This is a genomic window from Vibrio methylphosphonaticus (genome assembly GCF_023634655.1).
Classification (GTDB): domain Bacteria; phylum Pseudomonadota; class Gammaproteobacteria; order Enterobacterales; family Vibrionaceae; genus Vibrio; species Vibrio methylphosphonaticus.
This window is the reverse complement of the sequence record NZ_JAMKMS010000007.1, coordinates 57672-115342: the sequence shown is the minus strand read 5'-3', so window position 1 is coordinate 115342 and position 57671 is coordinate 57672. Positions and strand designations below refer to the sequence as shown.

45 protein-coding genes and 1 tRNA gene (2 of these 46 cut by a window edge) are annotated in these 57671 nt (G+C 45.2%); 24 read left to right on the top strand and 22 right to left on the bottom strand.

Features of this window, described 5'->3' with window-relative positions; translation table 11 throughout:
- The 8 genes from M9196_RS10240 to M9196_RS10205 form a co-directional block, all read right to left on the bottom strand.
- A protein-coding gene (locus M9196_RS10240; protein WP_250617445.1) for an SIR2 family protein crosses the window boundary here: on the bottom strand, window positions 1-463 show its 5' end (the start). 1121 nt of this gene lie to the left of the window's left edge; only the first 463 of its 1584 coding nucleotides appear in the window; its start codon is at window positions 461-463; its stop codon lies off the left edge, out of view.
- A gap of 557 nt (window positions 464-1020) precedes the next feature.
- Window positions 1021-3216, bottom strand: coding sequence for an ATP-dependent DNA helicase (locus M9196_RS10235; RefSeq protein WP_250617444.1), 2196 nt, complete (start codon window positions 3214-3216; stop codon window positions 1021-1023).
- Complete coding sequence (locus M9196_RS10230; RefSeq protein WP_250617443.1) at window positions 3213-3698, bottom strand: VPA1267 family protein; 486 nt, start codon at window positions 3696-3698, stop codon at window positions 3213-3215. The genes M9196_RS10235 and M9196_RS10230 overlap by 4 nt, the downstream gene beginning before the upstream one ends.
- A gap of 11 nt (window positions 3699-3709) precedes the next feature.
- Complete coding sequence (locus M9196_RS10225) at window positions 3710-4129, bottom strand: hypothetical protein (RefSeq protein ID WP_250617442.1); 420 nt, start codon at window positions 4127-4129, stop codon at window positions 3710-3712.
- Between the two features lie 5 nt (window positions 4130-4134).
- Window positions 4135-6504: an integrase gene (locus M9196_RS10220; protein WP_250617441.1), complete on the bottom strand. Its 2370-nt coding sequence runs from the start codon at window positions 6502-6504 to the stop codon at window positions 4135-4137.
- Window positions 6497-8050 (bottom strand): site-specific integrase, encoded by a 1554-nt coding sequence (locus tag M9196_RS10215; protein ID WP_250617440.1) that lies wholly within the window; start codon window positions 8048-8050, stop codon window positions 6497-6499. Before M9196_RS10215 ends, M9196_RS10220 begins: the two co-directional genes overlap by 8 nt.
- 4 nt (window positions 8051-8054) lie before the next feature.
- Window positions 8055-9377 carry a tyrosine-type recombinase/integrase gene (locus tag M9196_RS10210; protein ID WP_250617439.1) on the bottom strand — a complete coding sequence of 441 codons (1323 nt, stop codon included), beginning with the start codon at window positions 9375-9377 and terminating at the stop codon, window positions 8055-8057.
- A 174-nt stretch (window positions 9378-9551) separates the two neighbouring features.
- Window positions 9552-10127: a single-stranded DNA-binding protein gene (locus tag M9196_RS10205; RefSeq protein WP_250617438.1), complete on the bottom strand. Its 576-nt coding sequence runs from the start codon at window positions 10125-10127 to the stop codon at window positions 9552-9554.
- 263 nt (window positions 10128-10390) lie between these two features.
- On the opposite strand from M9196_RS10205, the gene M9196_RS10200 reads away from it, so the two are divergent.
- The 4 genes from M9196_RS10200 to M9196_RS10185 all read left to right on the top strand — a co-directional run bounded on the left by M9196_RS10200 (window position 10391) and on the right by M9196_RS10185 (window position 17051).
- The gene (locus tag M9196_RS10200; protein ID WP_250617437.1) at window positions 10391-11038 is read left to right on the top strand and encodes a LuxR C-terminal-related transcriptional regulator; all 648 of its coding nucleotides are present in this window, start codon (window positions 10391-10393) and stop codon (window positions 11036-11038) included.
- Between the two features lie 163 nt (window positions 11039-11201).
- The gene (gene galU / locus M9196_RS10195) at window positions 11202-12071 is read left to right on the top strand and encodes a UTP--glucose-1-phosphate uridylyltransferase GalU (protein ID WP_250617436.1); all 870 of its coding nucleotides are present in this window, start codon (window positions 11202-11204) and stop codon (window positions 12069-12071) included.
- A 167-nt stretch (window positions 12072-12238) separates the two neighbouring features.
- Complete coding sequence (gene uvrA, locus M9196_RS10190; protein ID WP_250617435.1) at window positions 12239-15076, top strand: excinuclease ABC subunit UvrA; 2838 nt, start codon at window positions 12239-12241, stop codon at window positions 15074-15076.
- Between the two features lie 208 nt (window positions 15077-15284).
- Window positions 15285-17051, top strand: coding sequence for a PglL family O-oligosaccharyltransferase (locus M9196_RS10185; protein ID WP_250617434.1), 1767 nt, complete (start codon window positions 15285-15287; stop codon window positions 17049-17051).
- A gap of 302 nt (window positions 17052-17353) precedes the next feature.
- Here M9196_RS10185 and M9196_RS10180 read toward each other — a convergent pair whose 3' ends face one another.
- Entirely contained in the window at window positions 17354-18028 is a 675-nt protein-coding gene (locus tag M9196_RS10180; RefSeq protein ID WP_250617433.1) for a general secretion pathway protein GspB, read from the bottom strand.
- Between the two features lies 1 nt (window position 18029).
- Window positions 18030-19712, bottom strand: coding sequence for an ExeA family protein (locus M9196_RS10175; protein WP_250617432.1), 1683 nt, complete (start codon window positions 19710-19712; stop codon window positions 18030-18032).
- Window positions 19713-19798: 86 nt separating this feature from the next.
- Here M9196_RS10175 and M9196_RS10170 point away from each other — a divergent pair, with 86 nt between their 5' ends.
- Window positions 19799-21019 carry a multifunctional CCA addition/repair protein gene (locus M9196_RS10170; RefSeq protein ID WP_250617431.1) on the top strand — a complete coding sequence of 407 codons (1221 nt, stop codon included), beginning with the start codon at window positions 19799-19801 and terminating at the stop codon, window positions 21017-21019.
- Between the two features lie 154 nt (window positions 21020-21173).
- Here the strand turns inward: M9196_RS10170 and M9196_RS10165 are convergent, their stop codons facing one another.
- From M9196_RS10165 to folB, 3 genes are read right to left on the bottom strand one after another with little or no spacing between them, the layout of a single operon-like run.
- Window positions 21174-21977, bottom strand: a complete 804-nt coding sequence (locus tag M9196_RS10165) for an undecaprenyl-diphosphate phosphatase (RefSeq protein WP_250617430.1) — start codon at window positions 21975-21977, stop codon at window positions 21174-21176.
- Window positions 21978-21993: 16 nt separating this feature from the next.
- Window positions 21994-22476 (bottom strand): 2-amino-4-hydroxy-6-hydroxymethyldihydropteridine diphosphokinase, encoded by a 483-nt coding sequence (folK, locus tag M9196_RS10160; RefSeq protein WP_250617429.1) that lies wholly within the window; start codon window positions 22474-22476, stop codon window positions 21994-21996.
- Window positions 22473-22832, bottom strand: coding sequence for a dihydroneopterin aldolase (folB, locus tag M9196_RS10155; protein ID WP_250617428.1), 360 nt, complete (start codon window positions 22830-22832; stop codon window positions 22473-22475). Before folB ends, folK begins: the two co-directional genes overlap by 4 nt.
- Before the next feature lie 105 nt (window positions 22833-22937).
- Here folB and plsY point away from each other — a divergent pair, with 105 nt between their 5' ends.
- The gene (plsY, locus tag M9196_RS10150; RefSeq protein WP_250617427.1) at window positions 22938-23534 is read left to right on the top strand and encodes a glycerol-3-phosphate 1-O-acyltransferase PlsY; all 597 of its coding nucleotides are present in this window, start codon (window positions 22938-22940) and stop codon (window positions 23532-23534) included.
- 30 nt (window positions 23535-23564) lie between these two features.
- Here the strand turns inward: plsY and M9196_RS10145 are convergent, their stop codons facing one another.
- Both M9196_RS10145 and tsaD read right to left on the bottom strand, forming a co-directional pair.
- On the bottom strand, window positions 23565-24377 hold the full coding sequence (locus tag M9196_RS10145) for an alpha/beta fold hydrolase (protein ID WP_250617426.1): 813 nt from the start codon (window positions 24375-24377) through the stop codon (window positions 23565-23567).
- Between the two features lie 183 nt (window positions 24378-24560).
- A complete protein-coding gene (tsaD, locus tag M9196_RS10140; protein WP_250617425.1) occupies window positions 24561-25577 on the bottom strand; it encodes a tRNA (adenosine(37)-N6)-threonylcarbamoyltransferase complex transferase subunit TsaD in 1017 nt (338 codons plus the stop codon).
- A gap of 232 nt (window positions 25578-25809) precedes the next feature.
- Between tsaD and rpsU the strand changes: the two genes are divergently transcribed.
- From rpsU to M9196_RS10110, 6 genes are all read left to right on the top strand, one after another.
- Window positions 25810-26025 (top strand): 30S ribosomal protein S21, encoded by a 216-nt coding sequence (gene rpsU / locus M9196_RS10135; protein WP_001145625.1) that lies wholly within the window; start codon window positions 25810-25812, stop codon window positions 26023-26025.
- Window positions 26026-26052: 27 nt separating this feature from the next.
- Window positions 26053-26496 carry a GatB/YqeY domain-containing protein gene (locus M9196_RS10130; RefSeq protein ID WP_250617424.1) on the top strand — a complete coding sequence of 148 codons (444 nt, stop codon included), beginning with the start codon at window positions 26053-26055 and terminating at the stop codon, window positions 26494-26496.
- 102 nt (window positions 26497-26598) lie between these two features.
- Window positions 26599-28356 (top strand): DNA primase, encoded by a 1758-nt coding sequence (dnaG, locus tag M9196_RS10125; protein ID WP_250617423.1) that lies wholly within the window; start codon window positions 26599-26601, stop codon window positions 28354-28356.
- Window positions 28357-28453: 97 nt separating this feature from the next.
- Window positions 28454-30301 carry an RNA polymerase sigma factor RpoD gene (gene rpoD / locus M9196_RS10120; protein WP_250617422.1) on the top strand — a complete coding sequence of 616 codons (1848 nt, stop codon included), beginning with the start codon at window positions 28454-28456 and terminating at the stop codon, window positions 30299-30301.
- 142 nt (window positions 30302-30443) lie between these two features.
- A tRNA-Ile gene (locus M9196_RS10115) sits at window positions 30444-30519 on the top strand.
- A 410-nt stretch (window positions 30520-30929) separates the two neighbouring features.
- On the top strand, window positions 30930-31223 hold the full coding sequence (locus M9196_RS10110; RefSeq protein WP_250617421.1) for a D-fructose-6-phosphate amidotransferase: 294 nt from the start codon (window positions 30930-30932) through the stop codon (window positions 31221-31223).
- Window positions 31224-31317: 94 nt separating this feature from the next.
- On the opposite strand, the gene M9196_RS10105 is transcribed toward M9196_RS10110, so the two are convergent.
- Window positions 31318-34044 carry an ImpA family metalloprotease gene (locus M9196_RS10105; RefSeq protein ID WP_406707664.1) on the bottom strand — a complete coding sequence of 909 codons (2727 nt, stop codon included), beginning with the start codon at window positions 34042-34044 and terminating at the stop codon, window positions 31318-31320.
- Window positions 34045-34846: 802 nt separating this feature from the next.
- On the opposite strand from M9196_RS10105, the gene M9196_RS10100 reads away from it, so the two are divergent.
- From M9196_RS10100 to M9196_RS10055, 10 genes are all read left to right on the top strand, one after another.
- On the top strand, window positions 34847-36529 hold the full coding sequence (locus M9196_RS10100; protein WP_250617420.1) for an ABC transporter substrate-binding protein: 1683 nt from the start codon (window positions 34847-34849) through the stop codon (window positions 36527-36529).
- Window positions 36530-36688: 159 nt separating this feature from the next.
- On the top strand, window positions 36689-37675 hold the full coding sequence (locus M9196_RS10095) for an ABC transporter permease (protein WP_250617419.1): 987 nt from the start codon (window positions 36689-36691) through the stop codon (window positions 37673-37675).
- 2 nt (window positions 37676-37677) lie between these two features.
- Window positions 37678-38703, top strand: coding sequence for an ABC transporter permease (locus M9196_RS10090; protein WP_250617418.1), 1026 nt, complete (start codon window positions 37678-37680; stop codon window positions 38701-38703).
- A gap of 2 nt (window positions 38704-38705) precedes the next feature.
- Window positions 38706-39695, top strand: coding sequence for an ABC transporter ATP-binding protein (locus M9196_RS10085; protein WP_250617417.1), 990 nt, complete (start codon window positions 38706-38708; stop codon window positions 39693-39695).
- A 47-nt stretch (window positions 39696-39742) separates the two neighbouring features.
- Window positions 39743-40735, top strand: coding sequence for an ABC transporter ATP-binding protein (locus M9196_RS10080; protein ID WP_250617416.1), 993 nt, complete (start codon window positions 39743-39745; stop codon window positions 40733-40735).
- 67 nt (window positions 40736-40802) lie between these two features.
- Window positions 40803-42530, top strand: coding sequence for a glycoside hydrolase family 9 protein (locus M9196_RS10075; protein WP_250617415.1), 1728 nt, complete (start codon window positions 40803-40805; stop codon window positions 42528-42530).
- Complete coding sequence (locus M9196_RS10070) at window positions 42523-43398, top strand: N-acetylglucosamine kinase (RefSeq protein ID WP_250617414.1); 876 nt, start codon at window positions 42523-42525, stop codon at window positions 43396-43398. The genes M9196_RS10075 and M9196_RS10070 overlap by 8 nt, the downstream gene beginning before the upstream one ends.
- A gap of 12 nt (window positions 43399-43410) precedes the next feature.
- A complete protein-coding gene (locus M9196_RS10065) occupies window positions 43411-45324 on the top strand; it encodes a beta-N-acetylhexosaminidase (RefSeq protein WP_250617413.1) in 1914 nt (637 codons plus the stop codon).
- Between the two features lie 74 nt (window positions 45325-45398).
- Window positions 45399-47804, top strand: coding sequence for a GH36-type glycosyl hydrolase domain-containing protein (locus tag M9196_RS10060; RefSeq protein ID WP_250617412.1), 2406 nt, complete (start codon window positions 45399-45401; stop codon window positions 47802-47804).
- A gap of 59 nt (window positions 47805-47863) precedes the next feature.
- Window positions 47864-49276, top strand: a complete 1413-nt coding sequence (locus M9196_RS10055) for a phosphoglucomutase/phosphomannomutase family protein (RefSeq protein WP_250617411.1) — start codon at window positions 47864-47866, stop codon at window positions 49274-49276.
- A 185-nt stretch (window positions 49277-49461) separates the two neighbouring features.
- Here M9196_RS10055 and M9196_RS10050 read toward each other — a convergent pair whose 3' ends face one another.
- The 6 genes from M9196_RS10050 to M9196_RS10025 all read right to left on the bottom strand — a co-directional run bounded on the left by M9196_RS10050 (window position 49462) and on the right by M9196_RS10025 (window position 55538).
- Entirely contained in the window at window positions 49462-50493 is a 1032-nt protein-coding gene (locus tag M9196_RS10050; protein WP_250617410.1) for an ABC transporter ATP-binding protein, read from the bottom strand.
- Window positions 50493-52118, bottom strand: coding sequence for an ABC transporter permease (locus M9196_RS10045; RefSeq protein WP_250617409.1), 1626 nt, complete (start codon window positions 52116-52118; stop codon window positions 50493-50495). Before M9196_RS10045 ends, M9196_RS10050 begins: the two co-directional genes overlap by 1 nt.
- Before the next feature lie 84 nt (window positions 52119-52202).
- On the bottom strand, window positions 52203-53213 hold the full coding sequence (locus M9196_RS10040) for a Fe(3+) ABC transporter substrate-binding protein (protein WP_250617408.1): 1011 nt from the start codon (window positions 53211-53213) through the stop codon (window positions 52203-52205).
- A gap of 158 nt (window positions 53214-53371) precedes the next feature.
- Complete coding sequence (locus tag M9196_RS10035; RefSeq protein WP_250617407.1) at window positions 53372-54601, bottom strand: ammonium transporter; 1230 nt, start codon at window positions 54599-54601, stop codon at window positions 53372-53374.
- An 18-nt stretch (window positions 54602-54619) separates the two neighbouring features.
- Window positions 54620-54958 carry a P-II family nitrogen regulator gene (locus M9196_RS10030; protein ID WP_250617406.1) on the bottom strand — a complete coding sequence of 113 codons (339 nt, stop codon included), beginning with the start codon at window positions 54956-54958 and terminating at the stop codon, window positions 54620-54622.
- A 208-nt stretch (window positions 54959-55166) separates the two neighbouring features.
- Window positions 55167-55538: a YacL family protein gene (locus M9196_RS10025; RefSeq protein ID WP_250617405.1), complete on the bottom strand. Its 372-nt coding sequence runs from the start codon at window positions 55536-55538 to the stop codon at window positions 55167-55169.
- A 93-nt stretch (window positions 55539-55631) separates the two neighbouring features.
- Between M9196_RS10025 and M9196_RS10020 the strand changes: the two genes are divergently transcribed.
- Together M9196_RS10020 and M9196_RS10015 are read left to right on the top strand one after the other, a co-directional pair.
- Window positions 55632-56774 (top strand): sugar diacid recognition domain-containing protein, encoded by a 1143-nt coding sequence (locus tag M9196_RS10020; protein ID WP_250617558.1) that lies wholly within the window; start codon window positions 55632-55634, stop codon window positions 56772-56774.
- Between the two features lie 162 nt (window positions 56775-56936).
- On the top strand, window positions 56937-57671 hold the 5' portion of the coding sequence (locus M9196_RS10015) for a GntP family permease (RefSeq protein WP_250617404.1). It continues 531 nt past the right edge of the window; the window shows 735 of its 1266 coding nt (coding positions 1-735); the start codon lies at window positions 56937-56939; the stop codon falls past the right edge of the window.

Here is a 57671-nt window from a genome sequence, read left to right as displayed (position 1 = left end):
GGGTAAATTTAGGAAATTGGGTCTCTAAGAACTGATCCCAGTTAGTTGTGATGATACCGTCGACATTTGCCTTCGAGAGCAACTGAATTTCATACTGAAGATCTTCATCATCGACGATGTTTTCATGCACTGACTCAATAAACTTAGAAATCGACACTTTAAGTGGCGATTGTTCATCACGAAAAAGCTCTTCTTGTTGTTCGACAATAGCCTTTGCTTCTGCTGTATCCCACCACTTCTCAGCATAAGTGGCAGCCAATAGCTGCGCGTATTGAGTCCAGTCACCATTGGCTCTTGTTCTCAATTTTACGTGGCTTTCCCCAATAGCTTCGGCAAATTGCTTCAGGAGCCCTTCCCAACAATTCACCCCCATGTAGCGTCGAGAAACACCAGAACCAACAAAGAGTATTGGCGAAGCCTCAAATTGCTCAAAATGTTTTTCTAGTTTTTGCTTAAAAGTCATGATGATACTCCTAGCTCAGTCAAAAATAAGAGTATCACAACGACAGGTGAAAAACTGCACGTAAATCTAGCTTCACAAATGCCGTTATTTCTGTCCCACAGTTTCGTGGGATTTCGAAAAATCCTACGAAACTGTGGTACGCGTTATCTTTGAATATGTTAAATAGTCGATTTTGTTAGTCCAAATGAACCTTCCACCGTGAATCGGCCATCAAAACCTTAAAACTACATATCAATTGAACTAGGAAGGGTTTCTGCTGGGTTGATAAATATCTTTCGGTTCGTAAGTAACCCCCCGCACAAAACAGCAACCCCGGACTCAGACGAAAGGACGTCCCAAAGGCGTATTTTAGGCAGAATGGAAGTGTCCTAGGCTGATCTTTTTGTCCTAGGTTGGTGTCCTAGGTTCGCCAAGAGCAGAAGAGCGGCTTGGCAGGGGCGCGCTGCGCACGAACACTGCCAGATTGGTCTAGTGGCAGCTTCGCTGGGCTTCGGGCGGATTTAGGTTCATTGACCCCTTGGCATTCTTTCCGCCCTTATGTGGCTGCGCCACTGCGATCACGCCGCCTCTTTCAACGCATCCAGTTCATCTAATAACAACTGGCGCAGGTAGGTATCACGTGTATCGGCATCACTGAACCTATGAATAGCACGTTCGAAATCCTTCATGCTACCAACCATCTCAATCTTCACCTCTGCTCTAGTCAGGGCTGTATAAATCCAAGCATTATCCAGCATTGAGCTATTAGTTAATGGCACAATAATACGTTTAAACTGGCTTCCCTGAGCCTTGTGCAAAGAAATCGAATAAGAGAGCTTGAGTGAATCAAGCAGGTCAATGGTTAGCGAAATCATCTCTCCAGTATCAATGAGTACATCAGCTAAACTAACTTCTCCATCCTCTGTTTCCGCCTTGGGTTTACCAACGTTTAGTAACTTCCCTAGGGTTCCGTTTTGGACACCGCGATCCCAATTGTTCTCAACAAAGATAATAGGGTCATTTTCACACACATCCAGATAGTTAGGAGTGCCATTAATAACGAATTCAAGCCTCTGTCCATTTGGGTTGTAGCGTTGCTGACAAAGCTGGTTAACTGCATCAATGCCCCCATTACCACTATACATGGCGGAGATAACCTGCGTCTCAGACGGATTTTCGGCATATAGGTTGGTCACAAGCTCATTGATATCCTCAGAGGCACACTGATGAAAAACAATGTTCTCATTAAACATGTCAGCATCAGGCACAACCCGCTCAATAATGCGCTTGGTAAACTCTGGGATACCAGTACTGCCCTTCTGGCGTTTTACAATGTCTAACGTCACTGTGGGGACGACATTCACTGCCTCATGAAGCACTAGACCTGCCGAAATAGGCGCTAATTGTTTAGGATCACCAACTAACAGGAAGCGTACCTGTGATGATGTATTGCTCACCAGACTAAACATTGTTGCCAAATCGACCATTGAAGACTCATCAATCACGATTAAGGCACGCTCGCCTAAGGGATTTTTTTCTAAATCTTTCAGGAAGCCCGTGATAGTTTGTGCAGGATACCCTGTAGCCTCATTGATGCGCTTGGCTGCTCGACCACTGAGCGCCATAGCCCTGATATCAGTACCTAAAGTTTGATAAGCACGGAGAACAACATTGAGCACCGTGGTCTTGCCCGTTCCTGCACCACCTGCAATAATTGATAAACCATGGGACAATGCACTCCGAACAGCCTCGTTCTGCTTGCCAGTCAATGGGAAAGCCTGCCCTTCTATAGCCTTACCTAAGGCATAGTCATAGTGATGTGTCCAAATCGCTCTTGTAGCTAGCTTTGCAAAACGACGAGCCACAGTTTGCTCCATAATCCACTGACCGATGCTATGGTAATAACCCTTGTCACTCATGATAAAGGCAGTATTTTCATAGCCTGCCATAAGTGCTTGAGCAGCCAACTCCCTCGTGCCGAGTAGTGGTTCCACATGAGGCATCAAATTTTCATTTTTGGATACCGTATGCCCCTCATGCATTCTTACCAACAAAGCCTGTTCGACTGCCCCTCTCAGCCGCACATAATCATCCAGAGCTACTCCAAAATACTCTTGTGCCAACAGGTCGGCTTGAGCAAACTTAAGTCCGAAACTAATTAATCTGTAAGGGTCTTCCTCAATGGCGTTAATCGCATTTGCCTTGTGGTACTTGATGATATTTCGAGCAATCCCTGACGGTATCTGGTGCGTATCAAACCATGCAATTTGCTTAAGGTTTTCGTATCGCTCCCACCCAGTAATCAGCGCCTCAGCAGCTGCTACAGTTATCCCTTTAACAAACGTAAGCCTTTCAATATCTTTGTTTTCTAGGTGCTCATACACGCTTGCTTGATACTTAATCCAAAGCTTTCTGGCAAGCGTCTCACCCAGACCGATGAAGTGTGGCTCTTTAGAAACAAAGCTAGTGAAGAGATTTTCGGTTTCAGGAATTATCAAACGAACACTCTTAGCCTTAATGAATATATCAATAAGCTGAGCACCACCTCTAACCACCTCTGTTGTAGTGGTTTCTTTCGCACTGACCTTCCAGATTTGTCCGATTACAGGCTCGACAGGCATGTCAGTATCCTGAATTTTAATGCGGTAGTATTTACGAGCCGAAACACGGTCGCCATGACCGTCAACTGCAACCGCACCTAGGACATAAGCATCTTCCGTTTCATACCCCATGGATGTTATGCGGAAAAGCCCTCGCCCCTTATCGTCCTTCATCGTGGCAGCACTCCTGTTCCAGCTAGCACCTCAGAAAGCTCTTCATATCGTTCCAGACGCTTTCGTAACCTGCCAATCTCTGCATCCTTGTCCAAACATTTCTTTTTAAGGCTCTCTACCTCGCTACTAAGGCGTTTGAGCTGTTTCAGCGATTGGTCGTAAGGAATATGCTCCTCCATCTCTTTAGGAGCGTTCTCACCACCTTCTGGGGTAAGCCCCTTTGGTGCTGCCTTTAAGGGTGCCAACTGCTTTTTATCCCTTAGCTCTTCCTCCCAAGCTATCAAGGCTTTTTTAACAAGGGGGTTGTCATTCAAGGTACTTTTAGCAATACCTACACGCTTAGAGACTTCAACCCTATTTAGTCTTGCACCACGACTCATTGCAGCAACATCAACAGCAGACTGAGTTTCTTTCCACGACATGAATTTAGCCAAGCTCTCATCAGCCTGAGAACCTCGCTCTTGATTGGTCACTTTGCTCATTAGTCAACCACTCACTTATCCTGTTTAGTTGCTAATGGTTCGTTTAGTTGCTCAATCGTAATTCCATGCTGAGTCGCATTGTACAACCAAGTATGGAATTGCTCTAAAAGCTGGCTGTTTTCAGCTTCAAGCCGCGCAATGGTTCGTTTGCGTGCTTCCAATTGGTCAGCCGCAGCCTTCAAACTAGATGGTAAGTGTCGATTACGAGCAGCAACAGCCTTAGGAGAGTTGCCTGAAACAAGCGCTTTAACCTCGGTAAAAGCATTCTTTATACGAGGCTGTTTCTGCAATGTCTGCCTAGTGGTATTGAGCCTGTAATCATGTGCAACAGCATCTACCAACCTATCCCATGTCAGCTTGGAGTCCACAGGCCAGTCATCTAAAAGTTCACATACGTTACTAATGTCTTTGTCTGTTAAGTGTTTAGCCACAACAATCAGTCCTCGAAAAAATCCATACAATCCATATCATCCAAAGCCTCGAACAATTCGTCATCTGTTGCCTCAGGGATACTCTCAACACCAATCAATTCATCAACCGTAACCTTCTGAGCTTGAGTCGCCTTGATTCGTTGAAAGTTTTCTATTTTCGGCAAACGCTTTTTGCCATTGGCATCCATGGCTCGATCCAGTTGAGTTACATCCTCGACATTAAGGAGCCTAATGAGAGAGCCATCTTCGATACTTGGATCTTCCATCATGGTAAGCAGTTGCTCACAGCGCTCTGTAGTCAGTTTCCTTCGCTCATAAAACTGTGTAGCCCCCTGCACACCATCATCAACCGCTCTTTTGTCCATCTGGAGCAGCCTCTTTTCGTCTTTTAGGCGCTGACGAATACGCTCACATTTGCCGTCATCTCCCTTTTCACAAACTTGCTTGTCGCAGTTGACACAGTCGCGATATTTCGTGCAAGGCTCTGCCATGTATGACGTCACACACATACCAAACTCATTCGTATGCGCTGTCAAAGCAGCCTTAGTGTTCAGTTCTTGTAGTGTTCGTGGGGTCGCAACCTGCACCTGAATTTGCGTCGTCCCTGTTGTTGGGTTCTCCACCAAATTCTGCGAAACAAGTTCTGCTTCTCTGTCTTCAATAAAGTCAGCACCATACTCCTCAGGAGTTGTATGGTCATACCAACGATTATGTCTCGGATCACTACGCATAGCCCAATTAGCCCGTTGCTCACCATCCAACCCATTCACTGCCCCCAAAGTGTCGAGCAAGTGCCGAATCTGGTGTGAGGTTATGACAAAGTCTCCATGTCCCCAACGTTGAAAAATCGACAGGTTTCCGGTGGATAGCTCTCCTGTTGACCTGTTTTTTTTACTCGTTGGTGCAAGATCTTCATTCAACGTAGTGATGGTGGGAACAAATAACTCTGTAGGATTAATTGACTTTTTACTGTCAAAGCTATTTCGAAACCCTGCGTACAAAGACTCAGACCACCTAACTTTTACATGTCCACCACCATTTCGAAATGGAATGTATGGAAAACCTTCAGGAAGGTCATTTCGAAGTATTAAATTCAAATCTCGAAGCGTAATTCGATAATCTTCTCGCAAGATTCCCTTACGATCCAATAACTGATTTTTAGCAGATTGCCATTTTTTACGATTTTTAGTGACAGATAAGTCGCCATATTTTGATAAATCATACCCAAGTGCCATTGCCGCCTCATCCGTCGTCAAGAGCTGGTCTTCTGGCACATCAGGACAAAGTTCATGGCGGGGGAAGTTTGAAGTATCTTCTAGCATCTTTGCAAACTTTCGTGCTGTTTCTGACTGTGCTTGTAAACGCTCTACAGCAGCACCCACAACGCCATACATACACGTAGGAATCCACTTGTGTGCGTGTCCAAACCCCTTACCTGAGTACCACTTTATTCCTTTAATCTGGATGGTCGCAGCAAGGTCTAGCTCTTCATCGGCAGTATCCTGAAGATCTTCGGTGACATCACCAGAGTTTTCAATTACGACCCCCTCGTCAGACCCAAAAACAATATCGTTTTCTTTTTGGTACTTAAGGATTTCCTTCACATCATCCTTGGTAAAACCATCCATTTTAAGCACCTCCCAAACTTTTAACTCATCGGTGTGAATAGGATCGGAAAGCAGGTATAGCGGCTCAGAACCACGGTTTGGAGCAGCCAACAACAAGGTCATAGTAGAAGTCGTAAAGATGTCCCTAGGGCTTAAGTCTTCGAATTTTTGTGCGTTAACAGAAGCTAGTGCTAATAATGCATTCTCGTCAGGCATTTTGTCTTGCCTTCTCTGATCTGCATCATCGCCAATTGCGTTATCAGCAATCTTTTTAAGTCCGCTTTTCCACTTAACTGAAGATAGTAATTTGTATTCCACCAAAAACTTGAGAAGCAAGTTCAAGCCCCGTCCCGCGTTATAGCGCGTGGCCTCACTCAAATTCTCTTTGATGGCCTTCTCTGCACCATTAAAATCTTGGGCTGTAAGTTTAGTGACATCAATATCCTCTCCTTCATGGAGCTTCAACCAGCTTGCATTAATTGCACGTAATGCTTGGAAGTTAGTATTCCTTGTTGATGACTCTCCCCCACAATAGGTTATATAGGCTTTCGCGAATGGTATGAAAGACTTATCTAACAAATCTTCGGGCTTTTTTTTCCGGCTATTCGCACCGAAAACAGCAAAGTTGCCCACACCACCCCAATAGTGACTGTCATAGTCATACTTGTTGTTAAGAGGAGCAATTTGACGACCTAACTCAATAAAATCAGATAAGTTTTTTTCATGGTCAAGCTCATGTCGAGGCTTAAAAATCAGTACATCAGCCATGATTATGCTCCTTACACAATTGAATTACTTGGCATACCGCTAGAATGGCACGGTCATTGATAGTAACAATTTGCATATCATCATTCGTATCAACCTTTAATCGCTCCCGCTCTTCGACTAGCCACTCAAGGATAAGGTGGTGCGGAGCATGTGCCCATGGGCGAAATTTAGGGCACAAATAGCAAGCGATAGGTGCATAATCTTGGCAAAAACTGTTTGTACCACAGGAGCCAACATCGCAGTCTTTTTCTCGACAAGGAATACGTGCCGCACCTGCGTTTTCTGCATTGGCTTCATCCTCACCTTCAACCAGTTTCCCTGCAAACGCTGAAGCATAACGAGCCAGTGGTTGGTTCATGATTTTGGAGATATGAACGGCATGTTCAGGGGCGTTAGCAACATATACTTTTACATTTTGCGTATCAGAATGGTCGAGCAAATTAGCAATTGTTAACGTACCAGCTCCCTCCCTAGCTGCGCGAGTGCCTAGGGTATAGCGAAAACGGTAGCCCGTTGACTTCAAAGGTTCACCAGTTCGCTCACTGATGATTTTCAGCTTTTTAACCGCGCTGTTGAGCTTATTGGTCAGGTTGCTTGTTTTGATATGTGGTAGCTCGGATTTTAAATAGTCCATTAACGAGTTGGGGGCCATCGATTGAACTTCCTTAATGGTCCCAACATCGATAAACAGTGGCAGCTCACCTTTTTCTTCAAGTGTCATCTTACGACCAAGGGCGTCTTCCACTTTAGCTGCCTGCTCATTGATATGTAGCTCAATAACCTGTGCTACCGAGTTAACTAAAGCATAAGGTTTTAGTTTACTTCGGAACTTCCCTCCACGAACTTTTGCTTTAGGGATCAGTACCACATACATTGGAGCATCCGTATATTTGGACGAATAAGAAAAGTCTCTGCACTTTATGGATGCAATTTGGGTAGCACGGCGACCCGACGCTTTAAACATCGATAGGCAAGCATATTCATCAATTCTCAACTCACCCTCGGCATACCGATGAGCAGCATGTAAACCAATAGCTTCAAACTCTAAATCACTAAATGGCCCAGTTTCAGGGTCAAGGGTCAGGACTGCAACCCCTTTATCATTGCCACCTAAACGCCATTTGTCTGTCAGCTTAAAGACCGCATCATCGATATGTTTATCCAGCCCTAGAAACCGCATCTGTCTGAGCATTCCTCTTACGACCGAAACCTTGTACCACTCGTTCTTAGGTAGCCCGTTTTTAAAGGAAGCAAACCCCTGCTCAGTTAAGTTATTTTGACCTGTAACCGTTTGATAAAGCTTAAGGTGTGTCGCTATGTTAGCCGTGTGTTTTGCTGATGATGTCTCAGCATAAAACACCAATGCTTCTCGAATATCTTCTTGTAACGGATGGACAAAAGAGTCCAAAAAGTCTACCGCTACAGTCACATCCCGATTAAGTGTCCACCTGCTAGATAAATAATCAAACTCAAAGCCATTGTGTGACATTGAGATCGTCACCTTGCTATCGTTAGCAAGACCAGAATTCGTAAAATCTTGATTCAATTTATTATTCCCCAGTCCAGAGATCTTCATCGCGCTGCTGAACGATTGAGCTTATATTGGTTGAGTCTTCTTCTTGCATCTCTAATGCCATATCCATTGCACGTTTGTCATCAAAGCGCTTGGAGTAGCGTTGTGCCATCTTTGAACCGTCTGACCACCCCATCAACTTTCGCCTATCAAATTCTGATTTCGCTTCCGTTGTTTGGCCTGCCGCAATGCGTTTATCCGCAAAGCGACTAAACCTATCATTCCATGTATGACGAGCCGCATGAGGGTGAACCCTAAAGCCAACTACCTCAGAAATCTCACGGAAAATTTTATTTACCTGAGCCAAGGACAAAGCGGTATTGGTTTGTATTTTATGGTGATGGGTAACGAACAAATACTCGATGTGTTCAGAGCCAGTGGCATTTGGGCGGTGATAGATAAGGTAATTTTCATACATATCTACTAAACGTTTATCCATTGGAACAAATCGCCCTAGCGTCTTTGCTTCAGGTCTGTGTTTACGTTTGTCCCCCTTGTCCGTTCTAGAGCGGATCATCAAGAAGTGGCGACCATCTTTGTTACGCCTTCTGACATCTGATTGATTGTTGTCTGTTCTCACTCTAACTTTGAGCAACTCCCCATGCCGACAACCAGTACCAAAAAACATATTTACGATGAGTTGATTTCTATATCGAACCGATTCCGATTTCCAAGGGTTTTCTGACGAGTCAGGGTGAACAACATCAAGCACTCGGATTTCTTCAATTGGCTCTAGAGATCGCCAATCCCCCCAGTCAAGAGCTTCATCACTGGTGCCAAATTTGTTTCCTCTAATTTTTTTTAGCTCAAACTCCGCAGTGGAGTCTTCAAAAGGAAATAACTCTTCTTCCAGCCAGCCAATAAACTGTGCAAACACAGTTAATCGGTTGTATGTCGTGTGTGGCGAGATGTCGCCCTCTGGGTTGACGACTATATTAGCTCTCGCCGTTTCAACTTTATTTTTCTTGATACTCACAACATTAAAAGATTTATGTCTGGCCACCATCTCGCGGAATGATGCGACTTTAAACCCTGAGTGTTTCTTGATGTTCTCAAACTCTTTCTTTGTCAAAAAATCGCCAGTCTTGCATCGTTCAATTAAGTCGATTTTTTCAAACAGACAGATTTCTTCTAGAAAGCAAAGATGCTCAAAAACACGATAGCAGGTGTTACTTGCTTTAGACTCATTTCGGTAATGCAGGGTCACGAAGAGGTTGTGGTAAGGCAACGGCATACCATTCTCATCTAAGAGGATTGAGTAGCTCTCACCACTCGACATTTGAAACTTTCTTATATTCATTCTCATCCTTAAACCAATAAAACGTTACAAAAACACAAGGTAACACCAAAGCTGAATATAAATATAAAAAAAGTTTACAGAAGTTGCAACACTCACTGTAAACTTTCTCTCACAAACCCTTGTTATTATTGACTCAAATCATCAAACTTAACAAAACTAGGTCTCAGGTAACCGTCAGAACGGGATATCGTCATCAAAATCCATTGGCGGTTCATTGTACTGTGGCTGCTGTTGCGCTGGCTTTTGCTGTGCTGGCTGCTGTTGAGCCGACTGCTGTTGAACCGGCTGTTGTGGCTGACCCCAACCTTGCTGAGGCTGTTGAGATTGCTGCTGCATACCACCTTGGTTCATGCCGCCTTGGTTCATGCCGCCTTGCTGCATTGGAGCACCGCCACCTTGACGACCACCAAGCATTTGCATCACGCCATTAAAGCCTTGTACAACCACTTCCGTTGTATAACGGTCTTGACCACTTTGATCTTGCCATTTACGAGTCTGTAGTTGACCTTCAATATAAACTTGAGAGCCTTTACGCAAATATTCACCAGCAACTTCAGCCAGCTTGCCAAACAAAGCAACACGGTGCCACTCTGTTTTTTCACGCTGCTCGCCCGTTGCTTTATCTCGCCAAGATTCTGACGTTGCGATTGTGATATTCGCTACCGCACCACCGTTTGGCATGTAACGAATTTCTGGGTCGTTACCTAAGTTACCCACTAGAATGACTTTGTTTACTCCACGGCTTGCCATGTTTTGCTCCGTAACCACAATAGATATTTTAAATTTAGCACAATAGGATAACACGATACTTCATTTCGACAACAGCGCTTAATGAATCAATCCAATGATAGGGATCACGCTCTAATTCTTGAACTGAGCACCATCGCAGACAACATAAGATTTATATCAATTACTTAGATTTTTTAACTGAGTCTCAAATGTATCCATCCGGTCTAGAACCTAACCTCAATACTCGTCAGCATGCATAAAAACTATCGGACTAAATCACTCTTATGAGAAAAAATAGCTACAAACGCATCATTCAGCATGTGGCACTAAGCACGAGCTCGCCTGATCCTCTTGTGGAACAACTTTCCAAGTTAAGTATTAACGCCATCGATGTTATTCAACCTGAAGCACTGATGGTCGCGCGAGATAAGGTGCGTAACCGAATACTATTGTTTGATTACCAAGCCTCGCTAGACATGTTTCAGCAAGTACTTAACCTGCCTTTAGTGAGCAAGCACTTCGAAACCATCTTAATCAACGTTCCTCACCGACTCACCACGGAAACCATTCTACGCTACGGCAACATCAAAGGCCTATTTTATAGCCATGAATCGCCGGAAAAGATCGTCAAAGGTTTTGATGAAATTATTAATGGTAAAAACTGGCTGCCTAGGGACGTATCGAGTCAATTATTGCATCACTATCGACACGTTGTGTCCGCCAATACCTCTCCAGCGGTGGTTGATCTAACCGCTCGCGAAATCGATATTCTGCGCAGTTTGCAGTCAGGGGCGACAAATATGCAAATGGCTGAAGATCTATTTATTACTGAATCCACTGTAAAATCGCATCTGTATCAGATATTTAGAAAGCTATCGGTTAAAAATAGATTGCAAGCTATCGCATGGGCTAATCAACACTTACTTTCTTAATGAATAAAAGTGTCTCATAACAAAGTATCGAATAATCAATGATAAAAGACGCACCTATCACGCTTGGGATAAGGCTGTTATCTGGATTTAATTAGCGGTAGACTATCAGCAGAAAATTCGTCAGTAACGCAAACTAAAGATTATAAAGATAAAGGGTTTTATCATGATTAAAAAGTGCCTATTCCCAGCGGCTGGGTATGGAACTCGCTTTCTTCCAGCAACCAAGTCGATGCCAAAAGAAATGATGCCAGTAGTAAACAAGCCATTGATTGAATACGGTGTCGAAGAGGCCATTCAAGCAGGTATGGATGGAATGTGCATTGTGACGGGTCGTGGTAAACACTCGATCATGGATCACTTTGATAAGAACTACGAACTAGAACATCAAATTAGTGGCACCAATAAAGAAGAACTATTGGTTGATATCCGCGATATCATCGATTCCGCGCAATTTACGTATGTTCGCCAACGTGAAATGAAGGGACTTGGTCATGCTATCTTAACCGGTCGTGAATTGGTCGGTGACGAACCGTTTGCTGTCGTGCTAGCTGATGACCTTTGCGTCAACGAAGAGCAAGGCGTACTCGCTCAAATGGTGGCACTATACAAACAGTTCCGCTGTTCAATTGTGGCTGTTCAAGAGGTTCCAGAAAATGAAACGCACAAATACGGTGTGATTTCTGGTGAAATGATCAAAGACGACCTTTTCCGCGTTGACGACATGGTAGAAAAGCCAGAACCAGGTTCCGCGCCGAGTAACCTTGCCATCATCGGGCGTTATATCCTGACTCCTGATATCTTTGAGCTCATTGAGCAAACAGAGCCAGGCAAAGGCGGCGAGATTCAAATTACCGATGCGTTGCTTAAACAAGCAAAATCAGGTTGTGTTCTTGCGTATAAATTCAAAGGCCAGCGTTTTGATTGTGGTAGTGTTGAAGGCTACATTGAAGCAACAAACTATTGCTTTGAAAATCTTTATCTAAAAGATGAAAAAGCATCTGAGCTAGGTAAGCACGCGACAAAGAAAGCCTAAATTACGCTCAACTACCACATTCTATCAACGCCACTTTCTCGTAGAAATGTGGCGTTTTTATTTCCCACTTACCCATTATTTTGACCTGTTTTTTTATCCAGTATTTCTTTGCACAAACTTCACACTATGTAATACTTATCGCACTACGTATTACATGAGTGGCAACAATGGATAAGATCGAAGTTAGGGGTGCTCGGACCCATAACCTAAAAAACGTCAGTCTCACGATTCCTCGCGACAAACTCACCGTGATTACCGGCCTTTCTGGTTCAGGTAAGTCCTCATTAGCATTCGATACCCTTTATGCAGAAGGGCAAAGGCGCTATGTGGAATCATTATCGGCTTACGCTAGACAGTTCTTATCTTTAATGGAAAAGCCTGACGTCGACCATATTGAGGGGCTATCGCCCGCGATTTCCATTGAGCAAAAATCCACCTCTCATAACCCACGTTCAACCGTCGGCACCATTACTGAGGTCTACGATTACCTGCGTCTTCTTTACGCACGTGTCGGTGAACCCCGTTGCCCCGAGCACAAAACACCATTGGCTGCACAAACCGTTAGCCAGATGGTCGACAAAGTACTTGAGCTGCCGGAAGGCTCTAAAATGATGCTGCTTGCTCCTATCGTTAAAGAGCGAAAAGGTGAACATGTCAAAACACTAGAAAACCTCGCCGCCCAAGGATTTATTCGCGCAAGAATTGATGGCGAAACCTGCGATCTTTCCGATCCACCAACACTTGAGCTGCATAAAAAGCACACCATTGAAGTCGTCGTCGACCGCTTTAAAGTGCGTGATAATCTTCAGCAAAGGCTGGCTGAGTCCTTTGAAACGGCATTAGAACTCTCTGGCGGCATTGTTGCGGTGGGTTGGATGGATGATGCCGAAAAAGAAGACATCATATTTTCGGCTAACTTTGCCTGTCCGTATTGTGGCTATAGCCTGCAAGAGCTCGAACCACGACTGTTTTCTTTTAATAACCCTGCAGGCGCTTGCCACACGTGTGATGGGCTTGGCGTACAACAGTACTTCGACCCGGCTCGCGTAATCCAAGATGAAACCATCAGTATTGCCGAAGGGGCAATACGAGGCTGGGATCAAAAGAACTACTATTACTTCCAAATGCTGTCGTCATTAGCGAAGCATTACGACTTTGACTTATTCGCGCCCTTCAAATCCTTACCCAAGAAAATTAAGGATGTGGTACTAAAAGGCTCTGGTCGCACAGAAATTGAATTTAATTATGTTAATGACCGTGGTGACATCCGAGTTAAACGTCATCCCTTTGAAGGGATCCTCAATACGCTTGAGCGTCGCTACCGTGACACCGAATCCAACTCAGTTCGTGAAGATTTAACCAAGTATATTTCCACGAAATCGTGCTCATCGTGTGGTGGTACTCGCTTAAAAGAAGAAGCTCGAAACGTCTTTATCCAAGACACGACTCTGCCTGAAATTGTCGAAATGAGTATCAGCGACTCAATGGAATTTTTCCGCTCTTTAGCCTTAGAGGGTCAACGAGCACAGATTGCTGATAAAGTCATGAAAGAGATCAATGACCGATTGCAGTTCTTGATTAACGTTGGGCTTAATTACTTAAATTTATCGCGCAGTGCCGAGACACTCTCCGGTGGTGAAGCGCAGCGAATTCGACTCGCAAGCCAAATCGGTGCTGGACTGGTTGGTGTGATGTACGTACTGGATGAGCCATCTATCGGTCTGCACCAGCGAGACAATGAGCGATTGCTTGATACCCTGATTCACTTACGAGATTTAGGCAACACCGTACTGGTCGTTGAGCATGATGAAGATGCCATTCGTACCGCAGATCATGTCATTGATATTGGCCCTGGTGCTGGCGTCCACGGTGGGTCTATCGTGGCAGAAGGGACAATTGATGACATTCTGGCATCAGAGGCATCGTTGACTGGCCAATATCTAAGTGGAAAGCGTGAAATATCCATACCAAAACAACGTACGCCTGTTGATCCAAAAAAAGTCGTCACCTTATCCGGTGCGACGGGCAATAACCTGAAGAATGTGGATTTAACTATCCCGGTTGGCTTATTTACCTGTATTACTGGCGTATCAGGTTCGGGCAAATCCACCCTTATCAATGACACCTTCTTTAAAATTGCTCATACGCAACTTAACGGAGCGACCACTGCAGAGCCTTCACCTTATAAGAAGATTGAAGGTTTGGAGCACTTCGATAAAGTTATCGATATTGATCAAAGCCCAATAGGCCGAACGCCACGCTCTAACCCTGCGACCTATACTGGTATATTTACGCCGATTCGTGAACTCTTTGCGGGAACTCAAGAGTCTCGTTCTCGTGGCTATAAACCGGGACGCTTTAGTTTTAACGTCCGAGGCGGCCGCTGTGAAGCGTGCCAAGGTGATGGGGTCATTAAAGTTGAAATGCACTTCCTACCCGATGTTTATGTCCCTTGTGATGTGTGTAAAGGTAAGCGCTATAATCGTGAAACACTCGAGATCCGCTACAAAGGCAAGACGATAGACGAAGTGCTGCAAATGACGGTCGAAGATGCTCGTGCCTACTTTGATCCTGTACCCGTTATCGCACGAAAACTGCAAACACTGATGGACGTTGGATTATCTTACATTCGCCTAGGCCAAGCGGCGACAACGCTGTCAGGCGGTGAAGCGCAACGCGTCAAACTGGCTCGAGAGCTTTCTAAACGAGATACGGGAAAAACACTCTATATTTTGGATGAGCCAACCACTGGTTTGCACTTCCATGATATTGAGTTGCTGCTTTCTGTCCTTCACCGCTTACGCGATCATGGCAACAGCGTGGTGGTGATTGAACATAACTTGGATGTCGTTAAAACGGCTGACTGGGTGATTGATTTAGGGCCTGAAGGCGGTCAAGGCGGTGGCGAAATTATTGCAGAAGGCACACCCGAAGACGTGGCAAAAGTCGACGGATCACACACCGCTAGATTCTTAAAGCCCATGCTGACCACTAAAGCTAAGTAATACGTATGCGCCTTGCAGGTAGCCTTCATACTTGCGAGGCGATTTATACTTCTAAGAAGTCTCATGGCTTCTTAGCGTAAAGTTGCGGGCTTAAAGCTAGGTTAGTTATTAAAAACTATGCTAAAAAGGTAAATTAGTCCCTATTACCTTGAGTGCCTACCCTGTCAGGTACTCATTTTTCCTTAGATATAGTGAATCGACATCAACGATGGCAACCACATTTATTAATGGCACTGAGTTAAGCGCAAGTCTCACTCGTCCACCGTTAAACCGAAAGTTCCTTACAGTGATGGCACTGCTCTATCTCGTCGCCATGCATTTTTTCTGGCCTAACCCCGGTGGAGTGGGTTTGGCGCTGTCGTTTAACAATACGGCGTGGATAGCATTTAGTCTGGCGTTTGCCATTGGTTTATACCAAATGGGCAGCAACCAGTACTTACGATTTAGCAAACTTACCATTGGCTTGCTGATATCGTGCGTTTTTTTAACTCTGCCGCTGATTTATAGTCAACCAGATTTTGCCAATGTATTACCACGCTTCATTACCCTATGGAGCGGCTTTTTCTTTTTTGTATTACTGCAACAATTTCAATTCACTAATAAGCAGAAGCAGCGTCTCCTTTGGTTGGTCGTCCTCGCCTGCTTGATCGAAGCACTGATTGGCTACATCCAACTTTTTTACTTAACCAGTGATAATATTTTCGGCTACGACAGCAAGCTAAACCGCCCTTATGGTATCTTTCAGCAACCCAATGTCATGGCCAGTTTCCTTGCCACTGGCTTAGTCATATCAGGGTACTTATTAGCCCGTCAAAAGCATAAATACCATCGCCGTATTAGTGATGTCTCACTATTGTACATCACACCCGTTATCCTGATTCCACTCATCATTTCGTTAGCGTCCAGAACCGGTTGGTTAGGCGCCAGTATTGGGGTGCTTTGCCTAGTTCCTTATTTGTATCGCCACTCGACTCGTAAACGCTTTCGAGGTTGGACTCTCGCTAACTTAACCGGTGTTGCACTGGGTATGCTGTTAGCCTTTTCTGGGCAGAGCAATCAAACGCTCATGGAAGATAAAGCGCAACTGCACGACATCCGCTCAACGCTATTTAGTCAATCCATTGATATGTTGATTGAAAAACCACTCACCGGGTATGGGCTGGGTAAATTTGAATCACAGTACATGCTGTATACCGCGCGTCAACATCAGCTTAATGACCGATTTGAGCCAGGCCTCCCTGCACTCGATCACCCACATAATGAATTACTTTACTGGGGAGTTGAGGGCGGCATCGTCACGATTTTGGGTATATTATTAGCGGCGGGGTTTGTTTTGAGCCGCATCTATACCTCCAAGCCAGGTACCCGACTAGCGATCTTCGCCCTTTTTATTCCGATCGTGCTGCACACCCAGCTTGAATACCCTTTTTATCACTCTTTGATTCACTGGATAACGTTTATCGCTCTAATATACTGGGTGGATCAACGGGGTTCACAACTCAAGCAAACATCCTTCTCTCAAATCACAAAAACGTTGCTGCGCGCGATGTCTCTTGTCATTCCGATAATAACCACGGCGTATATGGGCGCGGCTCTGCATACTAACTATGTGCTGACTAAATTTGAACAAACCACGCCAACTGATCCTGATATTCTTCAACAAGTGAGTAATCCAGTGGTGTGGAAAGACCGATACGACTGGGACGTTTACAGCACCTACCTAAAAATAGGCTTAAGCAGTCAGCAACCAGAGCATATTCAGCCATATATAGATTGGTCTGTAGACATCATAAAACGCAAGCCACGACCGGCGTTTTATCAAAATTTGATTCTAGCGTATTACGCGATTGGGGATAGTAGCCGAGCTATACAGGTCCTCACTGAGGCTGAGTATTTATTTCCAAACGAGACCTTTACGACTGAGCACTCACTCAGAAACCGTCCTGAAGTCTCTTCTGCCGCAGTAGAGGATTAACGTGCTAATAAATAGACGTTAGTTTTGCCACATCGCTGTTCGCGCGAACAGCGGTCACGGTTTAGAACCCTGAATCACCGCTCTTAAACAAGCCACTGTTTTTTACTAGCCTTGCCGAAAAGACCGCTTTCTCATACCGGTCTTTCCCTTACGGATTGCTAGATGCTAAACGTCTAAGCGCTATACGTCTAAGCGCTAAATGCCTAAACGCCTAAGCGATATGGTTCTAAACGGTAAGGTTCTAAGCGATAGCTCTCCAGTTAATCCCGCTCTACCTCATCGAACCTTAACTGAAATAGCGCCTAGCCTTCCCACTCATACAACGCAGGAATATCGATCAGTTCGTTATCGAAGCGAATCGTCACCAACTGCGGCGTGATCTCGACAATTTGGATATTATCAAGACGATCACCTTCTCTCAATTCATGACCATTAATCTGGATCCAACGACGCTGAGAATCTGAAGAATACATATGGGTTTGCAAATTCAGTGGCGGCAAACGGCCTTGATACTTACTGGTGTTATCTTCAAGTGAAATATGGCTCGATGAAGCTGTGCTCTGTTGATCAATATTATTCATTGCTGACGCCACTTTACGCGCGATATCAGGATCGAGTCCGCTTAAATCTAAGCTATCCAACGTGAATGGTTCGTCTGATGAGGCTTGCTCTATTAATGGCGTTTCAAGCGTATTTTTCTCTACCGTTTGCGTCTCCGCAACATAAGCCGTTGAAGGCTTTTGTCTGTAGTTAGTCGGCGCTAGCGTCTTTTCTGGCGGCACTTTCAACGCCCCAAAGTCGGGGTATTCTAATGCAATATAGTCCGGTGAGATCCTCGCGTCATCAAGTGTTTGGGGCACTTGTTCGATAGCAGGAGACGGTCCCGCAAGCTCGCTTTCTGAAGCCATCGCACTCGACACGCCCACTACGACAAGCGAAGACAGTAAAATGGCAGTCCTGATGAAATTAATAGGCATATTAGCTTTCCTCCCCAGCGACTTTTCCACTCAAAGAAGGGGCATCGACCTGAGTTAATAATTCCAGTTTTTGTAAGGTATTGCGTCCGGCTATCCCATCTACGTCCATCTTCTGCCAGCGCTGGAACACTTCCACTTTACGCTGCAATCGCTGATCAAATACATCACTCCCTGAAGGGCGACTACCGAGTACTTGGGAAAGCTTTTCATCCAATAGCCGCACCGCTTCACCTTGCTGATTTAATCGTAGCGTGCTGGTTAGCGCTCGCTGCCAAATAAAATAGAACTCCCCGGTCCATAAGCTATCAAGAGCCTCAACAGGGATTTGAAAACGTTCGGAGCCATTAAGTAACTCCGCGTGGGTTTGGGAGAGTTTATACAGCACAACAAAGCTCTCCTTACCATCAAGATACATCGGCATCACTACTGGTAAATTTGTCGACGCTACCTGCTGCAATGTTCCCAAGCGTTTTTGGCATATAAACAAACTGTTACTCTCGCTCTCACACATGCCATCAAGCACGCTCGCTTGGTAACCCCAGACGCGATAAAGCTCTTGTATCGCAGCAACCTTATCCTGTCTCAAAAACACCGAGCGAAGCAAAGCATCGGAATAGGCTTTTGGCTCCGCAACAGGCGCCGCGACACTCGGCGCTTGCACTGCAGTATTTTCTACCTGTGCTTGATGACTATCACTTGGGTTTGAAGGTGATTGACTCGCTTGCAGCGCCGTCATGACATCCGCCCCTTTAAAGTAGATCAATGACGCAAGCGCAACTCCGATCGTCGCGAGGGCGATGTAACTGGCAATAGGCCGCCATCGAAATGCCATCTTTTCAGAGGAATGATCGTTAGCACCATTCGCAAAGCCCGGCGCTTGAAAAGATAAAATGTCTTCACTGGCTTTTTGTGCCAGCGATTTTGACACTTCTTTTTGACCAGAATGATAAGCGTACTGTAATGACTTATCTCCGATGAGGTTAATCAGCCTTGGGATCCCCTGACTGGCTCGGTTAATCACCGATGCAGCGCCTTTTGAAAATAGACTCGTTTCTCCACCAGCCATCGACAAGCGAAACTCAATATACTGACGAGTTTCCCCTTCTGTCAGCGGTAATAGGTGATAACGTCCGGTAATACGCTGAGCGAGTTGGCGTAATTGCATGGTGCGCAGCTTATCTTGTAACTCTGGCTGCCCGATAAGAAGTACCTTAAGTAACTTACGGTCATCCGTCTCTAAATTAGTCAACAGTCTTAACTGCTCAAGGACGTCTGGGGATAAATGCTGGGCTTCATCAATGACAACTAAGGTGTTGATCCCTTGCTCTTCATTCGCTTGTAGATAACGATAAATGCCCTGACTCAACTGTTTTAAAGAGGCATTGTCTGGGTACTCGATCGCGAATTCATCACAGATCGCTTCTAGTAAATCTTGGCTTGAAAAGGTGGGATTGAGGATAAGCCCCGACGCCGTTTTGTCGTCAAGTGCTGCCAACATCGCTTTAGCAACGGTGGTTTTTCCAGTTCCGACTTCTCCCGTCAACATAGCAAACCCACCACCTTGACCTAATCCGGCCTGGAGGTGTTGCATAGCTTCACGGTGTCGTTGGCTGAGAAACAGATAACGAGAGCTAGGCACAATCGAAAACGGTACCTCATGAAAACCAAAAAAATCCTTATACATTCTCTCGTCCTTACATTATGACAAAAAGCAAAGTACCATTGAGCTCAATGAATGCCAACGGCAAAGTATGAAAAAGGGGAGCCAATTTGCAAGTCTATCTTGTCGGTGGTGCAGTGCGTGATCAATTACTCAAGCTTGATGTTTATGATAAAGATTGGGTAGTCGTCGGTGCCACACCAGAACAAATGCTTAATGCAGGTTTTCAAGCGGTTGGTAAAGACTTTCCCGTCTTCCTACATCCAAGGAACAAACAAGAGCATGCGCTTGCCCGCACTGAACGAAAATCAGGGCATGGCTATACCGGTTTTGAATGCTTTTCTTCCCCCGATGTGACACTAGAGGAAGATCTGCAACGCCGTGACCTCACCATCAATGCCATGGCGCAAAACGAACAGGGCGATATCATCGACCCTTATCAAGGGCGCCACGACCTTGAACAGCGTGTATTACGTCATGTCTCACCAGCATTTGTCGAAGATCCGTTACGCGTATTACGCGTCGCTCGCTTTGCGGCTAAATTAGCCCACTTAGGCTTTACCGTCGCACCCGAAACCTTGTCTTTGATGCAACGCATTGTCGATGATGGTGAACTCGCACACCTAACACCAGAGCGTGTTTGGCAAGAGTGGCACAAGTCATTATCCACGCCGAACCCAGACGTTTTTCTTGATATCCTGCGACAGTGTGGCGCACTCAAGGTTGTATTACCTGAGATTGATGCTCTATTTGGCGTCCCACAACCAGAAAAATGGCATCCCGAAATAGATACTGGCATCCACACGTTATTAGTGGCTCAGCAAGCCAGTAAATTGAGCACGAAGACGACCATTCGTTTTGCCGCGCAAGTCCATGATTTGGGTAAAGGCGTCACGCCGCGCGATGAATGGCCGAGCCATAAACTGCACTGCCACACTGGACAAAAACTGATTAAACAACTGTATCATCGTGTTCGTGTACCAAATGAATACCGAGACCTCGCGCTCGCAGTGTGTGCTCAGCACTCTAATATCCACCGTGCGCACGAGCTGAAACCTGCGACTTTTGTGAAAATATTCTCGCAACTGGATGTATGGCGAAAACCCGAAAAACTAGAGCAAGTCTTAGTGTGTTGTGAGGCTGACCATAGAGGGAGAAAAGGTCTTGAAGACCAGCCCTACCCACAAGCAGAAAGAGTAAAACAAGCCTATCACGCTGCTATAAACGTCAATGTACAAGCCATCATTGCCGATGGTTTTAAAGGCCAAGCGATTAAAGAAGAGTTAGATAAGCGTAGAACCAGTGCCATTGCTTCGGCACTAAGAAGCTAAGAAGCTAAGAAGCTAAGAAGCTAAGAAGCTAAGAAGCTAAGAAAAAACTAAAGTAAATGTTAAATCCATTCAATCTTGAGCGATTAAGTCGTCGAACTTAAGTCGCTATTATTGCTGGCAGCCTAATGACTGGCTGCCAGCAATGCATGTTGGGTTAACTCATCAGCAAAAATGCAAACAGTCCCACACCTAGTAGTAATCGATAGATGACAAACGGCATCATTCCCATGCGAGAAATAAGCTTCAGGAAGTAGTGAATGCAGATATAAGCGCTGATAAACGAGACCACGATACCGGTTAACAAGTAGCCCGCGTGTATCGGCTCAGCGCCAGTCACCAATTTCAAACCTAAGTAAGCGCCTGCTAAGGTAATAATCGGGATCGACATCAAAAAGGAGAATCGCGCCGCCGCTTCACGGGTAAAACCTAAATATAAAGCCGCTGTGATCGTCGCACCTGAGCGTGACGTACCTGGAATGATCGCCATTGCTTGTGCAAGACCAATAAACAACGCTTTTTTCCAGCCCGCTTGGTACTCATCCGCATTTTGTTTGGCATGCTTGTCCACCCACCATAACAACAAACCAAATATAATTGTGGTGGTGGCAATCACGTAGGCACTACGTAGATACAATTCGATGAGATCTTTCATCAGTAAGCCAAAGATACAGGCTGGGATCGTCGCTAAGACAATCATCCATGCCAACTTTGATTCCTTACTGCGCTCTCCTTTAAAGATGGAAGCAAACAACGCCCGAAATAGGATCACCACTTCTTTTCTAAAATAGATCACTACGGCCGCTAAGGTACCGACATGCACAGCCACATCAAAAGCGAGCCCTTGATCTTCCCAGCCAAGAATGGCCGACGGTAAGATCAAATGCGCAGAACTGGAGATAGGTAAGAATTCAGTTAACCCTTGAATAAGGGCTAAAATAAAGGCTTCAAAATAACTCATTACTATTTACTACCAACTAAAATTGAAAATCGATTTTTCTAAGTGCAACAGGATCTGGCATTGTCTCTAAGATCTGACCAATTGAGCGGTCATCACCAGGGATCACCAAGTTTGGGGCTAGATCATACAGAGGCTGTGTGACAAATGAATATTTAAAAATGTCTTCGCGCGGCAAAAGTGGCTTTTTTTGTGAGATTTCATTTCCAAACAACAAGATATCAAGATCGATCGTACGATCTTGAAACTTAGCCGCATCCACATCACGCCCCCACTTCACTTCGATCTCTCTTAGTGCAGCGCTGAGCTCAGTCAACGTGAATGTTGTGTCGATACGAACTACCATATTGAAAAAATCGTTGCCAGAAAAACCGAAAGACTCACAGGCATAGACTGGCGAGCATTGCAGGTTCTTGGTGATCAGTGATAATTCATGACACGCGGCACGAATGTGCTTCTCACGTTGCACATTCGAACCAATACCAATAAAGGCGGTGATCATGCCTCGCCTCGCTCAATCACCACACCCACACCTTTAGCCTGCGCGATGGCACCAGGTTTAGTTAAACGAATCTTAACCCAAGGCACAGAGAATCGAGTTTGAATAAGAGCAGCCACTTCTTCAGCTACGCGTTCAACCAATAGAAAACGACCCGTTTCAATATGCTCAAGGACTGCACTACTGACTTGCGAGTAGTCAAGTGCGTCTTCAACATTATCACTTTTCCCGGCTGGCGCATTATCGTGTGCCATTTCAATATCTAGAATCAACTTCTGTTTGATTTCTTGTTCCCAGTCATACACACCAATGGTGGTAATAACTTCAAGTTGCTCGATAAATACTTTGTCCAATGCCATGATTTGTCCTTTATTAGAGGTCGGATACCCATTTGTTGGGAAAAAACGTACTATTGCCGATATGATATCAGTCCCCATTGATAATTTCTTGAGAAAAGGTACGTAATGACCCCCTTAGCGCTCGCTATGATCATCATCGCTTATTTGCTCGGCTCAGTGTCGAGTGCAGTGCTGATCTGCCGTCTACTACGCCTACCTGACCCTAGAACTGTCGGCTCGCAAAATCCTGGTGCCACTAATGTATTAAGGCTGGGAGGTAAAGGGGCTGCTGTATCGGTCTTGCTCTGCGACATGCTCAAAGGCACCATCCCTGTCTGGAGTGGCTACTACTTTGATATTGACCCCGTCATTCTCGGTGTCATTGCGATTGCCGCCTGCTTGGGGCATATGTACCCATTATTTTTCCACTTTAAAGGCGGTAAAGGTGTGGCGACGGCATTGGGTGCGATTGCGCCTATTGGTTGGGATTTAACCGGACTCATTACCGGTACTTGGCTATTGGTCGCGTTAATATTTCGCTACTCCTCACTCGCCGCCATTACAACGGTCATGCTTGCCCCTGTTTATACCTGGATGGTTCGACCGGTGTTTACCTTACCTGTTGCCATGTTGAGTTGCTTAATCATTTTACGCCACCATCAAAATATTCGGCGTTTATTTGATGGGACCGAACCTAAAGTAGGACAAAAAAAGGCACCGTAAACGGTGCCTAATCATGTATATCTTATTCAATTATGCGTACTGTGTTAAAAACTCAGTAAGCTTGCTCGTCACCAGTTCCGGTTGCTCGAGGTTACTAATATGCCCAGCGGCAGGGATCACCATGAGTTCACTGCCTGAAACCAAATCCTGCATTAAATAAGACTCTAGTACCGGCCTAGGCTTGTCTTCTGCCCCTACCGCGATAAGAGTAGGCAGAGCAAACTTTTCAAGTTCATCACATAAATCGCGTCGCCCGAAGACCATTCGCCCGATACGAGCAATTTCAACAGCCTTATCACCTTGCACATTCGATAACTTAGTCGCAAATGTATCCACTAGTTCTGGTGTCGTGTTTTTAGCATCTTGCGCAAAAAACATGGGCACCACTGCTTCTAATATCGGCTCTGGCACGGCTCTTACTTGCGTGATGGTATCAAGCATCGCAAAGTATTTAGTATGCATCACCTCTGGCTCTAACCCGACGAATGTATCCATCATGACCAAGCTTTTTACACGAGATGGTGCCAGAGCCGTCAGCTCAGCCCCCCACATTCCGCCGACAGACAAACCGACAACAGAGAAGGTGGCAATTTTTAATTCATCCATCAATGCCAAAATATGCTCAGCATAGTGGGTTAGGTTACGCATAGATGCTGGCGCCGACTCTGATTCTCCATGAGACCAGAAATCAGGCACAATACAGCGATAATGTTGACTAAGCACTTCTATTTGAGGTGCCCACATCTTGCTATCCCATAAATAACTATGACCGAAAATGACAACCGGTCCGGAGCCTATATCTTGATAAGCCATCATCTGGCCATCAATAGAAAACTGCTTCATCTTCTTTATTCCCTATGCTTGTTGCTAATGTCGTTTCCACCAATGTAACACGTTTGGTTCGTCACCGACCTTAGGGTTTTTGTTTAAAACTGTCATAAAAAAGGCCACTTACGTGACCTTATTCTCTTAACATTGCACAATGGCATCACGACAACATTCGTTTTCGCTATACCTAAGCGCTGATTACTTGATCGGTGTTAACTGATCAATTGGCCAGCGTGGCGTCGCTTCAACGGCCATATCGGCCACGTCGCCATTTTTTAGGCGCTGCATGCCGGCATAAGCAATCATCGCACCATTATCGGTACAAAACTCAGTACGTGGGTAATAGACTTCGCCACCGACTTTTTTTGCTAACGCTTCAAGCTCTTGACGTAAAAAGGTATTGGCACTCACCCCACCAGCAATCACGATACGCTTCATACCCGTTTGCTTGAGTGCACGTTTACATTTGATCGCCAACGTATCACACACTGCCTCTTGGAACGCGTAGGCAATATCAGCACGAGTCTGTTCATCATCATCATTGGCTCTAATCGTATTCGCCGCGAACGTTTTAAGACCAGAGAAGCTCATATCCAAACCCGGACGATCTGTCATCGGCCGTGGGAACTTAAAGCGCCCTTTTGTTCCTTTATCGGCAAGCTTAGACAATAAAGGTCCACCTGGATAATCCAAGCCCATCAGCTTCGCCGTTTTATCAAAGGCTTCACCAGCGGCATCATCAATGGACTCACCCAAGATCTTATAATCACCAATACCATTAACTTCGACGATCATGGTGTGACCGCCAGAAACAAGTAAAGCAATAAAAGGAAAGGGTGGTGGGTTGTCTTCTAGCATGGGTGCCAGTAAGTGACCTTCCATATGATGCACAGGCACCGCGGGTACACCCCAAGCGTAAGCCATGCTGCGACCAATGGTCGTGCCAACCAATAACGCACCGACTAACCCTGGCCCGGAAGTGTAAGCAACACCATCAAGATCCTTTGGCGTTAAATTGGCTTCTGCCAGCGCCGCTTTGATCAACGGGATCGTTTTTTTAACATGATCACGAGAAGCCAACTCTGGTACAACGCCTCCGTAATCGGCGTGCAGTTTCACCTGGCTATAAAGTTGATGTGAAAGTAAACCTTTTTCGTCATCATAGATGGCAATACCAGTTTCATCACAAGAGGTTTCAATACCTAGAATGCGCATAATGTTCTCGACTTATTTCGAAATTGGCGCAATATTACCTCGTCATCGCGTCTCAAACAAATTTTGTACAAGACATAGGCGGAAAAGTGCTTTACAAAGCCTATCTGATCGGATTAAAATTCCGCACCATTTTTGATTTAGCTGGTTTACCGCTTAGAACTAAGGGAATCCTTAGCCCTAACAACAAAAGCACCAGCATTAATGAACAGTTAAACCCTGAGGTGAAAGGCATATGCCAGTAGTTAAAGTACGTGAAAACGAACCGTTCGACGTTGCACTACGTCGTTTCAAGCGCTCTTGCGAAAAAGCAGGTATCCTTTCTGAAGTGCGTCGTCGTGAGCACTATGAAAAACCTACTACAGTACGTAAACGCGCTAAAGCAGCTGCTCAAAAGCGTCACGCTAAGAAGCTAGCTCGCGAAAACGCACGTCGCGTTCGCCTGTACTAATAACTAGGTCCCAGTAGGAATTTAGTTATGGCTCTTATTGAACAACTCAAAGAAGAGCAAAAAATTGCGATGAAAGCCAAGGACAAAGCTCGCCTTGGCACTATTCGTTTAGCCTTGTCAGCCATTAAGCAACGTGAAGTCGACGAACGGATCACTCTGAACGACGATGACATCCTTGCTATCCTGACAAAAATGGTTAAACAACGTCGCGATTCTGTCTCTCAGTTTGAAGCTGCGAATCGTCAAGATCTAGCAGATGCAGAGAAAGCCGAAATTACCGTTCTTGAGGACTTTATGCCTCAACCACTGACGGAAGACGAAGTAACAGCACTTATTGTTAGCGCTATTACTGAATCTGGTGCAGCTGGCATGCAAGACATGGGCAAAGTAATGGGCGTGCTGAAGCCGCAAATTCAAGGCCGAGCAGACATGGGGAAAGTAAGTGGTTTAGTTCGCGCTAAACTGGCTTAGTCACCCAACCAAATTGCAGCAAGCCGTGCTATCCTCTGGAGTGCACGGCTTGTTTGTATCTCAACCCTAATAAAGGGTGACTTCTTTGTTGTAAAAGGTTTTATGTCCGGAATTATTCCTCGCCACTTTATTGACGATCTATTAGCTCGACTGGATATTGTCGATATTGTTGATGCGCGCGTAAAACTAAAGAAACAAGGTAAGAACTACGGCGCATGCTGTCCCTTCCATAACGAAAAAACCCCCTCTTTTAGCGTTAGCCAAGAGAAGCAGTTCTACCACTGCTTTGGCTGTGGTGTGCACGGCAATGCTATTGATTTCCTTATGGAATATGATCGACTTGAGTTTGTTGAAGCGATTGAAGATCTTGCTTCATCCATCGGACTCGAAGTGCCGAGAGAACAAAGAAACGGTAACAGCGCTTTCAGCAAAGGGCCCACTGCTAACAGTGAGCAAAAACGATCCTTATATGATCTTATGACGGCTATTGGCCAGTACTACAAAGATCAATTGAAAGTCTCGGCAAACAAAATTGCCATCGACTATCTAAAAGGGCGTGGGCTTTCTGGTGAAATCGTTCAAAAGTTTGGTATCGGCTATGTCCCCGACGAATGGGACAACATCCGTAAAAACTTTGGGCAACAAAAAGCGGCTCAGGACATGCTTGTGTCTGGTGGCATGCTGATCGAAAACGACAAAGGCAACCGCTACGATCGCTTCCGTGGTCGTATTATGTTTCCTATCAGGGACAAACGTGGACGTGTTATCGGTTTTGGTGGTCGTGTCCTCGGCAACGATACACCGAAATACCTCAACTCCCCTGAGACGCCAATTTTCCATAAAGGTAAAGAGCTTTACGGCCTATACGAAGTGCTGCAAGCGTACCGAGAGCCGCCACAAATCCTTGTAGTAGAAGGCTACATGGATGTGGTTGCCCTTGCACAATACGATGTAGATTACTCCGTTGCCTCACTAGGGACGTCCACCACGGGTGATCACCTACAAGTTCTATTTCGCCAAACCAATACCGTTGTGTGTTGTTACGATGGTGACCGAGCTGGTCGCGATGCCGCTTGGCGTGCTCTTGAAAATGCCTTACCTCATCTAAAGTCAGGCAATACATTAAAATTCCTGTTTTTGCCCGATGGTGAAGATCCAGACAGCTACGTCCGTAAATACGGTAAAGCCGCGCTTGAAGAACAAATAGCGAATGCAACTCCCCTGTCCTCTTACTTATTCGATAACCTCATTGAGCTAAATAAACTCAATTTAGGATCTAATGAAGGTAAGTCGGCATTAAGAGCGCTGTCGAGTGAACTGATTAATAAGATCCCTGATATTTACTTCCAAGAGCTATTAGAAAAACGTTTGGATGAACGTACCGGCTTTGATAATCAGTTAAGACGAGCACGAAAAGCGTCCGCAGAAACGCGACCACAACCGCAGAAAGCGATAAAACGCACCCCTATGCGTGATGTTATCGCTCTACTTTTGCAAAATCCGAGCTATGCTGAAATGGTACCGGATCTATCCACAGTGAGAGATTTATCACTTCCTGGATTAAATTTATTGGGCGAAGTGGTTGATAAATGTCAAACACACCCCCATATGACTACAGGTCAACTGCTTGAGCATTGGCGTAATACAAAAAATGAGGCGCTTCTGTCTCGTCTCGCGAGTTGGGATCTCCAGGTCGACGATGACAACCAAGAAGATGTATTTATTGACTCATTGGACAGAATACTCGCCCAATGCGTAGAACAACAAATCGAAAACCTGCAGGCTAAAGAAAGAAGCGTCGGCTTATCAGTCGATGAAAAACGGGAGCTGCTAGCCTTGATGCTAGATTTAAAAGCGTAACCCTATTTATTTAGTCAGCAACAAATAAATTTGTTACTATTAATGGTTTGCATTTCGCATACTAAACCCTTCACTAGATCTAAGTTGGATATCGTCTATGGAGCAAAATCCGCAGTCACAGCTAAAACTGCTTGTCATCAAGGGCAAGGAACAAGGCTATCTGACCTACGCAGAAGTAAATGACCACCTACCTGAAGAGATTGTCGATTCTGAGCAGGTAGAAGATATTATTCAGATGATTAATGACATGGGTATCAAGGTAGTAGAAACTGCCCCAGATGCCGATGACCTTGCTCTGAGTGATGAACAGTCTATCACCGATGAAGACGCAGCCGAAGCGGCTGCAGCTGCACTTTCAAGCGTAGAAAGTGAAATTGGCCGCACGACTGACCCAGTTCGCATGTACATGCGTGAAATGGGTACCGTTGAGCTATTGACTCGCGAAGGCGAAATCGATATTGCTAAGCGTATCGAAGACGGTATCAACCAAGTACAAGCCTCTGTTGCTGAGTACCCTGGTACTATCCCTTATATTCTTGAGCAGTTTGATAAAGTTCAAGCAGAAGAGCTACGTCTTACTGACGTTATCTCTGGCTTCGTTGACCCTGATGACGATGGCACCACCGCTCCTACTGCGACTCATATCGGTTCAGAACTTGCTGAATCTGATCTTGAAGACGAAGATAAAGAAGGCGAAGACGACTCTGACGAAGACGATGAAGAAGAAGATGTAGGTATTGATCCAGAACTTGCTTTAGAGAAGTTCACTGCACTGCGCAATACTTACCAAGACCTTCAACTTGTTATCAATGAGCATGGTTACGATAGCCCACAAGTGGCTAAGTCTCACGGTTTGGTACAAGAAGTCTTCAGAGAATTCCGTCTAACGCCAAAACAGTTTGATCACCTAGTGAACGAGCTGCGCACGTCAATGGATCGTGTTCGTACTCAAGAACGTTTGATCATGCGTCAAGCGGTTGAATACGGCAAAATGCCGAAGAAATCTTTCATTACGCTATTCACAGGTAATGAGTCGAATGAAGCATGGTTAGACGAAGTACTTGCTTCTGATAAGCCATACGCTGAAAAAATCAGACGTTACGAAAATGACATTCGTCGTTCTATCCAAAAGCTGGATATCATCGAAGAAGAAACGTCGCTTTCAGTACAAAACATCAAAGACATCAGCCGTCGCATGTCTATCGGTGAAGCGAAAGCTCGTCGTGCGAAGAAAGAGATGGTTGAAGCGAACTTACGTCTGGTAATTTCGATTGCTAAGAAGTACACCAACCGTGGTCTTCAATTCTTGGATCTTATCCAAGAAGGTAACATCGGTTTGATGAAAGCTGTTGATAAATTTGAATACCGTCGTGGTTACAAGTTCTCGACATATGCGACATGGTGGATTCGTCAAGCAATCACACGTTCAATCGCCGACCAAGCACGTACGATCCGTATTCCAGTTCACATGATCGAAACGATCAACAAACTGAATCGTATCTCTCGTCAAATGCTTCAAGAAATGGGCCGTGAGCCTCTTCCTGAAGAGTTGGCTGAACGCATGCAAATGCCTGAAGACAAAATTCGCAAAGTACTTAAAATTGCCAAAGAGCCAATCTCAATGGAGACACCAATTGGTGACGACGAAGATTCGCATCTAGGTGACTTTATCGAGGATACCACACTAGAACTGCCTCTAGACTCAGCAACAATGACGAGCCTACGAGTCGCAACAAAAGATGTTCTAGCGGGTCTAACGCCTCGTGAAGCAAAAGTACTGCGTATGCGTTTTGGTATCGATATGAACACTGACCACACGCTTGAAGAAGTGGGCAAACAGTTCGATGTAACGCGTGAGCGTATTCGTCAAATCGAAGCAAAAGCATTGCGAAAACTGCGTCACCCTAGCCGCTCAGAAACTCTGCGTAGCTTCCTAGACGAATAAGTCAGGTAAAAATCAGACAAAAGGTGAGCACTAGCTCACCTTTTTTGTTTCTATCGGTTTAAGTGATTAAAAAGCAAACGCAATTAGCCCTAGTTACGTCTAGACAGCTCACCTGCCATCCCCTATAATCATTGCCCTATAAGGCCCCTTAGCTCAGTGGTTAGAGCAGTCGACTCATAATCGATTGGTCCGCAGTTCAAGTCTGCGAGGGGCCACCAAGTTTAAAGGCTTGAGAAGCGATTCGTTTCTCAAGCCTTTTTCGTTTCTGCTATTTATAGCACTTATCACTTATCACTTATCACTTATCACTTATCACTTATCACTTATCACTTATCACTTATCACTTATCACTTATAGCAAGCTGAATAGATTCAGCTTCAATTGTCATTAATTGAATTCACTCATCGCCCTAAAAGAATAATAAAAACGTCGGCAAAGTAACAACTCCGATATCAACATGGGACAAACGATATAGCCCCTCACCAGATAACTAGTTTCAACAACCTAACAAACAACAATTATCGCACTATTAGATTGCAACTCATCCAATATAAGTATTGATGCATATCAATATTTACGGTGTATTTGAAGCGTAACTTATAGGAAAGTAAACAAGGAAAGAGGATCGATGATGAGGCTATCTAAACCAATATTAAGAGATGCATTAGGGCTGGGGCTCATTATCTCTGTTGCGTTAGCATCACTGGGTATATTACTCGATATGTTAGGTGCGCTTGCCTATTTCAGTAACGAAGCAAGTATCGCGACATTACTATTTCACGAATCATTCAGTTTTCTGATTTTCCTCATACCACCTTACTTCCTTGCCAAAGCCATCATGAACATTGACTTACCAAGCACCCGGGTAAGTGACTCACAAAGACATTCATCACAGCATGAACAACCGGGAGCTGAGGTATAAGAAATGACAGAGGTCAATCGGCTCAAGAAAGCCCCCTGCCTATCTAACACTTTCTACTTATGATTCTAGTGCGCTGATGCTCAGGAATTTTATACTAATTAAGTGGCCAAACGTTGCTTCCATTAATACTGACCGGATTGGTAGCAAACTCGTCCAAACAATACCCCTGTGATGATGTGGCAAAGTAAGTCATTGGCATCACATCCAAACTCATTGTAGCCACTTGTTGTAACGCTTTATCAGTGAAGCTAAAACCCCACATATCAAGGTAGTTACGCATGTCTCGCTGAGTGATGTAACTTAACGCCACCAATAACCAATCATTATTATTCAACGCATTCGCTTCTGCCTGAGAGTAATGAGCAAAACCAATCGACGCTTTGCGCTCTTCCCAGAGAGTTTCACTGGATTTAAGTCGAGTAAATTCGCGTTCAATCAAGTGCAAACGACCTAGCAGATGCCAACCATTCTTCAAGATCCCTTCCTGCTGAGCTGACATCATCATTTGTATGTAGACACGCGCTCCCCAACTCCAGCCCATTTGATTTTGCTGCGCCATGAACGCGTTTGGATCCGCTTGCAATCGGCTTTGCTGCAGTAATTCAAATTGCCCTTTAAAATCGAGCCCTTGGCACGAAGATACCTTCCCTGTATCCACATAATAACGAGACTTACTGTAGTAGGAGTAATAGTTCGTTGTAGAGTGCCCATCCCAGCCGATAAATCGAAAGCGCCCTTTTTCTAAGCCATGACCAAGCTCATGCAAGTCACCATGGCCAAGCGGATGAAACGCCCAATAAGCATCATAGGGATTACCGGAACATCCGTAACCACATGTTGCTTGGTCGGCGTTCATATGTTTAACAATATCAATGGTTTCAGTAGTCCAGCCTTGATCTTTTCCGTATTGGTGGATCTCATCGATTGTATCAATGCCAGGTCCCTGGAAACCCGCTAATGCGTGTGGAAAATTATGCATATAGCGTTCTGTAGCCAACGCCATATCTTGAGGCTGCACCCAATCTGTTGAGCTCACAGACTCCAACATTTTGTCAGCCTTAGAGTGTACCTCAAACCCTGGGGTGATTAATTCCGCCCAATCAAACTGAGCAGACTTAAGCTGTGCGATAAACGCATCGTTATCGGCTTCGCTTCGCCACACAGGGTGCTGAGCCACATTTTCGAAATAAAGCTCGACAGAGACATCATTGGCATCGAACTGAACTTGCACAGTACCGCCATACGCCGAGGTTAAATAAATTGTCTCTCCAGGTTCAACTTGGTAGCTCGTCGAGGTCAAAAATTTAGGTCTTGCGTAACCTCCATTACTGGAGAATTCATGCGTTGCCCCGCTGCGTAAGGTATTTAGGACAATCGATGTCGTCACTTGGTGATTATCTCGACGCGTCACCTTAAAAGTTTGACCGGGAATGGCATACACGCCCGCAGAACGGAAACTACGTTTCGATTCCAGTGATACCACTTTATTAACTAGAGGGGTATCTTCAAAAGATTGCGTACTAAAATTCCCTAAACTTGGCTGAGCTGGATTAAGCTTGCGAGTATGGTATTGAGTGTAATCACTAAAATAGGACTTCAAAAAATCAAGCGTATCAGTACTGTTTTTGTCCATAGGAAATTGAACCGATTGACGGTAATGATCGGCGAGCAACACCAATAACTTTTCATAGGCATAATCAGAGTTGCCAAATAAATCGACTTTACTATTATCAAGCCTATTTAGATGCTGGCGTATGCTATCAGCAGCGGGATAAAACTGCTCTGCCATCTTAGAGTCTATCTCACAAGACTTATCATCGCATAAACGAAGATCAACGCTAAAATTATCAAGCTCTAGCCGCTGTAAAAGCGCTTGCTGCTGTAGTATCGCGTCCGGTACTTTGTCGATAAGAGCAACCGGATCCCAATTTGTTAAGCCAAGCTTACGCCAATAGTTATCACCTACATAACTGATATGAAGTCGCTCAAACAGTTCACTTCCAAGGTCGGTTATGCCGCCATCTAAATGAAAATACAACACTGGAATGTCATGCTCTAAAGCATAATCCACCCCCTCTAACACTGAGTCGATATCATCTCCAGCGTTTAGCTTCTGGGATAACATCAATACATCAGGCTTGTCTTGCAAGCACGTAAGTAACAGCGCACCATCACATTCATTATCGCCATTCATCAGCAATGATTCTGAATAGGTGCCTGTTAACCAATTTCGAGTCGCCTGAGCATCGGGAAAATAGTGGGACTGATCAAACTGGGCTAATACAATGCGTTTCGGTGCTTGATTTGAAGACATAACCCATTGCAGCAAATTTTCTACCCATTTCTCCATTGGTTGATTCACTGAATCAGGAAAGCGCTGCTTCGTGCGGAATGGGTTGCTCCCAAGCGCGGCGTAACGCACATTCTTTGATGTAATACCCGCGACACCAATGCTCAATACCTTATCATCATACCCGGTATTCATTGCTTTATTAGTGGTTAAAATGGTGTCATTAAACCCATAGGTGGGCGAGAGTATTGCCGCATCATGGGTAGGATCCCAATGTAAATCAGATAAATCTCTGCCACTGCTGTCTTGCGCTAATTCATTTTTAATGCCGTTATACGTACGCTTATAAGTCGCCACCAAAGATTGGCTCGCATGGATAAAATCATTCGCATCGTCAACTAATGACGCATCGCCACTTTCTAACGCAAGCTGAACGGGTGTTTTAGTAGGGGCGACCGTCTCAGAATCAGACCCATCACCGCAACCGACTAACCCCGCCAGAAAGGCTACCATTACTGCACTTTTTCTCATTTTACCTCCCACGAAAAATGGAAGACTAAATCATAAATACAATACAGCCATTCACCCAAGCTATGATTGGACTTAAGATCACGCTATAAGAACCCCGATATACTATTTCTCATTCTGTAACACGAATACTCCTACAAAATAACAAACTATCGAGACAAGAAATAACCAAACCGGAAGCCAATCCAAATTCAATTCATTAATGACAACTTGAAAATTTCGCATGCTCATTTGGAACATCATGTATGCAAGAAAACGACAAGATTCACTTTATATCCTATAAAAAAAAAGGGCATATTGCCTCGCTATATAGAGAAAAAACAATGCGTTTACATGATAAAAATCATCAGTAATTAGTGAGATAATAGTGACTTTGCGATGGTAATCACAACAAATTGCCATTACTAATTTTTAAATAAAATTAACGTGCCATTTTATGGTGTGATAAGTATCACCTATTTAAAATTAGTTCTTATATCAAATTAACACCAAGGAAAGTAAAGATAGTAAGTACTAACATTTTATATTTACCACCTCGTGGTTCGTGACATTCATCACTTTAAATATTCGTTCAAAAAACACTCAAAACAGTGCTGATTTGACGTTTTTAACAACCAACCATGACTAATTGACGTTTTTGACGGAGAACCTAATTGATAAATTCTTCTTTACGGTGTTTTCTTAATAACGCCTAAGGCTTACAGGCCACTCTTTAGGAAACAGATAAGAGGTAGGCTTTAGCAAACGTGAGGGTAAGTCTCCAATATTTACCCAGTGAAACAAAAGCAAATAGTAAGGAATAGCTATGCTTGCGCATATTAAAAAAACAGCACTCGCGACAGCAATTATCGCCACTGCAGTATCAGGGTTTAGCTCTGTTGCAACTGCAGCAGAACGTAACGAACTCACGGTTCACCCGAAAGAGTTCAATACTTTTGTTCGTAACTTTAACCCATACTTGGGTGCGACCAACCTACATACAACGACTGACTTTATTTATGAGCCGTTGGTTGTTTTCAACGAAATGCACGGAAACAAACCGGTATTCCGTCTCGCTGAAGGCTTCGAAATGTCTGATGACCTAATGACGGTCACCTTTGACATTCGTAAAGACGTGAAATGGTCTGATGGTGAAACTTTTGATGCTAACGATGTCCTGTTCTCATTCAATCTAGTTAAATCAAAACCTGAGCTTGACCAAAGTGGTATTAACTCTTGGGTTGAGAAAGTTGAAAAAGTTAATGACCACCAAGTGAAGTTCTACCTCACCGAAGCAAACTCAAACGTGCCTTACGAAATCGTTAAAGTGCCTGTCGTCCCTGAGCATGTTTGGAAAGATATTAAAGATCCAGCTACGTTTACCAATGAAAATCCTGTAGGTTCTGGTCCATTTACTGAAATCGATACCTTTACAGGACAGCTTTACGTTCAATGTCGTAACGAAAACTACTGGGATGCAGACAACCTAGAAGTGGATTGTCTACGTGTTCCTCAAATTGCCAACAACGATCAGTTCCTAGGCAAAGTGGTTAATTCTGAAATGGATTGGACGTCATCGTTCATCCCAGATATTGACCGCACTTACGCAGCAGCAAGTCCAAATCATCACTACTGGTACCCGCCAGCGGGCACACAAGCCTTCATGCTTAACTTCAAGAACCCAGATCAAGTTAAAAATGAAGCGCTTAACAACGTCGATTTCCGTCGTGCATTCTCCATGGCACTTGACCGTCAAACCATCATTGATATCGCTTTCTATGGCGGCGGTACCGTCAATGACTTCGCATCTGGCTTGGGTTATGCCTTTACAGCATGGTCTGACGAATCAACGCACAACAAATTTAAGGGTTACAACTCTTATGACGTAGAAGGCGCAAAAGCGCTACTTTCAAAAGCTGGTTTTAAAGACATAAACAATGATGGTTTTGTCGATACTCCATCTGGCAAATCTTTTGAGCTATTAGTTCAATCACCAAATGGCTGGACCGATTTCAACAACACCGTACAACTTGCTGTTGAGCAGCTTGCCGAAGTCGGCATTAAAGCGAAAGCACGTACACCTGACTTCTCTGTGTACAACCAATCTATGCTTGAAGGCTCTTACGACGTTGCTTATACCAACTACTTCCACGGTGCTGACCCATACACGTATTGGAACAGCGCGTATAACTCAACACTACAAAATGGTGATGGTATGCCTCGCTTCGCGATGCACTTCTACCAAAACTCTGAGTTAGATTCACTATTAAGCAGCTTCTACAAAACCGCAGACAAAGATGAACAAATGGAAATCGCACACGGCATCCAAAAAATCATCGCGCAAGACCAAGTAACGGTTCCTGTTATGTCTGGTGCTTATATGTTCCAGTACAACACCACTCGCTATACGGGTTGGTGGAACGAGCAAAATCCTCAAGGCCGTCCCAATATTTGGGCTGGTATTCCTGAGCGTCTGTTGCACGTACTGGACCTAAAACCAGTGAAATAAACAAGTAAATATGTAAATAAAAGCGGTGCATCCGTACCGCTTTCATCCCCTTCCTGTATTCAATTGAATGAGTGGCGCTTGTCGTCAGGGGATAGCTCGTCTCTACGTTATGGACGGCAGTACCAGCGACACTATCGTTGGGTTAACAAGGTGTAAGTTATGGGTTATTTTTTAAGACGATTGTCCTTTTATTGTATGGCGCTTTTAGTCGCCGCCACTATCAACTTTATTATTCCACGCGCAATGCCAGGCGACCCGGTCACCATGATGTTTGCGCATACTACGGTACAAATTACACCAGAACGTATCGCCGCAATGAAAGAATTGCTTGGCTTCGTTGATGGTAACTATTTTGTTCAATACATCGCCTACATGAAGAATATTCTGAGTTGGGAACTGGGCACCTCCGTACAGTTTTTCCCATTATCAGTAAATAGCTTGCTTGGCAGCGCATTTGGTTGGTCTCTATTTCTAGCAGGCTGCGCAGTCGTGCTTTCTTTCTCTATCGGCTCAGTGCTTGGCATCTTCGCAGCGTGGAAACGCGGCAGTCGCTTCGATACGTTTATCACCCCAGGAATGCTGATTGTTCAGGCTATTCCTCAAGTCGTTATTGCAATGCTAGCACTGTTCATTTTCGCTATCGGCCTTAAGTGGTTCCCAACCGGTTATGCGTATACCGCAGGAACAACACCAGACTGGACGAGCTGGACATTCCTCAAAGACGTGCTGTATCACGCGGTGTTACCACTTATTTGTGCGACGATCATTCAAATTGGCGGCTTCCTCGTCAATATGCGTAACAACATGATTAACCTCCTCAATGAAGACTACATCACCATGGCAAAGGGCAAAGGTCTGAGTGAAAACCGTGTGGTATTCAATTACGCCGCTCGTAACGCCATGCTACCAAGTGTTACGGCACTCTCTATGTCTTTAGGTATGGCGCTTGGTGGACAACTGATCATTGAAATTATTTTCAACTATCCCGGTTTAGGCAGCGTCATGCTTAACGCTATTCATGCACGTGATTACCAAGTTCTTCAAGGTCAACTACTTATCATGACCCTCTTTATGCTGTTTTTTAACCTTGTCGCCGACATGTTGTATGTCGTGCTTGACCCTCGCCTACGTAAAGGAGGCAAATAATCATGAAAGGATTTCTCTCTCTAGTGTGGCGAAATACCACCGCTCGTATCGGACTTGTCATTATCGGCTTGTTTATCTTTCTTGCTGTCGCCGCTCCATTAATTACAAAGCATGCACCAGACAAGCGCACAGGTAACCCCCATGAGTACCCAGGGTTTGTCGTCAAAATGGCACAAGCAAACCCAGATGGTTGGGTGGCAGAAAACCTTGCGGACAACCGCCGCGCGCTGCTGATGTCAAAGAAAGCCGATCATACGCTAGGCACAACCCGTATGGGCCGTGATGTGTGGTCACAAGTGGTCTACGGTGCCCGTGTCTCTCTCATGGTGGGTTTTGGTGCCGGTCTTACTGTGTGCATTTTAGCGACGGTCATTGGTATCTCTGCTGGTTACTTTGGCGGCCGAGTCGATGATGTATTAACCGCTGCCATGAACATTATGTTGGTGATCCCTCAGTACCCTTTATTGTTTGTTGTTGCGGCATTCATTGGTGAGGCAGGTCCTCTAACCATATCCCTAGTGATTGGTTTTATGTCCTGGGCTTGGGGCGCTAGGGTCATACGATCACAAACTCTGTCGTTGCGTGAAAAAGAGTTTGTTAAGGCAGCAGAAGTGTTAGGCGAATCAAAGCTACGCATTATCTTTGTTGAGTTGCTACCAAACCTTATCTCAATTGTTGGCGCAAGCTTCATTGGTTCAGTCATGTACGCCATTTCTATGGAAGCCATCATCTCCTTCTTGGGCATGGGCGATCCGAATACCGTTAGCTGGGGCATCATGCTCTACAACGTACAAACGTCGTCGGCAATGCTGATTGGCGCTTGGTGGGAAATGCTTGCCCCTTGTTTTGCGCTTATCTTATTGGTCACAGGTCTTGCACTACTCAACTTCGCTGTTGATGAAATTGCCAACCCTCAGCTTCGCTCACACAAAGGGATGAAGCGCTGGAAAAAGATGGTGAAAGAAGACAAAACCACTCGCGAGCCTGAACTACCACCACAAAATGCACTTTGGAGCGGAGACCGTTAATTATGTCTGAACCTTTAATTTCAATCCGCAACCTTTGCGTAGATTACATTACCGATGCTGGCGACGTCAGAGCCTGCAACAACGTTAGCTTTGATATCGCTCCGGGAGAAGTCTTTGGCCTTGCTGGTGAGTCTGGCTGTGGGAAATCCACGGTCGCCTTTTCACTGATGCGTCTACATAAGCCACCCGCGTACATAAGTGGCGGCGAAGTGATCTTTAACGGTGAAGACATTCTTAAGTACAGCGATGAGCGCATGCAAGCATTTCGCTGGAGCGAGATGTCCATGGTCTTTCAAAGTGCCATGAACGCCTTAAACCCAGTGCTCACCATTGAAGAGCAGTTTTGTGATGTCATCATGCGTCACACTAATATGACGCGTGAGCAAGCGAAAAAACGAGCCGAAGGCCTATTGGAAATAGTGGACATTCACCCAAGTCGACTCAACGACTATCCACACCAATTTTCTGGCGGAATGCGTCAGCGTCTAGTGATCGCTATCGCACTCGCACTCAATCCAAAGATGATCATTATGGATGAGCCAACTACCGCACTAGACGTGGTTGTTCAGCGCGAGATATTACAAAAGATCTACGCATTAAAAGAAGAGTTTGGCTTCTCTATTTTGTTCATTACTCATGATATTTCCTTAATGGTCGAATTCTCAGATCGCATCGGGATCATGTACTCCGGTGAGTTGATCGAGGTAGCACCTTCTAAAGCCATTCTTGAATCACCTTACCACCCATACACCAAAGGGCTGGGAAGTTCATTTCCACCATTAACTGGGCCAAAAACGAAGTTAACGGGCATTCCGGGTAACCCGCTAAACCTACTGGAAATCCCACAAGGATGCCGCTTTCAGGCTCGTTGTGACCGTGTCCATGAAGCCTGTACTAAAGTGCCGACTCAATTGCGCAAAATCGAGTCCAACCGCTTTTCAAATTGCCATTTATACAATGAGCAGATAGCGGTAGCCGAGGTGTTGTCATAGACAACCACCAGTAAAACAGGACGTCACAATAAATTCTGGAGATGAATATGAGCAACTATGGTGAACTGCTAATTGAAGGCAATAATGTCGTAAAAGATTTTCCAATTAACAGTAATACGCTATCTCAACCAATGATGCGCGCGATTAATGACGTGTCATTCAAAATGTATAAGAGCCGTGGTCTCGCCGTTGTCGGTGAGTCCGGCTCAGGTAAATCAACCACGGCGAAAATGATCGCGAAAATGTATGCGCCCAGTGGCGGTGAAATTAAATATCGCTGCCGAGATATTCAAGAGATTAAAAAGCAAGCTGAACTGACTCAGTACCGTCAGGGTGTACAAATGGTATGGCAAGACCCGTTTGGGTCTCTTAACCCAACCCACACCATTTTTCACCACATTGCGCGCCCTTTGCTCATCCATAACAAAGTAAGCAAGCGCAATAAGAAAGAATTGGAAGAACGCATCTACGACTTATTGGAACAGGTCGGCCTCATTCCAGCAAAAGAAACCGCGGCGAAATACCCTCATCAACTTTCTGGGGGTCAGCGTCAACGTGTCAACCTGGCAAGAAACATCGCCATTGGCGCCGAAGTCGTTCTCGCGGATGAGCCAACCTCAATGCTGGATGTCTCTATTCGAGCAGGTGTTCTCAACCTAATGGAAGAGATGAAGTTCGAAAAAGAAATGTCATTGCTGTACATCACCCATGACATTGCAACAGCGCGATACATCGCTGAAGACATCTCCGTCATGTACGTGGGGCATATGGTGGAATGGGGCGATACCGATGAAGTCATCGCAAACCCTCAGCATCCCTATACACAATTACTGGTATCAGCAGTACCCGATCCATCGAAGTCGATTCATGAAAAGCTGAAAGGTAATAAAGGCGACATTCCACTGTGGACACCACAATCGGTCGGTTGCCCATTTTCAGGTCGCTGTACCCATGCCACCAGCCGATGTAACGAAGCTCTGCCGAGCGTCACTAAATTAGCAGAGAACCACTTCGTCCGTTGTTACCTTTACGAGAACTAATGAACGAAAACGAATAAAACGCTCCCTCAAAGAGGGAGCTGACTGACACCACTTGCTGGGATAATTCATGCAACTTTTAACAAACCACATCGGCTATCAAGCAATAGGCTCCAAACGTGCGGTTGTCATGTCACCAACCGCACTGACCGAAATCAACAACGTATTTTTGGTTGATGCCACTACTCATGCCATCGTTTTAGAGTTACCTCTCTCGGATGGTGCACAAGTTGACCAGTGGCATCAAGGTTACTTTTTTGACGTTGACTTCAGTGAGTGGACACAGCCTGGCGAGTATTATCTAAGCTACCAATCGGTTTGTTCCCATCGCTTTCAAATTGCAAATCATCGCCTATTGGATCGCGCCTTTTCCGATATGATCCATTACTTCAAATCTCAACGTTGCAGCGACAGTATTTTTGATAATGCTGACCAAGTAGCAAAAGTGATTGGCAGTAACGAACGCGTTGATGTTCATGGCGGTTGGTATGACGCCTCTGGTGACGTAAGTAAGTACTTAAGTCATTTATCCTATGCCAATTATCTCAACCCTCAGCAAACCCCGATGGTGGTCTGGAACCTCTTAAAAGCAGATGATGCGCTGCATGACTCTCTAGAGCGCTCTTTTTTACAAACTAGGCTCCACGAAGAAGCACTTTACGGCGCTGAATTTTTACTTCGCATGCAGCATCCTGATGGCTATTTCTACATGACCATCTTTGATAAATGGAGCAAAGATACCGAGCAGCGTGAAATCTGCGCCTATGAAACCCAATTAGGTCACAAGACCTCTGACTATCAGGCGGGGTTTCGTCAAGGTGGAGGGATGGCCATTGCGGCATTAGCGAAAACGAGTCGGTTAGCTCACTTAACGGCGGATAAAGAACAACAGTTTTTAGCCGCCGCTGAATCAGGCTACGCGCACCTAAAACAGCACAATACTGAGTACCTCAATGACGGCACTGAAAATATCATCGATGAGTACTGCGCACTGCTCGCCAGTGTCGAGCTTTATCGTTCTACCCAGCAAAGTCACTACTTAGTAGAAGCAAGATACTGGGCGGATGCGTTAGCACAACGAGCGACACACGATGAACAGTTTGCTTTCTATTGGTCGAGTAATGACGATGGATCTCGCCCTTATTATCACGCAGCAGAGGCTGGGCTACCCGTTATCGCGCTCAATGAATACGTCTTAATTGAAGATGACTCTTCTCGCACACAACGATTTATTGCACTCATACACAAAGCCTGCCAGTTCGAGCTTAATGTGACGCAGGAAGTCTTTAACCCATTTGGCTATCCTCGCCAGTATGTCAAACCCATTGACGAAGCGAAACGCAGTGCATTTTTTGTGCCTCACAACAATGAATCCGGTTATTGGTGGCAAGGTGAAAATGCTCGATTAGCCTCGTTAGCCACGATGGCTCTCACTGTGCAGCCTCATCTTGATAACCCGGTATTGAAAGCCGAACTCGAAGATTATGCCGCTAGGGCGATGGATTGGATCTTGGGCTTTAACCCATACGATATGTGCATGCTCGATGGGCATGGTCACAACAACCCCGATTATTTAACAGACCTTGGCTTTTTTAATGCTCATGGTGGGGTGTGTAATGGCATCACCGCTGGGTTCGATAATGAATGCGACATTGCCTTTAATCCACTGCATCAAAAAGATGACATGTTACAAAACTGGCGCTGGGGCGAACAGTGGATCCCTCACGCCGCTTGGTTGCTGCTTGCTACCGCATTGACTCATAAGCACTACCAACAAAAGGAGACGTCCCATGCCTAAATTTATCGCGGGGATCGATGGTGGAGGCACCTCTTGTCGAGCCCGAATCGTCAACGAACGTGGTGAGCTGATTGGAGAAGGTAAAAGTGGTAGCGCCAACATTATGCTTGGGGCCGATGTTGCAATGTCAGCAATCATCAAAGCGCTCACTATCGCATTAGCACAAAGTGGATTAGATCGAGATAGCCTGATAAATCTCGATGTTGGTTTGGCACTTGCCGGTGCAGAACATAAAGCCTCGTACCAAAATTTCACTGCCATCTCCCATCCTTTTGCCAGTATTACACTCAACACCGATGCGTACGGAGCATGCTTAGGCGCGCATCAAGGTCAAGACGGCGCCATCATGATTGCTGGCACGGGATCTTGTGGGCTGTTACTCAAACAAGGTCAACAGTATGTCGTTGGCGGACGTGAGTTTCCAATTTCAGATCAAGGCGGCGGTGCCGTAATGGGGTTACGCCTTATTCAAGAGGTGCTACTTATTCAAGATGGTATTCGCCCTCCTTCTCCCCTAGCTGAATTAGTCATGACGCACTTTGAGCATGATGTAGACCGCATTGTTGAATGGTCCAAGACCGCCCTTCCTTGTGATTACGGACAATTTTCTCCTGCGATTTTCGACTACGCATTACTTAACGAAAGACTGGGGAAATCATTACTTCAGCAAACCGCAAATGATATTGAAATGTACTTAACGGCATTGAACCGCAAAGGGGCGCAGCACATTTGCCTCATGGGTAGCATTGCCCAACGTATCCATGATTGGTTATCACCTGCAGTGCAACGCTGGATCGTAGAGCCAAAAGGTGACGCCATGGATGGGGCTCTGATGATGGCTGGACAAAGCCAGCATAATCACTATTAAAGGGAGGCGAGTATGGATTTTCGCGTCGATATTGCCGTACTAGACAGCCACAAGAAAGGCAGTCGTTTTGGTTTAACATTGCATAATCTATCGGAGAAAAGTTACGCGCCTTGGCGCCTTAGTTTTACCTTTGATCGCTATATTGATCCTACCAGTATTTCCGCAGGTCACCTTACGCAAGTTGGCAGCTTTTGTACGCTTGAACTTGCCGATTCGGTGCTCTATTCCAACCACCATGTCTATATAGAGTTTTCTATCTTAACCGCACCGTTTCGCTTTCTTTCTGATGGGATTAAAGAAGCGTATTTAGACACCGATTCACTATCGAGGGAAGCGGTCAGTGTGTCGCCAATTGTTCTTAAGCACACTTACGATCAACACACCGTGGTACCGGATGTCATCGCGCATAAACATCAACTCATCCCTCATCCGGAGAACATCACTTTCACCGAGGGTCAGTTTGAACTGACTCGTTACAGCCAGATCTCATGGGATCATCCAGACAACAAAAACGCGGCAGCTTGGCTGCAAGAAGAGGTGGAGCGACTATTTTCGATAACACCTAAGTCGATTGGACAACAGGGTGTACATTTTAAGCGCAGCCCTGTACTTGCCAGCGAAGAATACAAACTCAATATCAACCATGATGGCGTAGTCATTGAAGCCACTGATACCGCCGGATTTATCTATGCCGCGAGCACGTTATTGCAACTTTGCCGCTTTGATGAGGTTCGACAAACACTGCTGGTTCCATTTGTCGCCATACAAGATAAGCCGCGATTTTCTTACCGTGGCGTCATGCTTGATAGTGCTCGACACTTTCAGCCAGTCAGTGAGATTAAGCGCTTCATCAACTTATTAGCACACTACAAGCTCAATACTTTTCATTGGCATCTAACCGATGATGAGGGATGGCGCATTGAGATAAAAGCGCTTCCGGCGCTAACAGCGATTGGCGCATGGCGTGGGCCCGATGAAGTGATTGAGCCTCAATTTCATCATATTTCAGAAAAATACGGCGGTTACTACTCGCAAAACGACATCAAAGAAGTGGTGGCATTTGCCAGTGCACGCGGTATTCAAATCATTCCAGAGATTGATATTCCTGGCCATTGTCGCGCCGCGATTAAAGCCTTGCCACACCTGCTAGTTGACCATGAGGATAAGTCCACTTATCGCAGCGTCCAGCACTACACCGACAACACCTTATCTCCAGGGATAGCAGGTACTTACCAGTTTTTAGATGCAGTGCTAGAAGAAGTCGCCGCACTCTTTCCTGCACCCTACCTTCATATTGGTGCAGACGAAGTCCCGCTTGGCTCTTGGGTCAATAGCCCAAGCTGTAGAAAGCTGATGCAAACTCATGGCTATAGTAGTAGCAAAGAACTTCAAGGGCATTTGCTGCGCTATGCAGAAGACAAGCTCCGCTCGCTAGGCAAACGCATGTTAGGTTGGGAAGAAGCGCACTTTGGCAACAAAGTAAGTAAAGACACCATTATCTACTCTTGGTTAAGCGAAGAAGCAGCGATCAACTGTGCAAAAATGGGCTACGACGTCGTACTGCAACCGGGACAAAACACCTACCTCGATATGGCTCAAGACTATGCGAGTGAAGAACCTGGTGTGGATTGGGCGTCGGTCATTTCTCTTGAGCAAGCTTACCAATACGAACCCTTATCTGACATCGATAGGGATGACCCCGTTAAGAAACGCATTCTTGGCATTCAAGCCGCATTGTGGACCGAAATCGTCACTCATCAAGACCGTTTGGATTACATGGTTTTCCCGCGCTTACTCGCGCTAGCTGAAACCGCTTGGTGTCAAGAAAAGCGTAAAGATTACCCCAATTTTCTGGCAAGGCTTAAACCCCATTTAGCCTTGCTCGACAGACAAAACATCCGGTATCGACACCCATGGTCTGAATAACCCCCTCTCCGCAGAGACAGATTATAAATCGCGTACCTATCACTGAATAATTAGAAGTTTATAAGGAAATACTCATGCAATACGGCTACTTCGATAACGACAACCGTGAATATGTTATCACTCGCCCAGATGTTCCAGCACCGTGGACCAATTATCTTGGCACCGAAAAGTTCTGTACCGTGATCTCTCACAATGCTGGGGGGTATTCATTTTACAATTCTCCTGAATATAATCGTGTCACTAAATTTCGCCCTAATGCGACGTTTGATAGGCCAGGACACTACGTTTATTTAAGAGATGATGAAACCGGCGATTATTGGTCAATCTCTTGGCAACCAGTTGCAAAAAGCTTGGAAGAAGCGCAATACGAAGTGCGTCATGGGCTGTCTTACTCAAAATTTAAATGTGATTACAACGGTATCGAAGCGACAAAAACGCTTTTCATCCCTAAAGGGGAAGATGCCGAAGTATGGGATGTGGTACTGCGTAATACCAGCAATAAGCCACGCACAATCAGTACCTTTTCTTTTGTTGAGTTCTCTTTTAGTCACATTGCCTCAGACAACCAGAATCATCAAATGTCGCTCTACTCTGCCGGAACTGAGTATCAAGACGGTGTGATCGAGTACGATCTTTTCTATAACACCGATGAGAAAGAAGGGTTCTATTATCTTGCTTCAACCTTTGAACCTGATAGCTACGATGGTCAACGAGACAGCTTCTTAGGTCTATACCGAGATGAATCAAACCCAATCGCCGTCGAGCGCGGGCAGTGTTCAAACCATGTACAAACTTGCTACAACCACTGTGGTTCGCTTCATAAACAATTCACTATTCAGCCCGGAGAAGAAGTTCGCTTTGCCTACGTGCTTGGTATTGGTAAAGGCAATGGTGCTCGGCTGCGTGACAAGTACCAAGACCTAAAGGAAGTGGATAAAGCCTTCGCCGCAATTAAGATGCACTGGGATGAACGCTGCGCAAAATTCCAAGTCACATCTCCAAATGAGGGGCTTGATACCATGCTCAATGCTTGGACGTTATACCAAGCAGAAACCTGTGTCGTTTGGTCGCGATTTGCTTCCTTTATCGAAGTTGGTGGACGTACCGGGCTGGGATACCGAGACACCGCCCAAGATGCGATGGCAGTACCACATTCGAACCCTGAAATGACGAAAAAGCGTATTGTCGACTTACTTCGAGGGCAAGTTAAAGCCGGCTATGGCTTACACCTCTTTGATCCAGATTGGTTTGATCCAGAGAAAGTCGATGTTGAGCCATCAAAATCTCCAACCGTGGTGCCAACTCCGAGTGACGAAGATAAGATCCATGGTATTGCCGATACCTGCTCTGATGATCACCTATGGTTGATCCCAACCATTTGCCGCTATGTCATGGAAACCGGTGAAACCAGCTTCTTTAATGAAGTCATCCCATACGCTGACGGTGGCAATGCGACCGTCTACGACCATATGAAAGCGGCGTTAGATTTCACGGATAAACATGTTGGCGCGACGGGCATTGCCAAAGGGCTTCGAGCAGATTGGAACGATTGTTTAAATCTCGGCGGTGGTGAGTCTTCTATGGTGGCTTTCTTACACTACTGGGCGTTGCAAGAGTTTGTCGACCTTGCCAATTACCTCGACAAACCGAGCGATGTCGCTTGCTATGAAGCGATGGCGAAGAAAGTTCAAGATGCGTGTGAAACTCACCTTTGGGATGACGACGGGGGTTGGTATATCCGTGGTATCACCAAAAATGGGGACAAAGTCGGCACCAATGAGCAAATCGAAGGAAAGGTGCACTTAGAGTCAAATACTTGGGCGGTTATATCAGGCGCGGTTAGTGAAGAACGCGGTCAAAAAGCGATGGATGCGGTTGATGAATACTTGTATTCCGATTACGGGCTGCACCTCAACGCCCCGTCTTTTGCGACTCCCAATGATGACATTGGTTTCGTGACCCGTGTTTATCAAGGCGTGAAAGAAAATGGCGCTATTTTTTCTCACCCCAACCCATGGGCTTGGGTAGCGGAAGCGAAACTCGGTCGTGGTGATCAAGCGATGAAGTTCTACGACTCGCTTAACCCGTACAATCAAAACAATAATATCGAAACCCGCATCACTGAACCCTACTCATATGTGCAGTTTGTCATGGGACGCGATCATCAAGATCACGGTCGTGCCAACCACCCTTGGCTAACAGGTACTTCAGGCTGGGCGTACTACGCCGCCACTAATTATATATTAGGCGTTCGCCTCAGCTTTGAAGGGCTCATTGTCGACCCATGTATTCCGACAGATTGGCCAAGTTTTAAAGTCACAAGAGAGTGGCGTGACGCGACTTATCACATCACCGTTGAAAACCCAAACAACGTCAGTAAAGGGGTAAAAACCATGACGCTAAATGGCATAGACATGACCGGAGCTGTTGCCCCTCAACAACCGGGAACCATCAACCACATCCGTGTGGTTCTAGGCTAATTCTCACCCCAAGGACGAACTATCAATACGAGTTCTTCGGAGCTCGTTAGGAGAGCATTATGATTAAATTTGGTACCGGCGGTTGGCGTGCCTTTATTGGTGAGGAATTTACCCGCGACAACGTCAGGATTGTGGCCCAGGCTTTAGCTAATATTATTAACCACGAAGGGGTCGCGGATAAAGGTTTCGTCATCGGCTACGACCGACGTTTTTTATCTGACAAAGCCGGTCAATGGTTTGCCGAAGTACTCGCTGGAAATGATATTCCGGTTAGCTTCATCAATAAATTTGTGCCAACCCCGATCGTCATGTATCAGGCTAAGCACATGGGCTGCGCCTATTCCGCGTGCATCACCGCCTCCCACAACCCTGCCGATTACAATGGTGTGAAAGTGTTTATCGAAGGTGGTCGAGATGCTGATGAGATCATCACAGAAAAGATCGAGTCTCAGATCGCTACGTTAACAAACGATCAGATCCAACGCCTCGACTTTGAACTCGCGGTGCAACAAAACAAGATCATTGAGATCAACCCAATGAATCAGTTTGTCGATTCAATTATCGACCTCATTGATATTGATGCGATCAAGCAAGCCAATTTACGAGTGCTCATTGATCCTATGTTCGGCGTGGCTAAGAACGCCCTACAAACAGTATTAATCAATGGTCGATGCGATGTTGATGTGATTAACGATGGTAAAAATCCAGACTTCGGTGGCTTAATGCCATCCCCTAATGCCGCAACGCTTTATCGCTTAAAGCACCTAGTTGCCGCTGAAGGCTATGATATCGGTATCGGCACCGATGGTGATGCCGACCGATTGGGCATCATTGATGAAAAAGGTCACTTCATTCACCCTAACGAAGTCTTGATGCTACTGTACTACTACTTACTTGAATATAAAGGCTGGACTGGCTCGGTGGTTCGAAATATTGCCACCACCCATCTACTCGACAAGATCGCCGCACATTATGGACAAAAGGCCTTTGAGGTTCCCGTAGGCTTTAAGCACATTAGTGCTCAAATGGAAGCGGACGACTCACTTATTGGTGGGGAGAGCTCAGGCGGTTTAACCATTAGAGGCCACATTAAAGGTAAAGATGGCGTGTTCGCCTCCAGCTTATTGGTAGAAATGCTAAGCGTCACTGGTAAAAAGCTTTCAGAGCTTCTAGACGAAATTTACCGTCAATATGGCTACGCCTATACCGCCGAAGGTGATTGTACGTTTAAAGCCTCACAAAAAGATAGCTTGTACCATAAGCTCTATATCGAAAAGCAATTGCCTGAATTTGACTACGATATTGATAAAGTGAGTTACGCCGATGGCGCTAAGGTTTACTTTAAGAATGGTGGCTGGGTCATCGCTCGCTTCTCAGGCACCGAACCATTGCTGCGAATTTTTTGTGAAATGAAAGATAAAGATCAAGCTGAATATGTTCTTCAACAGATGAAAGGCTTTTTGTCGTTGTAGTCTCTGTTACCTTTCTCCTTGCTTCCTATTATACGGACTTGCCTTACCAAGTGATGGGCTAGCAAGGAACTCCCTATAGGTGGAGAACATCTTTGCCCGATGAGTATTCATCGGGCTTTTTTGACGGTACTACAAGTATGACTTTCCCCTTGTTCATCACAGTGAAAAGCTATACGAATCAACGCTTAGCTAAAAGCCACAATTCCTTGAGATTCAACACTTACCGCCACACTCTGACCGACATTCAATGCTTCCATTGACGTAGCCAGTACTCGCGTACCTTTTATATCAACAACATAGCGGCAGTGGTCACCCATGAATTGTTGCTCGACAACATTAATGCTGCTTTGCTCAGAAGAAGACAATTGGATCTGTTGTGGTCGAACCAACAACTGACACTTTTCACCTTCCTCAATGAACGTACACGAGGTCGCGGCAATCTGACCTAGTACAGTATCAAAGGTTGAAGCGGTAATATGCGTCGCTTCAAGATAGCTGCCACCCCCTAAAAAGTCGGCAACAAATTTGCTCGATGGGCAAAAATAGAGCTCTGATGCACTGCCATACTGCTCAATAACACCATCATTCATCACTGCCATTTTATCGGCAAAAGCGAACGCTTCTTCGCGACTGTGAGTCACAAAGATCGCCGTAATACCCTGCTTCTTAAATATCTTACGGATCTCACGAATCAACTCATGACGAACTTGCGTGTCAATATTTGAGAACGGTTCATCGAGCAGCAGTAAATCTGGCTTATACGCTAAGCTTCTTGCAATCGCCACGCGCTGTTGCTGACCACCGGAAAGTTGATGTGGGTAACGAGCTTTAAAGGCGTCAAGATGAACAAGAGAAAGCGCTTCGTCTACAATAGAATCTTGTTGTTCTTTAGGTTGTCCCTTGAGTCCAAACGCGACATTTTCTGCCACCGTCAGGTGTGGGAATAGCGCATAGTCTTGGAAGATCATACCAATATTACGCTGCTCTGGTGGTAACCATGTTTTACCATCATCAATGACTTTTTCATTTAGCGTCATTAACCCGCCAGATAAAGGCAGCAAACCAGCTATCGCTTTTAACAACGTGGTTTTGCCACAACCACTCGCGCCAAGTAAACAAACAATCTCACCATGGTTTACCTGTAGCGACAGCGCTTCCAACACCATTTGAGAGTCATATTGGCAAGAAAGATTTTCAATAGATAACGCAGTCGTCATTAGTGAGGTTGCTCCAAAGATCGATTAACAATGATGAGAGGGATAAGCCCAACTAAGACTAATAAAACCGCTGGCATCGCCGCCAACTCTAAATGCTCATCAGAGGCAAAATTGTAAACGTAAGTTGCGAGTGTTTCGAAATTAAATGGTCGTAATAACAACGCGGCATTAAGCTCTTTCATCGACTCAATAAACACCAAAAGACCAGCTATCAAAATCCCGCGCTTAATCAAAGGAAAATGTACCCGCGCCAACATCTGGTTTTGCTTGCAGCCCATCGTACGTGATGCCATATCTAGTGAAGGTGACACCTTGCTTAAACTGGTTTCGATACTACCAATCGCTACCGCTGAGAAACGTACCACCATTGCAAAAACAATCGCAAACATAGAGCCAGAGAACAACAATCCAGGGCGCTTCCATTCCATCCAAACGGCAAAGTCATTAATCGCATGATCCATGAATAGCACAGGCACCATCACACCAATAGCCAATACCGTACCCGGAACCGCATAGCCTAATGAACTGGCTCTCATGAAGACTTGGCTAGATGTATTCGATGCCAAGCGACGATTAAAATTCACCACAATCGCGATAGCAACGGCAAACACAGCAGCAATGATGGACACTTTGAGGCTGTTCATTGCGTAAATTTGAAATTCAGGTGTCCAGCTTTGAGCAAAATACTTATAGGCATAAATAACCAACTGACCAAGCGGGAAAATAAAGGCAATAGACACGAGCCCCCAACACCAAATGACGGCCAGCCACTTTTTCCAACCTTTAAGAATATAGCGAAAGTCTTCATGGCTATTATATTGACTTTGAAACAGTTTTTGACGACGTCGGCTGTATCGCTCCGCGCCTAATAGCAACACTATCACCATCATCATTAATGCGGATATTTTGGCTGCAGCACTTAGGCTAGAATAACCAAGCCAAGTATCATACACCGCGGTCGTAAGGGTATTCACCGCAAAATAGCTGACCGTTCCAAAGTCGCCGATGGTTTCCATTGCCACCAGAGACAGCCCCACCGCAATAGAAGGACGAGCCAATGGTAGCGAAATGCGCCAAAAACTTTCAAATGGTGTGCACTTTAACAACCTAGCCGATTGCAATAGCGAGACATTCTGCTCCATAAACGCCGCGCGGCATAGAAGGTATACATACGGGTAGAGAACGAGTGACAATACCACCGTGGCACCACCAACGGTTCTAATATCAGGGAACCAGTAGTCGCCGACTCCCCAGTCAAATAGTTGTCTTAACCAGATTTGAACGGGACCTGCAAAATCAAACCAATCGGTAAAAATATAACCGATAATATAGCCAGGCATTGCGAGAGGAAGCACCAGGGCCCATTGCAGTACTTTCTCTGACGGCAACTTACACATGGCCATAAACCACGCGCTCGGGACACCAAGAATAAGAGAAAGTATCAATACACCCACAACAAGAAGTACGGTATTGATGGTGTAAGTGGGCATCACCGTATTTATTAGGTGCGAGAAGATATCACTTGTTTCACCAAGTGCTGTATAGAAGATCGCTATAATAGGCAAAACCAGTAGCAGGGTTAACACCCCACTACTGGTTTTCCAAACTGCATTTTTTTCTTTCATTGCCTAAACATACATCAGGCGACACAGAGTCGAGATGTTCAGTAACCGGAATTCAATAAGGGGCATTATACCCCTTTTTACCGATTAAAGGTCGAACTTAACTTCATCTAACAATTTGATTGCCGCATTATGATAACCAGCGATGTCATCAAGTGAAACCGTGTCGGCTTTATAGTCGCCCCATGATTCAACTAATTCCGAACGCTTCACACCCTCTTTAACAGGGTACTCATAGTTCACTTCTGCGTACATTTGCTGTGCTGTAGTATCCGTTAAGAACTCCATTAATTTAAGAGCATTTTCTTGGTTTGGCGCGTATTTCGCCATCGCCATACCGCTGACGTTTACATGCGTGCCTTCCGATTTTTGATTCGGGAAGTTGATGTAAACCGCATCTGCCCATTCTTTTTGTTCTTTGTCGTTAACCATTTTGCCTAGGTAGTAGCTATTACCTAGTGATACATCACAAAGGCCTTCTTTAATCGCTTTTACTTGACCACGATCGTTACCTTGAGGCTTGCGAGCCAAGTTAGACTTCACGCCTTCTAGCCAAGCTTTCGTTTCCGCTTCACCATGGTGGGCGATCATTGAAGAAACCAAAGAGACGTTATAAGGGTGCTTACCACTACGAGTACAGATTTTACCTTTGTACTCTGGGTTCGCCAAATCAGCGTAGTTAAAGTCTTCACCAAGCTTGCCTACACGGTCTTTTGATGAATAAACATTACGAGTACGCAATGTAAGAGCAAACCATTCATTTTCTTTGTCACGATATTGTGCAGGAACGTTGGCATTGATAACGTCGCTTTCAACAGCTTGAACCACATCTTTATCTGTGAGTTCAGCAAGGCGGCTAATGTCGGTGGTTAACACTACATCAGCTGGGCTATATTCGCCCTCTTGTTGAAGCTTCTCTGCTAAGCCTTTTTTAGCAAACTTTACATTGACCTTAATACCAGTCTCTTTAGTAAACTCATTGAACATCGGCTCAACAAGAAACGGTTGACGGTAAGAGTAAACGTTGACTTCTTCAGCAGCCATTGCTGGAGCCGCAAAACCTGCGGCGATTGCTGATAGGGCTAGCAGTTTTTTCATTATTTAGTTCCTTTAATTTAAAATGAGAACGTTTATCAGTTGCGTTATTATATTCATCTACGTCCAGAAAACAATGATCTGATATAAAAAAACCTGCCACTGTGGGCAGGTTTTTTAGCAATTGTGTAACAATTTGTATGCTGAATATTGTGCTCTAGCTACTTCGAAGTAACAAACTCAGGGTATGCCCCAACACCACAATCATGCATATCCATACCTTCTAATTCTTCTTCTTCTGATACTCGGATACCAATCGTCGCTTTAAGCACTGCCCAAACCGCTAGGCTTGCACCAAATACCCAAGCAAAGATAACAGCAGCGCCGAATAGTTGAGCGCCAAAGGTTGCATCAGCATTGCTCAGTGGCACGACCATCAAGCCAAAGAAGCCACACACACCGTGCACTGAAATCGCACCAACTGGATCATCAATCTTAATTTTATCAAGAGCGATAATACTAAATACCACGAGTGCGCCAGCGACAGCACCAATTGCCACAGAATAAACAGGTGATGGAGATAGTGGGTCCGCCGTGATTGCTACTAGGCCAGCAAGTGCACCGTTGAGAATCATTGTCAGGTCAGCTTTACCCCACGTTGTTTTACATACTAACATCGCCGCAATGGCACCAGCAGCAGCAGCAGCATTGGTATTCAAGAAGATTTGTCCAACCGCCGTTGCATTCTCAAAGTCAGAGACCATCAGCTGAGAACCACCATTGAAACCAAACCAACCTAACCAAAGGATAAATGTACCTAACGTTGCCAGCGGCATGTTTGAACCTGGAATTGGATAGATTTCACCGTTCTTGCCATATTTACCTTTACGAGCACCTAGTAATAACACACCAGAGAGTGCTGCAGCAGCGCCTGCCATATGAACAATACCCGACCCTGCAAAGTCACTAAACCCTGCTTCAGAAAGGAAACCGCCACCCCATGTCCAGTATCCTTCCATTGGGTAGATAAAGGCAGTTAGGGCAACAGAGAAAATTAAGAATGACCATAACTTCATTCGCTCAGCAACCGCGCCAGAAACGACTGACATTGCCGTTGCAACAAACACGACTTGGAAGAAAAAGTCCGATTCTAACGAATGGTCCGCACCTTCTGCTTGTGTGCCAATTAATGCACCGAATGAAGGTAACCATCCTGCCTCTGCGTTATCGACATACATAATGTGATAGCCGACGACCAAGTAACAAGTACAAGCAATAGCGTACAAGCAGAAGTTTTTTGTTAAAATTTCCGTGGTGTTTTTAGAACGAACTAAGCCCGCCTCTAACATGGCAAAACCGGCTGCCATCCACATAACTAAAGCGCCTGAAATAAGAAAATAAAACGTATCCAGCGCGTAGCGTAGTTCACTTACTGTTGTTGCTAATTCCATAATAATTTCTCCAATCCCTTAAAGTGCTTCTGCGTCCATTTCGCCCGTACGAATACGAACGGCTTGGCACAAGTCATACACAAAAATTTTACCATCACCAATCTTTCCGGTTTGCGCGGCATTGGAAATTGCCTCGACAACACGATCGACGTTATCAGCATGAGTGGCAATCTCTAGCTTCACTTTCGGTAAAAAGTCCACTTGGTATTCCGCACCACGGTACAGTTCTGTGTGTCCCTTTTGACGGCCAAATCCTTTGACCTCAGAAACGGTCATACCTTCTATGCCAACATCTGCCAGCGCTTCACGTACGTCGTCTAATTTAAATGGTTTGATGATTGCGTTAATAAGTTTCATGGCATCCCCTTCGCCGTATGTATCCCTGTTGTTGGAATAATACTTTCAAGGCGCGTGCCAAGTTTTTAACTCATTGATATATAAGTAATGAATGAATATATGTTAATAAAATGAAAATGTATCGCACCCTTATGGTGCAATACATTCACAAAAATAAGGCAAGCATTGTTTCAAGCACTAGAATTGTGCACTCGAGTGGAAAAGCAATTTAGCGATTGTGAATAAATCGCTCCCATTGGCCTACAACGGAACTAAAATCCTCAAGGCCTGATTCACTAAAACTTTCACTACTGTAAAGTTCAAAGTCTTCCACATTATCGCTAGTCACATCAAAATTCAGACAGTTTTCAAATACATGTACTTCTGACTCAAGAATGCTTAACGAAATTTCTTTGCCTTCCCAACGAAACTCCTTGCTTGGATATTGCGACGCTAAAGCAATTTGAGCGTTGATTTCCGCAATGGTGCGGTCACACGTTGATATTTCCTCTTGGAATAAACGTGCCAGTACCTCATGCCCCATTTCACACCGGACCATATATTCTCCGGTGAGCGAGTTTTTAATAAATTCGAATTCCATCACATTGTCTCTTAGCAATAACCCGGTGATTATACCTTAAATTCCAGTGTTCTCGGGTATACTCAAAACATTCCTAGTAGTAGAGACGACATGATGCAACTCAACGCACTGATAGCGAAGCAAATTGTTGATAGAGCGAAGAAGATCATTCAACACTCAATCAACGTAATGGATGATAACGGTGTGATAATTGGCTCCAGCGATCCTTCACGCTTACATCACACTCATGACGGAGCATTGCTGGCTATCAAAGACAACCGCATTATTGAAATCAACGATGCGGTCGCATCGACGCTCTCTGGGGTAAAAAAAGGCATTAATTTACCCATTATTTATGACGACAACGTCATTGGTGTTGTGGGGATCTCTGGCACACCCGATGACGTGCGCAGCTATGGCGAATTAGTCAAAATGACGGCGGAACTCATCGTAGAACAAGCTGCGTTGATGCACCAAATTCAATGGAATAAACGTCACCGAGAGGAATTATTACTGCAGCTAATTCAAGGAACCCGCTTAAACGAGGGGCAGCTGCTCTCCATTGCTCAGCGATTAGATCTAGACCTCGATCAACCGCGCGTTGCTGCAGTCATCAAAGTGATCCCTAAAGCCAATGAAACGCTAACGTTGGAGCATCTACAACGACTGGTGCATTTACTCGAATACCCAGAGCGTGACAATATTGTCGGCATTGTTTCGGTCTCTATGAACGAAATTGTGGTACTTAAGCCGATAACGGTCCAACAAACTATTTGGAATAGACAAGAAGAACAAAAGCGCGTTGCTAAACTAATGAAACGCATCGACCACGAGTGCGACTTCTCCATTCAAATGACCATTGGCGATTACTTTCCCGGTGTTATCGGATTAGCCAAATCTTACGAAACGGCTAAATCCACGATGGAAATTTGCCAACCGAAAGCAAAGTCGATCCTTTTCTATCACGATCACAAATTGTCAGTATTAGTCAGTAGCATCAAGCGTGATCCTTGGCGTGCACAGCAACTCACCGCCCCTCTCAATAAGCTGATCGCATCAGACACAAAGAACGTGCTAGTAAAAACGCTACGTGTCTTTTTTGAGCAAAATTGCGACCTAGCTCAAACTTGTGAAATCCTACATATTCACCGTAATACCCTACGTTACCGTCTAGATAAGATCGAACACGAAACCACACTTAATATCAATAAGTTAGATAACAAAATTCAACTTTACCTCGCCTTAAAATGTATGTAAATGAAACAGGAATTTGTTCATTCGCACAAATAGCGCATCATTATCTTATTTAAATCTGTCACTTCGCATAAAGCTTTAGCCTTCGTCTGTCGGTAGTCTGTTTTCAACAAGGTGAAACTCTACACCGACAAAAATTCTAATAACTTACGCGGAAAACTGAACATGATCGAAGTCTCTACTTTCGGTGCTTTAGCGGCACTGGTCGTCGCTATAACACTCATTCTCAAGAAAGTGCCACCGGCATACGGCATGATCATCGGCGCCCTCATTGGTGGTGTCATTGGTGGCGTCTCTCTAACCGATACTGTTAGCTTAATGATTGGCGGCGCACAAGGCATTGTCACCGCTGTACTTCGTATTCTCGCGGCAGGTGTGTTAGCTGGCGTGCTCATTGAATCTGGGGCGGCCACTTCCATTGCAGAAACCATTGTCAAAAAGGTCGGCGAAACTCGTGCACTACTTGCACTAGCAATCGCAACGATGATTCTTACCGCTGTTGGTGTCTTCGTTGACGTAGCGGTTATTACCGTTTCCCCTATCGCACTAGCAATTGCACACCGTGCCGATATTTCCAAAGCTGCTATTTTGCTTGCTATGGTTGGGGGCGGCAAGGCGGGTAACGTCATGTCACCTAACCCAAATACCATTGCGGCGGCCGACGCGTTTAACGTCCCACTGACCTCCGTAATGGCAGCCGGTGTTATTCCTGGCATTTGCGGTATGATTGTCGCGTACTTCATCGCGAAAAAATTAATCAATAAAGGTTCAAAAGTAGCCGCAAGTGAAGTGGTTGCCGTTGACCATTCTACGCTCCCGTCTTTTGGTGCTTCTATCACTGCCCCTATGGTGGCGATTGCGCTCCTGTCACTACGCCCAATTGCAGGTATCAACGTTGAC

Coding starts and splice junctions, on each gene's coding strand:
- M9196_RS10235 (WP_250617444.1), bottom strand. CDS start 3,216: ATGAAGGACGATAAGGGGCGAGGGCTTTTCCGCATAACATCCATGGGG.
- M9196_RS10230 (WP_250617443.1), bottom strand. CDS start 3,698: ATGAGCAAAGTGACCAATCAAGAGCGAGGTTCTCAGGCTGATGAGAGC.
- M9196_RS10220 (WP_250617441.1), bottom strand. CDS start 6,504: ATGGCTGATGTACTGATTTTTAAGCCTCGACATGAGCTTGACCATGAA.
- M9196_RS10210 (WP_250617439.1), bottom strand. CDS start 9,377: ATGAATATAAGAAAGTTTCAAATGTCGAGTGGTGAGAGCTACTCAATC.
- M9196_RS10205 (WP_250617438.1), bottom strand. CDS start 10,127: ATGGCAAGCCGTGGAGTAAACAAAGTCATTCTAGTGGGTAACTTAGGT.
- M9196_RS10200 (WP_250617437.1), top strand. CDS start 10,391: ATGAGAAAAAATAGCTACAAACGCATCATTCAGCATGTGGCACTAAGC.
- galU (WP_250617436.1), top strand. CDS start 11,202: ATGATTAAAAAGTGCCTATTCCCAGCGGCTGGGTATGGAACTCGCTTT.
- uvrA (WP_250617435.1), top strand. CDS start 12,239: ATGGATAAGATCGAAGTTAGGGGTGCTCGGACCCATAACCTAAAAAAC.
- M9196_RS10185 (WP_250617434.1), top strand. CDS start 15,285: ATGGCAACCACATTTATTAATGGCACTGAGTTAAGCGCAAGTCTCACT.
- M9196_RS10180 (WP_250617433.1), bottom strand. CDS start 18,028: ATGCCTATTAATTTCATCAGGACTGCCATTTTACTGTCTTCGCTTGTC.
- M9196_RS10175 (WP_250617432.1), bottom strand. CDS start 19,712: ATGTATAAGGATTTTTTTGGTTTTCATGAGGTACCGTTTTCGATTGTG.
- M9196_RS10165 (WP_250617430.1), bottom strand. CDS start 21,977: ATGAGTTATTTTGAAGCCTTTATTTTAGCCCTTATTCAAGGGTTAACT.
- folK (WP_250617429.1), bottom strand. CDS start 22,476: ATGATCACCGCCTTTATTGGTATTGGTTCGAATGTGCAACGTGAGAAG.
- folB (WP_250617428.1), bottom strand. CDS start 22,832: ATGGCATTGGACAAAGTATTTATCGAGCAACTTGAAGTTATTACCACC.
- plsY (WP_250617427.1), top strand. CDS start 22,938: ATGACCCCCTTAGCGCTCGCTATGATCATCATCGCTTATTTGCTCGGC.
- M9196_RS10145 (WP_250617426.1), bottom strand. CDS start 24,377: ATGAAGCAGTTTTCTATTGATGGCCAGATGATGGCTTATCAAGATATA.
- tsaD (WP_250617425.1), bottom strand. CDS start 25,577: ATGCGCATTCTAGGTATTGAAACCTCTTGTGATGAAACTGGTATTGCC.
- rpsU (WP_001145625.1), top strand. CDS start 25,810: ATGCCAGTAGTTAAAGTACGTGAAAACGAACCGTTCGACGTTGCACTA.
- M9196_RS10130 (WP_250617424.1), top strand. CDS start 26,053: ATGGCTCTTATTGAACAACTCAAAGAAGAGCAAAAAATTGCGATGAAA.
- dnaG (WP_250617423.1), top strand. CDS start 26,599: ATGTCCGGAATTATTCCTCGCCACTTTATTGACGATCTATTAGCTCGA.
- rpoD (WP_250617422.1), top strand. CDS start 28,454: ATGGAGCAAAATCCGCAGTCACAGCTAAAACTGCTTGTCATCAAGGGC.
- M9196_RS10110 (WP_250617421.1), top strand. CDS start 30,930: ATGATGAGGCTATCTAAACCAATATTAAGAGATGCATTAGGGCTGGGG.
- M9196_RS10105 (WP_406707664.1), bottom strand. CDS start 34,044: ATGAGAAAAAGTGCAGTAATGGTAGCCTTTCTGGCGGGGTTAGTCGGT.
- M9196_RS10100 (WP_250617420.1), top strand. CDS start 34,847: ATGCTTGCGCATATTAAAAAAACAGCACTCGCGACAGCAATTATCGCC.
- M9196_RS10095 (WP_250617419.1), top strand. CDS start 36,689: ATGGGTTATTTTTTAAGACGATTGTCCTTTTATTGTATGGCGCTTTTA.
- M9196_RS10090 (WP_250617418.1), top strand. CDS start 37,678: ATGAAAGGATTTCTCTCTCTAGTGTGGCGAAATACCACCGCTCGTATC.
- M9196_RS10085 (WP_250617417.1), top strand. CDS start 38,706: ATGTCTGAACCTTTAATTTCAATCCGCAACCTTTGCGTAGATTACATT.
- M9196_RS10080 (WP_250617416.1), top strand. CDS start 39,743: ATGAGCAACTATGGTGAACTGCTAATTGAAGGCAATAATGTCGTAAAA.
- M9196_RS10075 (WP_250617415.1), top strand. CDS start 40,803: ATGCAACTTTTAACAAACCACATCGGCTATCAAGCAATAGGCTCCAAA.
- M9196_RS10070 (WP_250617414.1), top strand. CDS start 42,523: ATGCCTAAATTTATCGCGGGGATCGATGGTGGAGGCACCTCTTGTCGA.
- M9196_RS10065 (WP_250617413.1), top strand. CDS start 43,411: ATGGATTTTCGCGTCGATATTGCCGTACTAGACAGCCACAAGAAAGGC.
- M9196_RS10060 (WP_250617412.1), top strand. CDS start 45,399: ATGCAATACGGCTACTTCGATAACGACAACCGTGAATATGTTATCACT.
- M9196_RS10055 (WP_250617411.1), top strand. CDS start 47,864: ATGATTAAATTTGGTACCGGCGGTTGGCGTGCCTTTATTGGTGAGGAA.
- M9196_RS10050 (WP_250617410.1), bottom strand. CDS start 50,493: ATGACGACTGCGTTATCTATTGAAAATCTTTCTTGCCAATATGACTCT.
- M9196_RS10045 (WP_250617409.1), bottom strand. CDS start 52,118: ATGAAAGAAAAAAATGCAGTTTGGAAAACCAGTAGTGGGGTGTTAACC.
- M9196_RS10040 (WP_250617408.1), bottom strand. CDS start 53,213: ATGAAAAAACTGCTAGCCCTATCAGCAATCGCCGCAGGTTTTGCGGCT.
- M9196_RS10035 (WP_250617407.1), bottom strand. CDS start 54,601: ATGGAATTAGCAACAACAGTAAGTGAACTACGCTACGCGCTGGATACG.
- M9196_RS10030 (WP_250617406.1), bottom strand. CDS start 54,958: ATGAAACTTATTAACGCAATCATCAAACCATTTAAATTAGACGACGTA.
- M9196_RS10025 (WP_250617405.1), bottom strand. CDS start 55,538: ATGGAATTCGAATTTATTAAAAACTCGCTCACCGGAGAATATATGGTC.
- M9196_RS10020 (WP_250617558.1), top strand. CDS start 55,632: ATGCAACTCAACGCACTGATAGCGAAGCAAATTGTTGATAGAGCGAAG.